At 41.4% G+C, this 57,671-nt stretch carries 51 protein-coding genes, 3 pseudogenes and 2 other annotated features (1 of these 56 running past the window's edge); of the genes and pseudogenes, 46 read left to right on the top strand and 8 right to left on the bottom strand.

What is annotated here, in order from left to right; translation table 11 throughout:
- The 9 genes from tpx to LC033_RS01215 all read left to right on the top strand — a co-directional run.
- Positions 1-255: the 3' portion of a thiol peroxidase gene (gene tpx / locus LC033_RS01255; protein WP_226566486.1), read on the top strand. 246 nt of this gene lie to the left of the window's left edge; only the last 255 of its 501 coding nucleotides appear in the window; its start codon lies off the left edge, out of view; the stop codon is at positions 253-255.
- 87 nt (positions 256-342) lie between these two features.
- Positions 343-1,317, top strand: a complete 975-nt coding sequence (locus tag LC033_RS01250; protein WP_226566485.1) for a class I SAM-dependent methyltransferase — start codon at positions 343-345, stop codon at positions 1,315-1,317.
- A 229-nt stretch (positions 1,318-1,546) separates the two neighbouring features.
- Positions 1,547-2,734 carry an acetate kinase gene (locus LC033_RS01245; protein WP_226566484.1) on the top strand — a complete coding sequence of 396 codons (1,188 nt, stop codon included), beginning with the start codon at positions 1,547-1,549 and terminating at the stop codon, positions 2,732-2,734.
- 93 nt (positions 2,735-2,827) lie between these two features.
- Positions 2,828-3,343 (top strand): MogA/MoaB family molybdenum cofactor biosynthesis protein, encoded by a 516-nt coding sequence (locus tag LC033_RS01240; RefSeq protein WP_226566483.1) that lies wholly within the window; start codon positions 2,828-2,830, stop codon positions 3,341-3,343.
- Between the two features lie 169 nt (positions 3,344-3,512).
- A complete protein-coding gene (locus tag LC033_RS01235) occupies positions 3,513-4,724 on the top strand; it encodes an argininosuccinate synthase (RefSeq protein ID WP_226566482.1) in 1,212 nt (403 codons plus the stop codon).
- The gene (gene argH / locus LC033_RS01230; RefSeq protein WP_226566481.1) at positions 4,721-6,094 is read left to right on the top strand and encodes an argininosuccinate lyase; all 1,374 of its coding nucleotides are present in this window, start codon (positions 4,721-4,723) and stop codon (positions 6,092-6,094) included. The genes LC033_RS01235 and argH overlap by 4 nt, the downstream gene beginning before the upstream one ends.
- A 282-nt stretch (positions 6,095-6,376) precedes the next feature.
- A complete protein-coding gene (locus tag LC033_RS01225) occupies positions 6,377-7,132 on the top strand; it encodes an SDR family oxidoreductase (RefSeq protein ID WP_226566480.1) in 756 nt (251 codons plus the stop codon).
- 65 nt (positions 7,133-7,197) lie between these two features.
- Positions 7,198-7,884: a metal-dependent hydrolase gene (locus LC033_RS01220; RefSeq protein ID WP_226566479.1), complete on the top strand. Its 687-nt coding sequence runs from the start codon at positions 7,198-7,200 to the stop codon at positions 7,882-7,884.
- A 140-nt stretch (positions 7,885-8,024) separates the two neighbouring features.
- Positions 8,025-9,347, top strand: a complete 1,323-nt coding sequence (locus LC033_RS01215) for a CBS domain-containing protein (protein WP_226566478.1) — start codon at positions 8,025-8,027, stop codon at positions 9,345-9,347.
- Between the two features lie 37 nt (positions 9,348-9,384).
- Here the strand turns inward: LC033_RS01215 and LC033_RS01210 are convergent, their stop codons facing one another.
- Positions 9,385-9,687, bottom strand: coding sequence for a YtpI family protein (locus LC033_RS01210; RefSeq protein ID WP_226566477.1), 303 nt, complete (start codon positions 9,685-9,687; stop codon positions 9,385-9,387).
- Positions 9,688-9,833: 146 nt separating this feature from the next.
- Between LC033_RS01210 and LC033_RS01205 the strand changes: the two genes are divergently transcribed.
- Positions 9,834-10,769 (top strand): DHH family phosphoesterase, encoded by a 936-nt coding sequence (locus LC033_RS01205; RefSeq protein WP_226566476.1) that lies wholly within the window; start codon positions 9,834-9,836, stop codon positions 10,767-10,769.
- 50 nt (positions 10,770-10,819) lie between these two features.
- Here LC033_RS01205 and LC033_RS01200 read toward each other — a convergent pair whose 3' ends face one another.
- The 3 genes from LC033_RS01200 to ytrH all read right to left on the bottom strand — a co-directional run bounded on the left by LC033_RS01200 (position 10,820) and on the right by ytrH (position 11,956).
- The gene (locus tag LC033_RS01200; RefSeq protein ID WP_226566475.1) at positions 10,820-11,005 is read right to left on the bottom strand and encodes a YtzJ family protein; all 186 of its coding nucleotides are present in this window, start codon (positions 11,003-11,005) and stop codon (positions 10,820-10,822) included.
- A 109-nt stretch (positions 11,006-11,114) separates the two neighbouring features.
- A complete protein-coding gene (gene ytrI, locus LC033_RS01195; protein WP_226566474.1) occupies positions 11,115-11,618 on the bottom strand; it encodes a sporulation membrane protein YtrI in 504 nt (167 codons plus the stop codon).
- On the bottom strand, positions 11,615-11,956 hold the full coding sequence (gene ytrH / locus LC033_RS01190) for a sporulation membrane protein YtrH (protein WP_034320977.1): 342 nt from the start codon (positions 11,954-11,956) through the stop codon (positions 11,615-11,617). Before ytrH ends, ytrI begins: the two co-directional genes overlap by 4 nt.
- Positions 11,957-12,093: 137 nt before the next feature.
- Here ytrH and dnaE point away from each other — a divergent pair, with 137 nt between their 5' ends.
- From dnaE to LC033_RS01155, 7 genes are all read left to right on the top strand, one after another.
- Positions 12,094-15,426, top strand: a complete 3,333-nt coding sequence (gene dnaE, locus LC033_RS01185; RefSeq protein ID WP_226566473.1) for a DNA polymerase III subunit alpha — start codon at positions 12,094-12,096, stop codon at positions 15,424-15,426.
- A gap of 141 nt (positions 15,427-15,567) precedes the next feature.
- Complete coding sequence (gene ystJ, locus LC033_RS01180; RefSeq protein ID WP_226566472.1) at positions 15,568-16,800, top strand: NADP-dependent malic enzyme; 1,233 nt, start codon at positions 15,568-15,570, stop codon at positions 16,798-16,800.
- 305 nt (positions 16,801-17,105) lie between these two features.
- Positions 17,106-17,981 carry an acetyl-CoA carboxylase, carboxyltransferase subunit beta gene (gene accD, locus LC033_RS01175; RefSeq protein WP_226566471.1) on the top strand — a complete coding sequence of 292 codons (876 nt, stop codon included), beginning with the start codon at positions 17,106-17,108 and terminating at the stop codon, positions 17,979-17,981.
- Positions 17,966-18,943 (top strand): acetyl-CoA carboxylase carboxyl transferase subunit alpha, encoded by a 978-nt coding sequence (gene accA / locus LC033_RS01170; protein ID WP_226566470.1) that lies wholly within the window; start codon positions 17,966-17,968, stop codon positions 18,941-18,943. Before accD ends, accA begins: the two co-directional genes overlap by 16 nt.
- A 338-nt stretch (positions 18,944-19,281) precedes the next feature.
- Positions 19,282-20,241, top strand: coding sequence for a 6-phosphofructokinase (pfkA, locus tag LC033_RS01165; RefSeq protein WP_226566469.1), 960 nt, complete (start codon positions 19,282-19,284; stop codon positions 20,239-20,241).
- Between the two features lie 27 nt (positions 20,242-20,268).
- Entirely contained in the window at positions 20,269-22,029 is a 1,761-nt protein-coding gene (pyk, locus tag LC033_RS01160; RefSeq protein ID WP_226566468.1) for a pyruvate kinase, read from the top strand.
- 98 nt (positions 22,030-22,127) lie between these two features.
- On the top strand, positions 22,128-22,514 hold the full coding sequence (locus LC033_RS01155) for an FxsA family protein (RefSeq protein ID WP_226566467.1): 387 nt from the start codon (positions 22,128-22,130) through the stop codon (positions 22,512-22,514).
- A gap of 24 nt (positions 22,515-22,538) precedes the next feature.
- Here the strand turns inward: LC033_RS01155 and ytvI are convergent, their stop codons facing one another.
- Complete coding sequence (gene ytvI / locus LC033_RS01150) at positions 22,539-23,657, bottom strand: sporulation integral membrane protein YtvI (RefSeq protein ID WP_226566466.1); 1,119 nt, start codon at positions 23,655-23,657, stop codon at positions 22,539-22,541.
- A gap of 100 nt (positions 23,658-23,757) precedes the next feature.
- Between ytvI and LC033_RS01145 the strand changes: the two genes are divergently transcribed.
- From LC033_RS01145 to LC033_RS16965, 20 genes and pseudogenes are all read left to right on the top strand, one after another.
- The gene (locus tag LC033_RS01145) at positions 23,758-24,222 is read left to right on the top strand and encodes a DUF441 domain-containing protein (RefSeq protein ID WP_099681438.1); all 465 of its coding nucleotides are present in this window, start codon (positions 23,758-23,760) and stop codon (positions 24,220-24,222) included.
- 374 nt (positions 24,223-24,596) lie between these two features.
- On the top strand, positions 24,597-25,715 hold the full coding sequence (gene citZ, locus LC033_RS01140; protein WP_226566465.1) for a citrate synthase: 1,119 nt from the start codon (positions 24,597-24,599) through the stop codon (positions 25,713-25,715).
- Between the two features lie 147 nt (positions 25,716-25,862).
- Positions 25,863-27,134, top strand: a complete 1,272-nt coding sequence (gene icd / locus LC033_RS01135) for an NADP-dependent isocitrate dehydrogenase (protein WP_226566464.1) — start codon at positions 25,863-25,865, stop codon at positions 27,132-27,134.
- A 34-nt stretch (positions 27,135-27,168) separates the two neighbouring features.
- Entirely contained in the window at positions 27,169-28,107 is a 939-nt protein-coding gene (gene mdh / locus LC033_RS01130; RefSeq protein ID WP_226566463.1) for a malate dehydrogenase, read from the top strand.
- Between the two features lie 187 nt (positions 28,108-28,294).
- Positions 28,295-29,023 (top strand): response regulator transcription factor, encoded by a 729-nt coding sequence (locus LC033_RS01125; RefSeq protein WP_226566462.1) that lies wholly within the window; start codon positions 28,295-28,297, stop codon positions 29,021-29,023.
- A complete protein-coding gene (pnpS, locus tag LC033_RS01120) occupies positions 29,016-30,758 on the top strand; it encodes a two-component system histidine kinase PnpS (protein ID WP_226566461.1) in 1,743 nt (580 codons plus the stop codon). Before LC033_RS01125 ends, pnpS begins: the two co-directional genes overlap by 8 nt.
- A 256-nt stretch (positions 30,759-31,014) precedes the next feature.
- Positions 31,015-33,642: a DNA polymerase I gene (polA, locus tag LC033_RS01115; RefSeq protein WP_226566460.1), complete on the top strand. Its 2,628-nt coding sequence runs from the start codon at positions 31,015-31,017 to the stop codon at positions 33,640-33,642.
- A 27-nt stretch (positions 33,643-33,669) separates the two neighbouring features.
- The gene (mutM, locus tag LC033_RS01110) at positions 33,670-34,503 is read left to right on the top strand and encodes a DNA-formamidopyrimidine glycosylase (protein WP_226566459.1); all 834 of its coding nucleotides are present in this window, start codon (positions 33,670-33,672) and stop codon (positions 34,501-34,503) included.
- Between the two features lie 175 nt (positions 34,504-34,678).
- On the top strand, positions 34,679-35,311 hold the full coding sequence (gene ytaF / locus LC033_RS01105; RefSeq protein WP_226566458.1) for a sporulation membrane protein YtaF: 633 nt from the start codon (positions 34,679-34,681) through the stop codon (positions 35,309-35,311).
- Between the two features lie 13 nt (positions 35,312-35,324).
- Positions 35,325-35,927: a dephospho-CoA kinase gene (gene coaE, locus LC033_RS01100; protein ID WP_226566457.1), complete on the top strand. Its 603-nt coding sequence runs from the start codon at positions 35,325-35,327 to the stop codon at positions 35,925-35,927.
- A 171-nt stretch (positions 35,928-36,098) separates the two neighbouring features.
- A complete protein-coding gene (locus LC033_RS01095; protein ID WP_226566456.1) occupies positions 36,099-37,121 on the top strand; it encodes a glyceraldehyde-3-phosphate dehydrogenase in 1,023 nt (340 codons plus the stop codon).
- Positions 37,122-37,356: 235 nt separating this feature from the next.
- Positions 37,357-37,737 (top strand): adenosylmethionine decarboxylase, encoded by a 381-nt coding sequence (gene speD, locus LC033_RS01090; protein ID WP_226566455.1) that lies wholly within the window; start codon positions 37,357-37,359, stop codon positions 37,735-37,737.
- A gap of 184 nt (positions 37,738-37,921) precedes the next feature.
- A pseudogene (locus tag LC033_RS01085) lies at positions 37,922-38,284 on the top strand (cytosolic protein).
- A gap of 4 nt (positions 38,285-38,288) precedes the next feature.
- The gene (nrdR, locus tag LC033_RS01080; protein WP_003216720.1) at positions 38,289-38,747 is read left to right on the top strand and encodes a transcriptional regulator NrdR; all 459 of its coding nucleotides are present in this window, start codon (positions 38,289-38,291) and stop codon (positions 38,745-38,747) included.
- A 102-nt stretch (positions 38,748-38,849) separates the two neighbouring features.
- A complete protein-coding gene (gene dnaB, locus LC033_RS01075) occupies positions 38,850-40,280 on the top strand; it encodes a replicative helicase loading/DNA remodeling protein DnaB (protein ID WP_226566454.1) in 1,431 nt (476 codons plus the stop codon).
- 17 nt (positions 40,281-40,297) lie between these two features.
- Positions 40,298-41,227 carry a primosomal protein DnaI gene (gene dnaI, locus LC033_RS01070; protein WP_226566453.1) on the top strand — a complete coding sequence of 310 codons (930 nt, stop codon included), beginning with the start codon at positions 40,298-40,300 and terminating at the stop codon, positions 41,225-41,227.
- Between the two features lie 33 nt (positions 41,228-41,260).
- Entirely contained in the window at positions 41,261-41,899 is a 639-nt protein-coding gene (locus LC033_RS01065; RefSeq protein ID WP_226566452.1) for a TVP38/TMEM64 family protein, read from the top strand.
- Between the two features lie 60 nt (positions 41,900-41,959).
- Positions 41,960-42,829, top strand: coding sequence for a putative sporulation protein YtxC (gene ytxC / locus LC033_RS01060; protein WP_226566451.1), 870 nt, complete (start codon positions 41,960-41,962; stop codon positions 42,827-42,829).
- 43 nt (positions 42,830-42,872) lie between these two features.
- Positions 42,873-43,121: a binding site (T-box leader), on the top strand.
- 45 nt (positions 43,122-43,166) lie between these two features.
- Complete coding sequence (gene thrS, locus LC033_RS01055) at positions 43,167-45,107, top strand: threonine--tRNA ligase (protein ID WP_226566450.1); 1,941 nt, start codon at positions 43,167-43,169, stop codon at positions 45,105-45,107.
- Between the two features lie 162 nt (positions 45,108-45,269).
- A pseudogene (locus LC033_RS16965) lies at positions 45,270-45,908 on the top strand (methyl-accepting chemotaxis protein); the annotation flags it as partial.
- A gap of 58 nt (positions 45,909-45,966) precedes the next feature.
- Here LC033_RS16965 and LC033_RS01045 read toward each other — a convergent pair.
- The gene (locus LC033_RS01045) at positions 45,967-46,746 is read right to left on the bottom strand and encodes an HAD family hydrolase (protein ID WP_226566449.1); all 780 of its coding nucleotides are present in this window, start codon (positions 46,744-46,746) and stop codon (positions 45,967-45,969) included.
- A gap of 422 nt (positions 46,747-47,168) precedes the next feature.
- Positions 47,169-47,300, top strand: a sequence feature (ribosomal protein L20 leader region).
- Positions 47,301-47,371: 71 nt separating this feature from the next.
- Between LC033_RS01045 and infC the strand changes: the two genes are divergently transcribed.
- The 4 genes and pseudogenes from infC to LC033_RS01020 all read left to right on the top strand — a co-directional run.
- Entirely contained in the window at positions 47,372-47,887 is a 516-nt protein-coding gene (gene infC, locus LC033_RS01035; protein WP_226566546.1) for a translation initiation factor IF-3, read from the top strand.
- A gap of 24 nt (positions 47,888-47,911) precedes the next feature.
- A complete protein-coding gene (gene rpmI, locus LC033_RS01030; protein ID WP_003216324.1) occupies positions 47,912-48,112 on the top strand; it encodes a 50S ribosomal protein L35 in 201 nt (66 codons plus the stop codon).
- A gap of 31 nt (positions 48,113-48,143) precedes the next feature.
- Positions 48,144-48,503 carry a 50S ribosomal protein L20 gene (gene rplT, locus LC033_RS01025; RefSeq protein WP_007501659.1) on the top strand — a complete coding sequence of 120 codons (360 nt, stop codon included), beginning with the start codon at positions 48,144-48,146 and terminating at the stop codon, positions 48,501-48,503.
- 61 nt (positions 48,504-48,564) lie between these two features.
- Positions 48,565-48,776: pseudogene (locus tag LC033_RS01020) on the top strand (DUF1294 domain-containing protein); the annotation flags it as partial.
- A gap of 45 nt (positions 48,777-48,821) precedes the next feature.
- On the opposite strand, the gene LC033_RS01015 reads toward LC033_RS01020, so the two are convergent.
- Positions 48,822-49,226: a sigma-w pathway protein ysdB gene (locus LC033_RS01015; RefSeq protein WP_226566448.1), complete on the bottom strand. Its 405-nt coding sequence runs from the start codon at positions 49,224-49,226 to the stop codon at positions 48,822-48,824.
- A gap of 175 nt (positions 49,227-49,401) precedes the next feature.
- Here LC033_RS01015 and LC033_RS01010 point away from each other — a divergent pair, with 175 nt between their 5' ends.
- Both LC033_RS01010 and cstA read left to right on the top strand, forming a co-directional pair.
- Entirely contained in the window at positions 49,402-50,490 is a 1,089-nt protein-coding gene (locus LC033_RS01010) for a M42 family metallopeptidase (protein ID WP_226566447.1), read from the top strand.
- Positions 50,491-50,761: 271 nt separating this feature from the next.
- Positions 50,762-52,558 (top strand): carbon starvation CstA family protein, encoded by a 1,797-nt coding sequence (gene cstA, locus LC033_RS01005; RefSeq protein ID WP_226566446.1) that lies wholly within the window; start codon positions 50,762-50,764, stop codon positions 52,556-52,558.
- A 48-nt stretch (positions 52,559-52,606) separates the two neighbouring features.
- Here the strand turns inward: cstA and sspI are convergent, their stop codons facing one another.
- The gene (gene sspI / locus LC033_RS01000) at positions 52,607-52,828 is read right to left on the bottom strand and encodes a small acid-soluble spore protein SspI (RefSeq protein WP_024425725.1); all 222 of its coding nucleotides are present in this window, start codon (positions 52,826-52,828) and stop codon (positions 52,607-52,609) included.
- A gap of 113 nt (positions 52,829-52,941) precedes the next feature.
- Here sspI and LC033_RS00995 point away from each other — a divergent pair, with 113 nt between their 5' ends.
- The 3 genes from LC033_RS00995 to pheT all read left to right on the top strand — a co-directional run bounded on the left by LC033_RS00995 (position 52,942) and on the right by pheT (position 57,521).
- Complete coding sequence (locus tag LC033_RS00995) at positions 52,942-53,685, top strand: TrmH family RNA methyltransferase (protein ID WP_226566445.1); 744 nt, start codon at positions 52,942-52,944, stop codon at positions 53,683-53,685.
- A 371-nt stretch (positions 53,686-54,056) separates the two neighbouring features.
- A complete protein-coding gene (pheS, locus tag LC033_RS00990; protein ID WP_226566444.1) occupies positions 54,057-55,091 on the top strand; it encodes a phenylalanine--tRNA ligase subunit alpha in 1,035 nt (344 codons plus the stop codon).
- Positions 55,092-55,106: 15 nt separating this feature from the next.
- Complete coding sequence (gene pheT, locus LC033_RS00985) at positions 55,107-57,521, top strand: phenylalanine--tRNA ligase subunit beta (RefSeq protein WP_226566443.1); 2,415 nt, start codon at positions 55,107-55,109, stop codon at positions 57,519-57,521.
- The last annotated feature ends 150 nt before the right edge of the window (positions 57,522-57,671 follow it).

The raw sequence follows: 57,671 nt of genomic DNA, 5'->3' as shown, positions 1-57,671 counted from the left end.
AGTGCGGATCTTCCATTTGCACAAGCACGCTGGTGCGGAGCAAACGGAATTGAAAATGTAGAAACATTATCTGATCACAGAGATATGTCTTTTGGTGAAGCGTTTGGTGTATGTATCAAAGAATTGCGTTTATTGGCGCGTGCAGTTTTTGTATTAGACCCTAACGGTAAAGTGGTTTACACTGAATACGTAAGGGAAGCAACGAATCATCCAAATTATGAAAAAGCCATTGAAGCTGCAAAATCACTGTTATAAAAGCAGCATTGAAAAGAGCTCCGGCTTCGTACTGGGGCTCTTTTCAATGAAAACATATAGCTTTAACAAAGCGAGGAGAGAAAAGCATTGCAGAAAGATCAAGTGAGTACTATTTTTGAGCTGCTCGATACAGCCTCCAATCGATTGAAAAAGAAACAGAGCTTTTCCTATATTGAAGCATTGGCAGAGGCAGGTGAGGCCTTCTTTCAGGCAAACGATCGAAACTGTTTATTAAAGGACTTAATAGAGAAAGCAGATTTTGCCTCTTATGATCATGAGCAGATTCGAAAGGCGTTTCAGCTCGCCGTACTGAAAGGACAAAAGGAAATTTCACATCCAAACCGTCAAATGACGCCAGATACGATTGGGCTATTTGTCAGCTATTTGGTCAATAAATTGTTAGAAAAAAAAAAAGAGCTTGTTGTCTTTGATCCAGCAGCGGGAACAGGAAACTTACTCCTTGCTGTCTTAAACAATCTCACTGCAGAAACAAAACGCGGCTTTGCCTCTGATATTGATGATGTCCTCATTAAAATTGCTTGGGCACAGGCGAATTTAGAAGAAAAAGAAGTCGAGCTTTTTCATCAGGACAGCCTTGATCCGCTTCTCATCTCACCGGCAGATGTCACCGTATGCAGTCTTCCAGTTGGCTATTACCCAAATGATGAGCGTGCAGCAGACTTTGAATTAAAGGCAAAAGAAGGACATTCCTTTGCGCATTACTTATTCATTGAACAAAGTCTTCGTTACACGAAAGAAGGCGGTTTCTTATTCTTCATCATTCCTAACGACTTGTTTGAAGGAAAAGAAAGTGTGCAATTAAAGGATTTCATCAAAGATCACGCATATATGAATGCTTTAATTCAACTGCCAGTCTCCATGTTCAAAGACAAAAAGCACGCCAAAAGCTTATTTGTCATGCAAAAGAAAAAAGAGGGGCTAGAAGCGCCAAAACGGATGTTGTTTGCCAATCTGCCATCTTTCTCACAGAAGGAAGCGATGATCGGCGTGATGAGAAAATTAGACCAGTGGTTTATAGAAGAAAAAGAAACGAAAGAATAGCCAGAATGATTTCTGGCTATTCTACTTTTCAGAAAATAACGACTTATTGATGTAAGCGATAACAGTTCAAAGGTGTACTTGAAATGCAAAGTTTTCAATGTTTAAATGAAAAAGTCAGATATTTTTCGGACTTATCGTTAAACTATAAAAGACCCGCCAAACAGGTTGAATATAGCACCGGAAAAAACGTGAAATTTTATATAACAACTGAGTAAAAGGAGCGACAAGAATGTCCAAAATTATTGCAATCAACGCAGGAAGCTCATCCCTTAAATTCCAATTGTTTGACATGCCAGAAGAAAACGTTTTAACGAAAGGTCTTGTTGAAAGAATAGGAATGGACAACAGTATCTTTATGATTTCTGTAGATGGAGAAAAGAAAAAAGAAATCACTGATATCCCAGATCACGCAGTAGCTGTAAAAATGCTGCTTGAAAAATTAACTGAATTCCACATCATCAAAGACTTTAATGAAATTGATGGCGTAGGACACCGTGTCGTTCACGGGGGAGAGAAGTTCAGCGACTCTGTTCTATTAACAGATGAAGTCATCAATGACATTGATCAGCTTTCTGAGCTTGCACCACTTCACAACCCTGCAAACGTTGTAGGAATCAAAGCATTCAAACAAATTCTGCCTGACGTACCAGCGGTCGCTGTGTTCGATACAGCCTTCCACCAAACAATGCCAGAGCAGTCTTATCTATACAGCCTTCCGTACGATTACTACAAAAACTTTGGTATTCGTAAATATGGATTTCACGGGACAAGCCATAAGTTTGTCACAGAGCGTGCATCAGAGCTATTAGGTCGTCCTCTTGAAGAGCTTCGTTTAATTTCATGTCACCTAGGAAATGGTGCGAGTATCGCAGCAGTAGAAGGCGGAAAATCAATCGATACATCAATGGGCTTTACACCACTTGCTGGTGTTGCGATGGGTACACGTTCAGGTAACATTGACCCTGCCCTCATCCCATTTATTATGGAGAAAACAGGACATACTGCTGAAGAAGTACTCTCTACTTTGAATAAGAAGAGTGGTCTTTTAGGCGTGTCTGGTCTTTCAAGTGACCTTCGTGATATAGAAGAAGCAACAGAAGAAGGAAACGACCGTGCAGAAGTAGCCCTTGATATCTTTGCTAGCCGTATTCACAAATACATCGGATCTTATGCAGCGAGAATGAATGGCGTAGATGCGATCATCTTCACAGCTGGAATTGGTGAAAACAGTTCAGAAGTGAGAGCACGTGTACTTCGTGGGCTAGAATTCATGGGCGTTTATTGGGATCCTTCTCTAAACAACATGAGAGGCGAAGAAGCATTCATCAGTTACCCCCACTCTCCTGTTAAAGTCATCGTGATTCCAACGAACGAAGAAGTGATGATTGCAAGAGACGTTATGCGCTTAGCGGAATAAAGATTGAGAAGTTCTTTTCCAATAAGGAAGAGAGCTTTTTTTTGAAATGCTATAATGGGTCCAATACGAAAACGAAAGGGAGCGGTACGGAAGATGAGCGTTGAAGAACATAAACGAGAAGCGAAAGCGAGGCTGCACTTAAAAGTCGTTACGGTCAGTGATACAAGGACGAAAGAAACGGATAAAAGCGGCCGTCTCATGATTGATTTGCTTAAAGAACAGGGACATCTGATTTTTGCATACGATATTGTGAAAGATGAAATTGGAGCGATTCAAGACGCCGTATTAGAAGGAACAAGTGAAGTGAAGATTGATGCCGTCTTGTTAAATGGGGGGACAGGTATTGCCGCAAGGGATGTAACCATTGAATCCATTACTCCCCTTTTTTCCAAAGAGCTGCCAGGCTTTGGCGAAATCTTTCGCATGCTAAGCTATAGAGAAGGCATTGGTTCAGCGGCTATCTTGTCTAGAGCAACGGCAGGGGTTATCAACCAAAAAGCTGTCTTTGCCACACCAGGCTCTATCGGAGCGGTTCGATTAGCGATGACCAAACTCATTATGCCAGAGCTCCCTCACGTCTTGCGTGAGCTTGTAAAAGATCAAAAATAGCCCAAAATGACTCTGCCAAGAAAAATTGGCAGAGTTTTTTTCATAAAGGGGTTGAAAAAACAATTTTTCCTTGTTACAGTATATACATATTAAATGCATGTTTATAAATTAAAACTTATTTTTATGCAAAAAACAGTCGCAGAATCAAAACAATTGAGAGGAGCTCTTCATGTCACAAAATAAAAAAGTCGTATTAGCATATTCCGGAGGTCTTGATACCTCTGTTGCAGTTAAATGGTTACAAGAGCAAGGATACGAAGTTGTCGCTTGCTGCCTGGACGTAGGTGAAGGAAAAGACTTAGCATTCGTTCAGCAAAAAGCACTTCAAGTCGGAGCAGTTCAATCCTACATGATTGACGCAAAAGAAGAATTTGCCAAAGAATTTGCACTTACTGCATTACAAGCACACACAATGTATGAAGGTAAATATCCTCTTGTATCTGCACTATCTCGTCCACTTATTGCAAAAAAATTAGTAGAAGTAGCAGAGAAAGAAAATGCAGTAGCAGTGGCTCACGGATGTACAGGAAAAGGGAACGATCAAGTTCGTTTTGAAGTATCCATTAAAGCATTAAATCCAGAACTAGAAGTACTTGCACCAGTACGTGAATGGAAATGGTCTCGCGATGAAGAAATAGATTATGCACAAAAGCACGGTATTCCAATTCCAATTAACTTAGACAGCCCTTATTCAATCGACCAAAACCTTTGGGGCAGAAGTAACGAATGCGGCATTTTAGAAGATCCTTGGGCTGCGCCGCCAGAAGGTGCATACGATCTGACAAATCCACTTGAAAAAACACCTGACACACCTGATGTCATTGAAATTACGTTTGAAAAAGGAAAACCAACGGCAATTGACGGTATTCAGTATTCATTGTCTGATTTGATCCTTCATTTAAATGAAGTAGCTGGACAGCATGGCATTGGCAGAATCGATCACGTTGAAAACCGTCTTGTTGGAATCAAATCTCGAGAAGTGTACGAGTGCCCAGGTGCAGTCACACTTTTAAAAGCGCATAAAGAGCTTGAAGACTTAACGCTTGTTAAAGAAGTAGCGCACTTTAAGCCAATTGTTGAACAAAAAATGGCTGAATTAATATACAACGGCTTATGGTTCTCACCACTAAAATCAGCACTAGATGCATTCTTACAAGAAACTCAAAAGAACGTAACAGGTGTTGTACGTGTGAAACTATTTAAAGGCCATGCCATTGTAGAAGGACGTAAATCACCATATTCACTTTATGATGAAAATCTAGCGACATACACAAAAGCAGATGAATTCGATCATGATGCAGCTGTAGGATTTATTAACCTTTGGGGTTTACCAACAAAAGTAAACAGCATCGTGAATAAAAAGGAGCAGGTTAAAGCATGAAAAAGCTTTGGGGAGGCCGATTTCAAAAAACACCAGAAAAATGGGTCGATGAGTTTGGCGCGTCCATTCATTTCGACAAACAATTAGTCAAAGAAGATCTGACCGGCTCCCTTGCCCATGCAAGTATGCTGAATAAATGCGGTATCCTAGACGATGAGGAGGCCACTGCGATCAAAGACGGACTGAATACGCTCATGAAAAAGGCAGAGGCGGATGAACTAGATTTCTCAGTGGATTATGAGGACATTCATTTAAACCTTGAAAAAATGCTGATTGATGAGATTGGTCCGCTTGGCGGGAAATTGCACACAGCGAGAAGCCGGAATGATCAGGTCGCAACCGATATGCATTTATATTTGAATAACCAAGTAGAGCATATCATTGAGCTGATCTCTTCTTTTCAAAAGGTGCTTGTAGAGAAAGCCGAACAGCACGTTGAAACGATTTTTCCAGGATATACGCACTTACAGCGTGCACAGCCGATTTCCTTTGCTCATCATATGCTCGCCTACTTTTGGATGCTTGAGCGGGACAAAGCGCGCTTTCTAGATTCCTTGAAGCGAATTAACGTCTCTCCACTTGGATGCGGGGCGTTAGCAGGAACAACATTCCCAATTGATCGTGAATATACAGCAAAGTTGCTTGGTTTTGACCATATTTACGAGAACAGCCTTGATGGCGTGAGTGATCGTGACTTCATTTTAGAGTTTATTTCTAATAGCAGCCTTGTGATGATGCACCTTTCACGTCTTTGTGAGGAAATGATCTTATGGTGCTCTCAAGAATTCAAATTCATTGAACTTGATGACACGTACGCAACAGGCAGCAGCATGATGCCGCAAAAGAAAAACCCTGATATGGCTGAATTGATCCGAGGGAAAACAGGCCGCGTATATGGCAACCTGATGGGTCTTCTCACCATTATGAAAGGCTTGCCGCTTACGTACAACAAAGACCTGCAAGAAGATAAGGAAGGTATGTTTGATACAGTGAAAACCATTACTGGCAGCTTGCAAATTTTCACAGGCATGATTCAAACAATGACTGTGAACGAAGATGTCATGAAAAAAGCAACGAAAGAAGATTTCTCAAATGCGACAGAGGCGGCAGATTACTTAGCGAAAAAAGGAATGCCGTTCCGTGAGGCTCACGAAATTGTTGGAAAGCTTGTGTATACGTGCATTCAAAAAGGCATCTACTTAAGTGATCTTCATTTCGAAACATTCACAGAAGCAAGCGACCTCTTTGAACAAGACATTTACAGGGTTCTTGATCCGTATGTCGCTGTTGAAAAAAGAACAAGTGCAGGTGGAACTGGATTCAAACAAATTCAGTTCGCTTTAGAAAAAGCAAAAGCCTGCCTAGCGTAACGTTTAAAAAACCATTCGTATGAGACGGATGGTTTTTTTGCTGTGATGCAGAAAGGAGATCCATTCTTCTTGGAGAACATGAAAGCATATGATGTTTTAAGCCTGAAGAAGGGGAATTGATCGTGGGATTTACAAAAGTGGATAACTCATCCTGCGTTTTTTCTTCCGCATTATGAATAGCAGACAAAGGGTTCAGAAGTGCGCCTGGTGCTGGTTTATAGTAAAGTAAAGATAGGATGAGAAACATATGAACTTGCAACCTTTGCTTTAGGAGGAGATTGTGTGCGACACGCATTAATAACAGCGGGTTCTAAAGGGCTTGGCCGGAAAGTAACCGAGTCTTTACTGAATATGGGGTATTCTGTGACAGTAAATTATCGAAGCGATGATGAAGCTGTTCGGCAGATGAAAGAAGAATTACAGCAATACGAAGAAAAGCTTCAATTTGTCCAAGGTGATGTGACAAACAAAGAAGATTTAAAAAACATGGTGGAGCTAGCAGTTGAGCGATTTGGGCGCATCGATGCCCTGATCAATAATGCGGGTCCTTATCTTTTTGAACGAAAGAAACTGGGGGATTACTCCGAAGATGAATGGTATCAAATGATGGAAGGAAACCTATCAGCTGTATTCCATTTATTCCGAATGGTCATCCCAATGATGAGAAAGCAAGGCTTTGGCCGTATTATCACGTATGGCTTCCAAGGGGCAGACCATGCACCAGGCTGGATGCACCGATCAGCCTTCGGAGCGGCAAAGGTAGGACTGGCGTCATTGACGAAAACCATTGCGATTGAAGAAGCTGAAAATGGCATCACGGCCAATATGGTTTGTCCAGGCAAAATCGTGGGTGACATGAAAGAAGCCACGATAGAGGAAGCACGCCAGATCAAAGACGATGAAACACCAATTGGCCGATCTGGTACAGGAGAAGATATAGGACGCATTATCTCATTTTTATGCGATGATCGATCAGACCTGATGACAGGGACTGTTATTGAAGCAACAGGTGGTCTGAACGTGATTCATAGGCATTAAGTTTTTCAGCTTTTTATACAGGGAATAGATGATATGAGATCAAAATCGAAAGGTGGATATACTACATGAAAGCTACATATCATGGACATTCAGTCGTACACATTGAAACAAACGGACACCATATTTGGATTGATCCATTTTTAAATGGAAATAAGCACACAGAGATCAAACCACAAGATGTCAAAGCAGATGTGATTTTGCTAACTCACGGACATGGAGATCACCTCGGTGACACTGTTGAGATTGCCAAAAACAATGATGCCCTCGTTGTCGCACCAAATGAGCTTGCCGTCTATTTAAGCTGGCAAGGGGTGAAAACGCACCCGCTTCATATCGGCGGCGGCCGTGAGTTTGATTTTGGTAAAGTCAAACTGACGCAAGCGTTTCATGGCTCAGCTGTAATTGATGAAGAATCTAAAACGATTACGTATACAGGCATGCCATCAGGTATTTTATTTACCGCAGAAGGCAAAACGATTTATCATGCTGGAGACACTGCGCTCTTTTCGGATATGAAGCTGATTGGTGAGCTGAATCATATTGACCTTGCATTCCTTCCAATTGGTGATAACTTCACAATGGGACGAGAGGATGCAAGAATGGCAGCAGAATGGCTTCGAGCAAAGCAGGTTGTTCCGATTCACTACAGTACATTCCCACCGATTGAGCAGGATCCTCATGCATTTGCAGACAGCTTGCATGGCGGAGTGGGTCACGTATTAAACAGCGGAGAATCCATCGACATTTTATAATCATTCAGATTAGCCGGTACACATGTCGGCTTTTTTTATGGCCTAAATCACGATGACGTAAAAGACAAATTGCTATTAAAAGCCTCCTGCCTTTATAATGAAACATATGAAAACGCTGAAAACAAAAAGGGTGAACGGCATTGGCGACAAAGCATGAGCAAATTTTATCGTATATTGATTCATTAGATGTCGGCGAGAAAATATCTGTCCGGCGCATAGCGAAAGAAATGAAAGTGAGTGAAGGTACCGCTTACCGGGCCATCAAAGATGCTGAAAATAAAGGGTTCGTTAGTACCATTGAACGAGTCGGTACCATTCGAATTGAGCAGAAGAAAAAAGAAAATATTGAAAAATTGACATATGCGGAAGTTGTCAATGTCATTGATGGACAGGTGCTTGGAGGACGGGCCGGCTTACATAAAACCTTAAATAAATTTGTCATCGGTGCGATGGAGCTTGATGCGATGATGCGATACACGGCAGCTGGAAACCTGCTGATTGTTGGAAACCGGATCAATGCCCACAGGCAAGCATTAGAGGCAGGAGCAGCTGTGCTGGTCACAGGCGGATTTTCAACAGATGAGCAAATCATTCAGCTCGCAGACGAGCTTGAGCTGCCGATTTTATCGACAAGCTACGATACATTTACCGTTGCGGCTCTCATTAACAGGGCCATTTATGATCAGTTAATTAAAAAAGAGATTGTGCTTGTGGAAGATATTTTAACGCCGATTGAACGGACTGTATACTTATCGCCAGAGGACAAGCTTGAGAAATGGTATGAGAAGAATTATGAAACAGGACACGGCCGCTTCCCGGTAGCAGATGATCAAATGAAAATTCACGGCATTCTCACCTCAAAGGATATTGCGGGTCATGACCGCTCCACACCGATTGAAAAGGTGATGACGAAACAGCCGCTCACAGTGATTGGCAAAACATCTGTTGCCTCTGCTGCACAAATGATGGTGTGGGAAGGCATTGAGGTGCTGCCAGTTGTAGATGATCATGCGAAGCTGATTGGGATGATTAGCCGTCAGGATGTGCTCAAGGCGCTGCAAATGATCCAAAAGCAGCCGCAGGTCGGGGAAAAGCTGGATGATGTTGTCTCGAGAGGATTTAAAGAGACCGATACAGAAAAGCCAAAAACAGATGCGGTTTATCAATATGAGGTCACACCACAAATGACGAATCAGCTTGGAAATATTTCATATGGTGTGTTAACACAAATTTTAATTGAATCAGCCAATCGCTTTTTAAAGTCTCATAAAAAAGGTGAGCTGATCGTGGAAAGTCTCTCTGTCTACTTTTTAAAACCGGTTCAAATGGAATCCACGATACAAATTAAGCCGAATATTTTAGAAGTAGGACGCAAGTTTGGAAAGCTGGAAGTTGAAGTTTACCACCAATCGAATATTGTAGGAAAAGCGATGCTGATGGTACAGTTGATGGAGAGAGGATAAAGTACAAAAAAGGGCAAAATGATTTCGCCCTTCTCTATTAAGCGTGATCTTTTTCGCCTTTCTTTAAAAAGAGCGGAAGATAGTGCTTGTAGGCTTTATATCCAGCCCACGTACTGCCGATACCGACAGCAACAAAAATAAACCCAATGACAAATGCGAGTGACGAGCGGTTTAAAAATAATTGATTCACACCGAAGAGCAGGACAAAGCAGCCAAGTGCCATACTGGATTTGGCAGACCAGAATTTCTTCTCGACTGGCCGGTTCGTACGGACATTCTTTGCTTTGTAGTATAAATAAAACATGGCAGAACAAATAATAAACACAACCAAAACAAGCATGTGCCAAGCCTCCATTGTAAGTGGTTACAACCCTATTTTAAACGTAAATAGGCTTGCTTACTAGAATAAATTGTCTATTCCTCACTTTTCCGTAAGGATAGATTATGATTTATAATAAAAGAAGTTTCGCATAAGAAGGAGTTTTTATGAAAAAAGAACTGATTAGAACCATATCATTATATGACACCATCATCATTCATAGACATGTAAGACCAGATCCTGACGCATATGGATCGCAGTGCGGCCTTACGGAAATCTTGCGTGCCACCTATCCAGAAAAAAAAATTTATGCGACAGGAACCCCTGAGCCATCCCTTTCATTTTTATATGAACTCGATGAGGTACCGGACGAAGCGTACAAAGGTGCCCTTGTCATTGTCTGTGATACGGCCAATCAAGCAAGAATTGATGATCAGCGCTATTCAATGGGCGATAAGCTGATGAAAATTGATCATCATCCGAATGAGGATCCTTATGGTGACTTGCTTTGGGTTGATACAGAGGCAAGCTCTGTCAGTGAACTGATTTATGAGCTGTATTTAGAGGGAAAAGAAGAAGGATATCAACTGAATGCAAAGGCGGCTGAACTGATTTATGCCGGCATTGTAGGAGACACAGGCCGCTTCCTTTTCCCAAACACAACGAAAAAGACACTTAAATATGCAGGGGAACTGATCGAATATCCGTTTTCCTCATCAGACCTTTTCAATCAATTGTATGAGACGGATTTGAATGTCGTGAAATTAAATGGCTATATTTTTCAACATATTTCTTTGTCAGAGAATGGGGTGGCATCTGTTTTTATTAAGCGTGACATTTTGGAATCGTTCCAAACAACGGCGCAGCAAGCCTCTCAGCTTGTTGGGACACTTGGAAATATTGCAGGCATTAAGGCTTGGGTCTTTTTTGTGGAAGAAAACGATCAGATTCGTGTCAGATTCCGCTCTAAAGGCGTCGTCATTAACACAATTGCTAAAAAATATCATGGCGGTGGTCACCCGCTTGCAGCCGGTGCGTCCATATATGATTGGGCCGTGGCAGATGAGATTTTACGTGATTTAGAAGAAGTATGTAAATCGTGAGAGAGGGAAGCTTCAATTTCCCTCTCTCTTTTTGGTTATGGAGAAAAGGATTATTTGGATACAGGGATAAACCAGCAGCCGATGTCAGTTGAATCTTCATAGGCTTGGAGATTTTGATGCTTTAATTCTTTTTTGATTAAATGAGCCATCATTTCTGTTTCAGCATAAGCACACATGCCCTCTTTGATCCGGCTTGCTTTGTCTCGAGCCATTTGACGATAGCTGTAAACCTCCATTGTCCTCACCTCTTTCTATTTAAGATCTCGTTCTTCTTTTAGTGTATAAAAATTAGGAGTGAAAAGCGATCATTGAGAGCAGAAATTCATAAAAATTCCACATCATCATTTATTCAGCAAATGAAATACGTACTTCAAGTGAAAGCTTCGTATAAATCGTCAGCTCTGTGACTTTGGCGCGATATGCTTTTTCCTTAATCGTATACTCTTTGTTTTCCACTGTCCTTTTTAATAATTCCTTTGTTTTATAGACACTTTCAATATCCTTTGTGATGACCTCTGAGATATCCTCTTTGACCTGGTCTTCAAACTTTAGTGTATCTGGTTCAGGAATTTTATATTGCTCACGATTGACGAGATGAACATCTACGCTTTGGATCAGCAGCCGCTGCTTATTATCCTCATTTAACTTATGCAAATCTTCCCGATAGAGTGTGATTTGTTCTTTCAGACTATCCATATGGTGCTGCTGGCTTCTCAGCAGTGTCACCTGCTTTTCCTGAAAGGTTCCGTATGTAAAGAGGAAAATCAGCCAGCTAATGATTGCGCCGAACATCATGCCAGCAAAAAAACGCTGCCAGCCTGGGCGTTTATACAGCTCCGGCACCCTCATGAGGACACATGCTCCTGAGTGAGCCACGTAATAATGAGATATCCCGTTTGTGCACCGCCCATGGCTGAGATAATTAATAAAATTTGCTTGAAAATATCACGCGTGTTTCCTTCGAAAATGCCTCTTTCAAAGCTATAGACCGCATCGAATGTTCCGCCAATTGCGGCCACAAGCGCCCAAATTTTTAAACGGTTGGCAAGACTTGAAATAATCGATAGAGGCGGCTGGCCGGATAAATAAGCACCTACACCACCTATAATGGCACCGCCCAAAATTACCCCAAGTGCGATAAAGTAACAACTGATAAAGTTTGGAATAAAGGCTTCCTTCACATCCATTTTTTCCACCTCACTCTATTTAATATATGGCGTGTACTGGACAAGTATGAACAGGCGGAAAAGAAAGAACATTTGTTTCTTATCGCATCGCGTTTTATAATAAAAGAATGAATTTAGACGAAAGGAGTGGGTTAAGCATGTCTTATGTTCATCTTCAGGTCCACAGTGGATACAGCTTGTTAAGCAGTGCAGCTAAGGTCAAGGAGCTCGTGCAAAAAGCGAAAGAACTTGGCTACAAAGCGCTCGCTCTTACCGATGACCATGTGATGTATGGAACGGTTGAATTTTATAAGGAATGTAAAAAACATGGCATCAAACCGGTGATCGGTTTAACAGCTTCTGTCTTCGATGGACAAGAGTCAGAGGCTTATCCCTTGGTGCTCCTAGCAAAAAACAATGAAGGCTATCAAAACCTGATCAAAATTAGCAGTGTGCTGAAATCAAAATCAAAAGCGGGTCTGAAAGAAAAATGGCTGAAAAGCTATCATCGTGGGCTTATTGCTATTACGCCAGGTGCATCCGGCTATATTGAAACGCTGCTGCAAAACGATCAGCTAGCCGAAGCGCGCGAGGCTGCAAGTCATTTAAAAAACATATTTGGAAAGGGACATATATTTATATCAGTTCAGCCATTTCAGCAAGATGAGGTGCTCATCAGTAAGCTACGAGTTGTCTCACAAAGTACGGATATTCCTCTTGTAGCGACGGGTGACGTCCACTACATCAATCTAGAGGACAAAACCGCCTATACATGTTTGAAGGCCATTAAAGCGGGACAAAAGCTTTCAGAGATAGAGGAAGACCGAGGAGACAAGCATTTCAGAGCCATAGAAGAAATGATGAAATGGCATCAGGACGCCCCTGAACTGCTGACAAGAACAGGTGAAATTGCCGATCGCTGTGAAGTAGATTTAAATCTTGGACAGACAAAACTTCCGTCCTATCAGACGCCTGATCAATCAACAGCCGATCAGTTTTTACGAAGGGTTTGCTCGGATGGGATGAAACAAAGAAAGATCGCTTCAAATGAAACGTATATCAAAAGGCTTGAGTATGAGCTTAGCATTATACAAAAAATGAATTTTAGTGATTATTTTCTCATTGTGTGGGATTTTATGAAATATGCTCATGACCATGGCATTGTCACAGGTCCAGGACGGGGATCAGCAGCAGGCTCTCTTGTTGCTTATGTTCTGTTTATTACAGATGTCGACCCAATCCGTCACGGTCTTTTATTTGAGCGTTTTTTAAATCCTGAACGAATTAGCATGCCGGATATTGATATAGATTTTCCGGACACGAGAAGAGATGAAATCATTTCATATGTAAAAGACAAATATGGGGACATGCATGTGGCTCAAATTGTCACGTTTGGTACGCTTGCAGCAAAAGCAGCCTTACGGGATGTTGGACGTGTGATGGGGATTGATTCAAAGGCAGCGGACCGTCTTGCAAAGCTCATCCCATCAAAGCCAGGGACGACGCTGAAAGAAGCGGTGGCCGCCTCTTCTGAATTAAAAACGCTGCTTCAACAATCTGAAGAGCTTCGAATGGTCTTTCAAACAGCTTTAAAGGTAGAAGGCTTGCCAAGACACACGTCGACACATGCAGCTGGCGTTGTATTAAGCGAGGAGCCGCTGACGCAGGTCGTTCCCATACAAGACGGCCACGATGGTGTGTATTTAACGCAATATGCCATGAATTATTTAGAGGATCTCGGACTGTTAAAGATGGATTTCTTAGGTTTAAGAAACTTAACATTAATTGAATCCATTAAAAACCAGATTGAAAGACAGGAAAACGTCCACATTAACTTTAGTGACATTTCGTATCAAGACCAAAAAACGTTTGATTTGTTATCAGCGGGAGATACAACAGGGATTTTCCAGCTTGAATCACAGGGGATGCGACAGGTGATAAGGCGGCTGAAACCTTCTAGTTTAGAAGACATCGTGGCAGTCAATGCCCTCTACCGGCCAGGCCCAATGGAGAATATTCCGCTCTTTATCGACCGAAAGCATGGCAGAGTCAAGGTCTCTTACCCGCATCCAGATTTGTATGACATTTTAAAGGACACTTATGGGGTTATTGTTTACCAAGAGCAAATCATGCTGATCGCAGCAAAGATGGCAGGCTTTCAGCTAGGAGAGGCTGATCTGTTAAGAAGAGCCGTTTCAAAGAAGGATAAAAAGGTACTTGATGAGGAGCGAATCCATTTTGTTGAAGGATGCCTAAAAAAGGAGTATCCTGTTAACATTGCAAATGACGTTTATGACTTAATCGTCAAATTTGCAAACTATGGTTTTAATAGAAGCCATGCTGTCGCATATAGCATGATTGGCTTTCACCTTGCTTATTTAAAAGCGCATTATCCGTTATATTTTATGTGCGGACTTTTAACTAGTGTGATTGGAAATGAAGATAAAGTCGCTCAATATTTCTATGAGGCAAAGGAAAAAGGGATCTCTGTGTTAAAGCCTTCTATTAATAAGAGTGAATTTCCATTTACGGTTGAAAAAGGGGAGATCCGCTACAGCTTAAGAGCGATTAAAAATGTTGGAGTGTTAGCTGTAAAGGATATATACAGAGCAAGGCAGGAAAAGCCATTTGAAGATTTATTTGATTTTTGCGCAAGGGTATCACCAAAGAGTGTAAACCGAAAAACGATTGAAGCACTCATTTTTTCAGGGGCGATGGATGAGCTTTATCCAAATCGTGCTTCGTTATTAGCATCGATAGATATTGCGTTAGACCACGTGTCATTTTTAACACCTGAGGATCAGCTAGACTTTCTTGGGGATACAACCTTCTCCATTAAGCCAAAATATGCTGAGATAGACGAACTGCCACTTGTCGACCTCTTGCAATTGGAAAAAGAGACACTCGGATTATATTTATCAAATCACCCAGTACAAGCGTATCGTGATCGCTTAAGAGAGAAGGGCGCAGTGGAAATCATCAGACTTTCTACCTGTATTAAGGGAAAGATCTCAATAGGTGGCCTTTTAACAAAAGTGAAATCGATTCGGACAAAAAATGGACAATCAATGGCATTTGTCAAATTTGGGGATGAAACGGGAGAAATGGAAGGCGTCGTCTTTCCAGAGCAATTTAGAAAGCTGTCCCCCTTACTTGAGGAGGGCGCAATGCTTTATGTTGAAGGCAGAATAGATATCAGAAATGACAGCAGTCAAATCATCGTGCAAGAAGCCGTTCTGCTTGAAGAGATGAGCACAAAAAGAAAAGAGTCTGTCTACATTCGGGTGAAAGAAGAGAACCATACGCAGGAGCTACTTGAGCAAGTAAAACGAGTGATCTCTTTGCACAGCGGAGAAGCATATGTCTATTTGTATTATGAAAAGCAAAAAAAGACGATTAGACTTCCAGATGCATACAAAGTTCATCCAGATCATGCCGTGATCTTCCAGCTAAAAGAACTGCTTGGTGAACAAAACGTTGTGATTAAATGATGACAAATCGTCTGAATATGTTTTACAAATTCACCTATTATGTTATCATTTTAAAGATTCTGTGTATTTAAAACTGCCAGTATGTGCTTATCAACTTAGCAATTCATTAAATCATTTGCCACTTGAAGGAGTGTTCATCACATGTCATTAAGAGAAGAAGCATTACATATGCACAAAGAGAATCAAGGCAAACTCGAATCAAAATCAAAAGTACAAGTGAAAAATGCGAAAGACTTGAGCTTGGCTTACTCACCTGGTGTTGCAGAACCATGTAAAGATATTTATGACGACACAAGCAAAGTTTATGATTATACAATGAAAGGTAATATGGTCGCTGTAGTCACAGACGGAAGCGCTGTTTTAGGGCTTGGAAATATTGGTGCCGAAGCATCTCTTCCAGTAATGGAAGGTAAAGCGGTATTATTCAAAAGCTTTGCGGGCGTAGATGCCTTTCCAATTGCGCTAGCGACAAACGATGTAGACAAAATCGTTGAAACAGTGAAGCTCCTTGAGCCTACGTTTGGCGGTGTCAACCTTGAAGATATTGCAGCTCCTAACTGCTTCATGATTGAAGAGCGTTTGAAAAAAGAGACAAACATTCCTGTTTTCCACGATGATCAGCATGGAACAGCCATTGTAACAGTTGCAGGACTTGTCAATGCCCTTAAACTGTCTGGAAAATCAATGTCTTCAATCAAAGTGGTTGCAAACGGCGCTGGTGCAGCAGGTATTGCAATTATCAAACTTCTATATCATTTCGGTGTACGTGATATCATTATGTGTGACACAAAAGGCGCTATTTACGAAGGCCGCCCGAATGGGATGAATGTAGTGAAAAACGAAGTAGCTAAATTCACGAACCAAGACTGCAAAGAAGGTTCATTAGAAGAAGTCATTGAAGGCGCAGATGTCTTCATCGGGGTTTCAGTAGCAGGTGCTTTAACAAAAGAGATGGTTGGGAAAATGGCAAAAGATCCAGTGATCTTCGCAATGGCTAATCCAAATCCAGAGATCATGCCAGAAGATGCACATGCAGCAGGTGCAAGTGTTGTAGGAACTGGCCGTTCAGACTTTCCGAACCAAGTGAATAACGTACTTGCATTCCCGGGCATTTTCCGCGGAGCACTAGATGTGCGTGCAACACATATTAACGAAGAAATGAAAATTGCAGCTGTCGAAGCGATTGCTTCTCTTGTATCAGATGAAGAATTGACAGCAGAATACGTCATTCCTGCACCGTTTGATGCGCGCGTAGCACCAGCGGTAGCAAAAGCAGTAGCAAAAGCAGCGATGGAAACTGGCGTTGCAAGAATCAAAGTCGACCCAGAAGCTGTTGCAGAAAAAACAAGAAAAATAACGATTATCGGTGAATAATCAACTAGAAAAAGTGTGCACTTTCTTTCTGCATTTGGAGGAAAGACGTGCACCATTTCCTCTCTCACTTGAATATTTTTTTATCCGGAATGAGATTTTTTTGTAGACGTTCACAATCCAAATATATCAACTGCTCAGCGCCCCAAACTCATACTGATTTCTTATCAATTCCTCACTGAAAAAATTGAATGAAGGATGACAGCGTTTGACAAAAAAAGTACAATAGTTTCGGTACAGTTATGACATGTCCTATAATAGTGGATGTGCGTGTAAAGAAAAAAACCTTCAAAAAGGGAGGTAATCATTTGTCAATCAAGAACATTTTCAGTAAAAAGAAGAAATATGCATCTGTACCCTCTGAACAGGCAAGTCAAGATGTGCCTGAAGGCATCATGACCAAATGTCCGCAATGTAAAAAAATTATGCTCACCAAAGAACTAGATAAAAATTTACGTGTTTGCATGAATTGCGGCAGACATTTGCAAATGAATGCAAAACGACGTATTGAAAGCCTTGTAGACGAAGGCACATTTGAAGAATTTAACGGGCACCTCATTTCTGAGAACCCGCTCGGTTTCCCAGGCTACGAAGAAAAGCTTGAGAAAGACAGAGAAAAAACATCTTTGAATGAAGCCATTGTCACAGGTAAAGGTGAAATTGAAGGACAAAGTGCTGTGATCGCTGTCATGGATGCCACGTTCCGTATGGGCAGCATGGGCTCGGTCGTTGGTGAAAAGATCACACTGGCTATCGAGAAAGCAAAAGCGGACAAGGTGCCATTTATTATCTTTACTGCATCTGGCGGAGCAAGAATGCAAGAGGGGATTCTTAGTCTCATGCAGATGGCGAAAACAAGTTCAGCATTAAAGCTGTTTAGCGAGGATCAAGGCTTGATTATCTCTGTGATGACCAACCCAACAACTGGTGGTGTATCAGCTAGTTTCGCGTCTCTCGGTGATTACAACTTTGCAGAACCTGGTGCATTAATTGGTTTCGCAGGTCGCAGAATCATTGAACAAACCATTCGTGAAGACTTGCCAGAAGACTTTCAAACGGCTGAATTTTTAATGAAGCATGGTCAGCTCGATGCGGTGATCTACCGTGCAGACATGAAAGAAACATTAGGCCGAATCTTAGCATTACACAGCACAGGAGGTGAACGAGAGTGGCTGGAGAACTAGAATTTGAAAAACCTGTCATCGAACTTCGAGCGAAAATTGATGAATTGAAAAAGTTCACACAAAACTCAGAGATGGATTTAAGTGCAGAAATTGAGCGGCTTGAAACACGTCTGAGTAAGCTTGAAGCGGACATTTATACAAATTTAAAGCCATGGGACAGAGTACAGATTGCTCGTCATGCGATGCGTCCAACCACTCTGGATTACATTCAGGAGCTGTTTGACAACTTTTTCGAGTGTCACGGTGACCGTTTTTATGGCGATGATGAAGCCATCGTTGGAGGAATTGCCACGTTTAAAGGGCTTCCTGTCACAGTCATTGGTCATCAGCGCGGAAAAGACACAAAAGAAAACTTGCGCCGCAATTTCGGAATGCCTCATCCGGAAGGTTACCGTAAAGCATTGCGATTGATGAAACAAGCAGATAAATTTAACCGTCCAATCATTTGCTTTATTGATACAAAAGGAGCTTATCCTGGTAAAGCAGCTGAAGAACGTGGACAAAGTGAAGCAATTGCTAAAAACTTATTCGAAATGGCAGGACTTCGTGTACCCGTTGTCTGTATTGTCATTGGAGAAGGCGGAAGTGGCGGGGCACTAGGTTTAGGCGTAGGAAACCATCTATTCATGCTAGAGAACTCGACGTATTCAGTGATTTCACCAGAAGGTGCAGCTGCACTGCTCTGGAAGGACTCATCACTTGCTAAAAAAGCTGCAGAAACAATGAAAATTACCGCTCCAGACCTAAAAGAATTAGATATTATAGATGATGTTATTAAAGAAGTTCAAGGTGGGGCACACCGAGACGTAAAACAACAAGCAGCCTACATGGAAAGAACATTAACACAGTCACTTACATCTTTGCTCAAACGATCGCCAGAAGAATTAGTCGAACAAAGATATCAAAAATACAAAGCCATTGGGAAAGTATCGATTGAAAATCAATATATTGGGGTAAACTAAATAAACGTACAGCCTTATTGGCTGGCGTTTATTTTTTTATGAAAAACTCCTCATGTAAGTGTTTGTAAGTGCTATTTGAAAATAATTTTCTTTTGTTTTCATAAAATTTTACACATCTAAAAACCTTGATATGAAAAGGTTTAGAGCACTTAAACAACAGGTTTTTGACAGATTTGCTTTCATGACTATCTTAACTTTTGTTTAAAAACGGTTTATTTAATTGTATAATAAGTACGGTTTTATAAATTCGTATTGAAAACACCCGTTTTTGCTTATAATTGTTTTCAAGCAATGGGAATGGTATGTTTAATTCATATATGATCTCTGAGGTGAAAAGGATGAAGCGTATAGGAGTTTTAACGAGCGGTGGGGATTCCCCAGGAATGAATGCAGCTGTGCGCGCAGTTGTAAGAAAAGCAATTTACCATAATGTAGAAGTATACGGTATTTATAATGGATATTCAGGTCTAATTAACGGTAAAATTGAGAAACTCGAAATAGGTTCAGTAGGCGATATTATTCATCGTGGAGGAACAAAACTTTACACGGCAAGATGTCCTGAATTCAAGACAGTTGAAGGTCGTGAAAAAGGAATTGAAAACTTAAAAAAATTCGGTATCGAAGGACTTGTTGTCGTCGGTGGAGACGGCTCATTCATGGGAGCGAAGAAATTAACAGAGCTCGGTTTTCCATGTGTCGGTGTCCCAGGTACAATTGATAACGATATTCCAGGTACTGATTTCACAATTGGCTTTGATACATCACTGAATACTGTCATTGATGCCATCGATAAAATTCGTGATACAGCCACATCTCATGAACGTACATACGTAGTGGAAGTAATGGGAAGACATGCCGGTGATATTGCACTTTGGTCAGGTCTTGCGGGGGGAGCCGAATCAATTTTGATTCCTGAAGCAGACTATGACATGGACGAAATTATTGCCAGATTGAGAAGAGGGCATGAGCGCGGCAAGAAGCATAGTATCATCATCGTAGCAGAAGGTGTCGGCAGCGGTGTTGAATTCGGTAAGCGAATTGAAGAGGAGACAAGCCTTGAAACACGTGTATCTGTCTTAGGACATATTCAGCGTGGAGGTTCTCCAAGTGCGTTTGACCGAGTGCTAGCAAGCCGCTTAGGAGCGTATGCAGTCGAGCTTCTACTTGAAGGAAGAGGCGGACGCTGTGTGGGCATTCAAAGCAATAAACTTGTTCACCACGATATTTTAGAAATCTTAGATAAAAAACATACAGTCGATCAAAATATGTACCGACTTTCACAAGAGCTCTCTATATAAAACGAGAAGACCTTAGGAGGAACAGTGATGAGAAAGACAAAAATCGTTTGTACAATCGGTCCAGCAAGTGAAAGCATTGAAAAGCTGACTGAATTGATTGAAGCAGGAATGAATGTAGCCAGACTAAACTTCTCTCATGGAGATTTTGAAGAGCATGGTGCACGTATTGAAAACATTCGAAAAGCAGGTAAAGCGTTAGGCAAGGACATTGCGATCCTTCTTGATACAAAAGGTCCAGAGATCCGTACACGTACAGTTGAAAACGGCTCAATTGAGCTAGTAGCTGGTGCAGATCTCATCGTCAGTATGGAAGACATTATTGGGAATACTGAAAAAATTAGTGTGACGTATGAAGATTTAATTCATGATGTAGAAGTGGGCTCAACGATTCTATTAGATGACGGTCTCATTGGTTTAGAGGTGAAAGAACTAAACATGGACCGTAAAGAAATCGTTACGAAAGTCATGAATACAGGCACATTGAAAAACAAAAAAGGCGTAAACGTTCCAGGTGTGAGTGTGAACCTGCCAGGTATTACAGAAAAGGATGCCAAAGATATTCTGTTCGGAATTGAACAGGGTGTCGATTTCATCGCAGCTTCTTTTGTCAGACGAGCTTCTGATGTACTTGAAATTCGTGAGCTTCTTGAAAAGAACAATGCGGCTAACATTCAAATCATTCCTAAGATTGAAAACCAAGAGGGCGTTGATAACATCGTTGAAATCCTTGAGGTATCAGACGGTCTAATGGTTGCGCGTGGAGATCTTGGTGTAGAGATCCCAGCAGAAGAAGTACCGCTTGTTCAAAAAATGCTGATCAAAAAATGCAATCGTTTAGGCAAACCTGTCATCACAGCTACACAAATGCTAGACAGCATGCAGCGTAATCCTCGTCCAACACGTGCGGAAGCAAGTGACGTGGCAAATGCCATTTTTGATGGCACAGATGCGATTATGCTTTCTGGTGAAACAGCAGCAGGTACATACCCTGTTGAAGCTGTGCAAACGATGCACAACATTGCGTCACGTTCAGAGGAAGCATTAAATTATAAAGCGATTCTTTCTCGCAGAAGCGAAGAAGTAGAGGTCAGCATTACAGATGCAATTGGTCAATCTGTTGTTCATACTGCAATGAAGCTTGACGTGGCAGCGATTGTCACACCTACTGAAAGCGGTCATACAGCGAGAATGATTTCAAAATATAGACCAAAAGCACCAATCGTCGCTGTAACAGCAAACGAATCGGTTGCTAGAAAGCTATCTCTCGTATTCGGTGTTTTTGCTAAGAGCGGATCAAATACGACATCTACAGATGAAATGCTTGAGAATGCGGTAGAAAAATCAATTGAAACTGGCTATGTAAGACGTGGCGACTTAATCGTCATTACAGCAGGTGTGCCAGTTGGTGAAACGGGGACAACGAACTTAATGAAAGTGTATGTTGTCGGCGATATTATTGCGAAGGGTCAAGGAATTGGCCGTAAATCTGCATTTGGACCAGTTGTCATTGCACAAAGCGGAAAAGAAGCAGACGGAAAAATGTATGATGGTGCGATTCTCGTAGCGAACTGCACAGACCGTGATATGATGGGCGCTCTAGAAAAAGCATCTGCTCTTATCACAGAAGAAGGCGGTTTAACAAGCCACGCAGCAGTCGTTGGACTAAGCCTTGGCATTCCAGTAATTGTTGGTCTTGAAAACGCAACAACACTTTTAAAAGAAGGCGAAGAGATTACAGTAGATCCAGCACGCGGAGCGATCTACAAAGGTCGTGCAAGCGTCCTTTAAATTACACAAGAGGGAGTTGTCTGACTCCTTTCTTTTTTTATGTTACACTAAAAAGAGTAAGACAGTTTTTGTGAAAGAACCATCATGAGGTGATATGGTTGAAATATTTTCTACTATTACTGATTCTGTTCCCTGCAGTGGAAATTGGTTTATTTTTAATCTCAAGTAAAATCATTGGCATTTTGCCAACGATGTTATTTATTGTGCTTACGAGCGCACTAGGTGCTTATTTTGCGAGAAAGCAAGGAATTGAAGTGTTTCAAAAAGTACAGCGAGATTTACAATATGGCAAAATGCCAGGGGCAACCATTGTAGATGGCTTTTGCATTCTAATCGGCGGCTTGCTTCTGCTCATTCCAGGGTTTTTATCGGATCTGATTGGGGCTTTGCTGCTCATCCCGATGTCAAGAAACCGAGTCAAGCCACTCTTTGAGTGCTGGCTAAGAAACATGTCCAATCGCAAACGCTATACCATTATACGCTAAAGAGACCTTTAGATGAGGTCTCTTTTACTTTTGCACGCCATACATAATGTACTGATAAATATCCCTGAAAATACCCGCATTACGAAACGCCTGCCAAACGACAAGAGAGGCAGGACCAAGGGCAAGTCCGAGAAAACCAAACCATTTGAAACCGACAAATAGCGCCACAAGTGTTGCTAAAGGATTAAGCCCAATGGATTTGCTTAAGACTTTCGGCTCTGATATTTGTCTTTGAATTAACACCACGATATACAAAATACCTAGCCCAATGGCAAGTGAAAGATTCCCTGTCATAGCTGAGTAAATGATCCATGGTAGAAAAACGGTGCCGCTGCCGATATAAGGAAGTAAATCGACAAGTCCAATACATAGAGCGATCACCAGGGCATGCTCGACCTTTAAGATAATCAGCCCAATGAGCACGATGCCGATGGTCATGGCAACGAGCAGAAGCTGTGCCTTTATAAAGCCAGTAATGGCTTTTTTGATTTCAGATAAAATGGCGCGTGAATGCATCATCCATTTTGTGGGGAAAATACGTGAACCATATGTTTTTAATATAAACCAATCTTTTGTGATAAAAAAAGTCGCAAGGGCAGAAAATAAAAGAGTTGCTGCTGCATCGGGCAAAAGACCTAAAAAAGCCGGAATAAGTTCGAGTGTTTTTGAAAGAAAAGTTCCGATTTTCGCCGCTACTTCGTCACCAAGTGCTTGAATTTGTCCCAAAATCGATTCCTTTTGTCCTGCTTGAAGTGTATTAAATTGGGCAGTCAAATCATGATATAAAGGCAGAATCTTATCCGTGAAAAACCGTTCCACAATACTGATCATTTGATCAAGGTGGTCTGGCAGTACCTTTGCTAAATAAGCACTTCCTGAAATGATTTCCGCCACTAAAAGCGTCATGAACCCAGCTGCTGCAATGAAAAAGAGAAATAAGACAATGATCACGACAAAGCCTCTTGGCATTCCGGTCCATTCTTCAATTTTGCATACCGCAGGATGAATCAAACAGGACACAACAAGTGCGATCCAAAATGGATATAAAAGCGGAAAAGACTGACATAAAAAGACAACAGCAAAAACGGTAATGCTGATAATCATCAAACTTCGCAGAAAAATGGCCACATAGGCGTGATTCACACAATCCCCTCCAAAAAACAAGCATGTCCGATACTTCATTTTATTCAAAAAAATGAGTAATATGAAAAGGTCGCAATAAAAAGAAAGGAAGGGGCGGCGTATGTTTACACAAGCAAATTTATTTTTAGTTCTTTTACTCGTTATTGCACTCATTGCGAAGAACAATTCGTTAATTTTAGCGGTTTCTGTGTTGATTGTGATTAAGCTCATTGGACTCGATCAAAAAATCTTCCCGGTTCTGCAATCAAAAGGCATCAATTGGGGGGTAACCGTCATTACAATTGCTGTGCTTGTGCCGATCGCAACAGGTGACATTGGATTTAAACAGCTTGGAGAAGCGATGAAATCCTCCTATGCTTGGATTGCACTTGGAGCGGGTATATTAGTAGCACTTATTGCAAAAAACGGTATTGTGCTACTCGAAAATGATCCTCATATTACGGCTGCGCTTGTGTTTGGCACGATTTTGGCAGTTAGTTTATTTAAAGGTGTGGCTGTCGGCCCGCTAATCGGTGCAGGAATTGCCTACCTAGCGATGCAAGCTGTGAAATTTTTCAGCGGATAAAAAGCGAGTGGCTCATGCCACTTTCTTTTTTTATGTTTTCTTAAGCGAGCTTTTGCAAAAAAACATAATTAAATATATTAAAAGAAGCAAAATCCCTTCATTCCATGCCCTAAACGGAAGGCTAAAAAAAAAAATATCAAAAAAAATTATAGTTAAACATTTAACAAATGTCTGATTATTGTTTATAATGGGAATAGGCTTAATTTTGAACTCATTGATCACACAAGAGAAATGAGGCTAAAAGCGCTCTAACCGGATAGGTAAATGTAAGCATTTTCTTTTCTAAACCTGCTAACGTATTCGGATTGGATAGCGCTTTCAAAAACCGAGAATTTTGCAACGAAGGGGAATTTTTTTAAAAGGGGAGATTGAACATGACAGCAACAAGAGGTCTTGAAGGTATTGTGGCAACCACTTCATCCGTAAGCTCAATTATTGATGATACTCTTACTTATGTAGGGTACAATATCGATGATTTAACTGAAAAAGCTACATTCGAAGAAATTGTCTACCTGTTATGGCACTTAAAGCTGCCGAATGAGAAGGAGCTGAGTGAATTAAAACAGCTGCTCAATGAACATGCTCATATTCCACAGGAAATCATTGAGCACTTTAAATCTTATTCGCTGGATGGGGTTCATCCAATGTCTGCGATTCGTACAGCAGTATCCTTACTAGGTTTACTCGATGACGAATCAGAGACTATGGACAAAGAAGCGAATTACAGAAAAGCCATTCGATTACAGGCGAAAATTTCTGGACTTGTCGCTGCATTCTCACGCATTCGAAAGGGATTTGAGCCTATACAGCCAAAAGAAGAATACAGCTATGCTACGAACTTCTTGTATATGCTAAACGGCGAAGAGCCATCTCCAGTAGAAATTGAGGCGATTGATAAGGCACTCATTCTACATGCCGATCATGAATTAAATGCGTCAACATTTACAGCACGTGTATGTGTTGCTACACTATCAGATATTTACTCTGGTGTAACAGCAGCCATCGGCGCTTTGAAGGGACCACTTCACGGCGGTGCCAATGAAGGCGTGATGAAGATGCTTTCAGAAATTGGTGGAGTTGAAAACGTAGATTCCTATATTCATGGTAAGCTAGAGAAGAAAGAAAAAATTATGGGCTTTGGCCACCGTGTATACCGTCAAGGTGACCCGCGTGCAAAGCATCTGAAAGAAATGAGCCAGCGTTTAACAAACCTTACAGGCGAGCCGAAATGGTATGAAATGTCTGTTCGCGCAGAGGAAATCGTGACATCAGAGAAAAATCTTCCACCGAATGTTGATTTTTATTCTGCATCTGTATATCACAGTCTTGGTATTGATCATGACTTGTTTACACCAATTTTCGTGATTAGCCGATTTTCCGGATGGATTGCTCACATTTTAGAGCAATATGACAACAACCGTCTTATCCGTCCAAGAGCTGAATACATTGGACCTGATCTTCAAACGTTTGTTTCGATCAGTGAAAGAGACTAATGTTTATAGAATAAGCGGGGGCTGATCCAAACAAACCAATCAGCCTCCATATCAACAAAAAACGAATCATGTGAAAAACATCTTTCCTTGCAGACATCAAGTTAAGAAGTTTCAAATATTCACTACATAACCTGGGAGGTAATATCATTGTCACAAGGCGAAAAAATTACAGTTACTGGCGGCGTATTGAATGTGCCAAATAATCCAATTATCCCGTTTATTGAAGGGGACGGAATCGGTCCTGACATTTGGAAAGCAGCATCAAGAGTGCTTGAAGCAGCTGTAGAGAAAGCATATAAAGGTGAAAAGCAAATCACTTGGAAAGAAGTTTATGCAGGAGAAAAAGCTTACAATAAAACTGGAGAGTGGCTTCCTGAGCAAACGCTTGAAGACATTCGTGAATACTTAATTGCGATTAAAGGTCCACTTACAACACCAATTGGTGGAGGAATCCGTTCATTAAATGTGGCACTTAGACAAGAGCTAGATTTATTCACATGCTTACGTCCAGTTCGCTGGTTCCAAGGCGTACCATCTCCTGTGAAACGTCCACAAGACACAGATATGGTCATCTTCCGTGAAAACACTGAAGATATCTATGCAGGAATCGAGTATGCAAAAGGATCAGACGAAGTGAAGAAGTTAATCGACTTCTTGAAAAACGAACTAGGTGTGAACAAAATCCGTTTCCCAGAAACATCAGGTATCGGTATCAAGCCAGTTTCTAAAGAAGGAACATCTCGTCTTGTCAGAGCAGCAATCCAGTATGCGATTGACCAAGGCCGTAAATCTGTGACACTTGTTCACAAAGGAAATATCATGAAATTTACAGAAGGTGCCTTCAAAAACTGGGGTTACGAAGTGGCTGAAAAAGAGTTTGGCGACAAAGTCTTTACATGGGCACAATATGATCGTATTGTAGAAAAAGATGGGAAAGATGCGGCAAACAAAGCGCAAAGTGAAGCAGAAGCTGCTGGCAAAATTATTGTCAAAGACAGCATTGCAGATATTTTCCTTCAACAAATTCTAACTCGTCCAGCTGAGTTCGATGTTGTTGCAACAATGAACTTAAACGGAGACTACATCTCTGATGCACTTGCAGCACAGGTTGGTGGAATTGGTATCGCACCAGGTGCGAACATCAACTACGAAACAGGACACGCTATTTTTGAAGCGACTCACGGAACAGCACCGAAATATGCTGGACTTGATAAAGTGAATCCATCATCTGTTCTTCTATCAGGGGTGCTTTTACTTGAGCACCTTGGCTGGCAGGAAGCAGCGGATCTAGTGATTCAATCTGTTGAAAAAACAATTGCATCAAAAGTTGTCACGTACGATTTTGCTAGATTAATGGATGGCGCAACAGAAGTGAAATGTTCTGAGTTTGCAGACGAGCTCATCAAAAACTTGTCTTGATTCTTAAACTTTAAAGTTAAAGGGGAAAAAAGAAATGGCAAATAAGCGTAAAAAAATATCTGTCATCGGAGCAGGCTTTACTGGAGCAACTACAGCATTTTTAACGGCTCAAAAAGAATTAGCGGATGTCGTATTAGTCGATATCCCGCAGCTTGAGAACCCAACAAAAGGGAAAGCACTTGATATGCTGGAAGCAAGCCCTGTTCAAGGCTTCGATGCGAACATTACAGGAACTTCTAACTACGAAGATACAGCCGGTTCTGATGTAGTAGTCATTACGGCAGGAATTGCAAGAAAGCCGGGAATGAGCCGTGACGACCTCGTGTCAACAAATGAAAAAATCATGCGCAGTGTGACACGCGAAATCGTCAAATATTCTCCAGAAGCGATCATTGTTGTATTAACAAACCCTGTTGATGCAATGACATATGCAGTTTATAAAGAATCAGGATTACCAAAAGAAAAAGTCATTGGACAATCTGGTATTCTTGATACAGCACGTTTCCGTACGTTCGTTGCGCAAGAATTAAATCTATCTGTGAAAGATGTGACGGGCTTTGTGCTTGGTGGACATGGCGACGACATGGTTCCGCTCGTTCGTTACTCTTATGCAGGCGGTATACCGCTTGAAACATTGATTCCAAAAGATCGAATCGATGCGATTGTTGAAAGAACAAGAAAAGGCGGAGGCGAGATTGTCAACCTATTAGGTAACGGTAGTGCATATTACGCACCTGCTGCTTCACTAGTTGAAATGGTTGAGGCGATCTTAAAAGATCAGCGCCGCGTTATCCCAACGATTGCATACCTTGAAGGTGAATATGGCTACGAAGGCATTTATCTTGGTGTTCCAACAATCGTAGGTGGAAACGGCCTTGAGCAGATCATTGAGCTTGAGTTAACAGAAGAAGAAAGAAGTCAGCTTGACCGCTCTGTTGAATCTGTTAAAAACGTGATGAAAGTATTGTCTTAATCTGAATAAAAAGAAGGCTTCTCTTAAGAGGGGCCTTCTTTTTATTTACAAAACATATATAGTCGAAATTATAAATTGTCCTCTTGTTTAGCTTTCGTTAAAATGAAAGAGAAAGCATGAATTCTTGCTTTTAGCATAAGATACAAAAAAACCGGATGTAGGGGAAATCACTAATTGGAGGCACAACATGAATAAAAAAATATTAGTTGTGGATGATGAAGAATCGATTGTAACACTTCTAAGCTATAACCTTGAAAGGGCGGGCTATGATGTCGTCACAGCAAGAGACGGGGAAGAAGCGCTTGAAAAAGCAGCAAGTCAACAACCTGATCTTATTGTATTAGATCTAATGCTTCCGAAGATGGACGGCATTGAAGTGTGTAAACAACTGAGAATTCAAAAAATGATGTTCCCTATTTTAATGCTGACAGCAAAGGACGATGAATTTGATAAGGTGCTCGGCCTTGAACTTGGAGCCGATGATTACATGACAAAACCTTTCAGTCCTAGAGAAGTGGGTGCTCGGGTAAAGGCCATTTTGAGAAGAGCACAGCAATCTCAGCCTGCTTCTTCGCAAGAGATAAAAGAAGAGATCATAGCAGACCAAATCAAAATTGGTGACCTGCACATTTTACCTGAACACTACGAAGTCTACTTCCAAGAAGAACGTCTAGAGCTCACGCCAAAGGAATTTGAGCTGCTGCTTTATTTGGCCAAGCATAAAGGTCGTGTCCTCACGCGTGATCTATTGTTAAGTGCGGTTTGGAATTATGACTTTGCAGGTGACACACGTATTGTGGATGTACATATCAGTCACTTGCGAGACAAAATTGAAAAGAACACAAAAAAACCAACATACATTAAAACCATTCGCGGCTTAGGCTACAAATTGGAGGAGCCAAAGTCAAATGAGTAAAATTACAATCCGCCTGTTTTCTGGGCTCATCTTTCTCCTTTTTATAGTGTTTGTCGGACTTGGTCTTTTCTTAGATCACATGTTTCATGTTTTCTATGAAACAAAATTAACGGAACGAATGAAAAAGGAATCGAGTTTTCTCCTTTCTTCAGTGAATGGTGACGATTTGAAGGCAAAGGAAAACAAAGAGATCCTCGGTCAGGCAAAGCAGCATCTCGATATGAATGCGTCGATTGTGGACATGAAGGGGAATATTATACATACAACGGGTCCAGCAGAACAAAGACCCAGCATTCAAAACATGCTGAAAAATGAGCATCTCCAGACAAAAGGAACGGTCATTGATGATGAGAAGGATGCATTATTTTATTATGCAGTCCCTATCATGAAGCAAAACGAACCGGCTGGATATCTATTTCTCCATGCTTCATTCCAGCCTTTAAATAAATTTGACGGCCAGCTCTGGCTCGCATTAGCCTTTTGCCTTGGCTCGGCCATCATTATTATTGTCTTTTTTGGCTACCGCATGTCGATGAAGTATGTGAAACCGATTGATTATGCCACAAAGGTGGCCAAACAGCTTGAACGTGGTAACTATGATACCAACAATTATGAAGAGCTGATCATTGAAACAAGTGAGCTCAACACGTCCATAAAGCGCCTAGCAGAAAGCCTTCAAGAAATGACAAGTGCTGGTGAAATGCAGCGAGACCGTCTGCAAACGGTCATAGAAAACATTGGAGCGGGTATCATTTTGATTGATAAAATGGGCTATATCAACTTAGTCAATCGAACATTCCGCAAGCAATTTCAGGTGCAAAAGCACATTTACATGCACAAGCTGTATCATGAAGCTTTTACACATGAAGAGATTATTGAGCTAATTGACGAAATTTTCATGACAGAAACCAAGGTTCGGAAGTTTTTACGTCTAGCAGTCGAGATTGAACGCCGCTACTTTCAAGTCGATGGCGTCCCGATCTTAAGTACGGATGATGAATGGAAAGGAATTGTCCTTGTGTTTCATGATGTAACAGAAACAAAGCAATTAGAGCAGATGCGTAAAGACTTTGTCGCCAACGTGTCCCATGAATTAAAGACACCGATTACGTCAATTAAAGGTTTTTCTGAAACCCTTCTTGATGGAGCGATTGATGACAAAGACGCGCAGAAAGAATTCCTTTCGATCATTCTAAAAGAGAGTGTCCGTTTAGAAACACTTATTCAAGACTTACTCGATCTCTCTAGAATTGAACAGCAGCATTTTAAGCTGAATATTCAAGAAGCCAATGCGACAGAAATCATTCAGGAGATTGAAGTGTTGCTAAAACAAAAGGCCGTAGAAAAAGGCATTCGACTGCACGTGCGTGTTCCGAAAGAACCGGTTTATGTCTTGGCGGACCCGCTGAGATTAAAGCAAATTTTTCTTAATCTCGTGAATAATGCTCTCACCTATACTCCAGAGGGGGGAAGTGTCACGATCTCGGCAAGGGTGCGGAAGGACAGCTATGAATTTGATGTGGTGGATACAGGAATCGGAATGAAAAAAAGTGAGATTCCAAGAATATTTGAGAGATTCTATCGAATTGATAAGGATAGAAGCAGAAATTCAGGCGGTACCGGGCTTGGCCTTGCTATTGTCAAACACCTTGTCGAGGCGCATGAAGGAACGATTTCTGTGCGAAGCAAACAAGGCAAAGGGACGACTTTTACAGTGAGTCTGAAATCAAAATAGAGAAAAAGGAAAGTGCCGTTAAAAATTTACATGATCTTAACAATAAATTCATGTTTTGTTAAACAATTATTGGTAGGATGAATAGGAACCCCTTCATCCAAGGAGCCAATTTTGGAAGGACGAAAACACTTGTTGTTTTCGTCCCTTTTTTATTGCAGGGTCGTCTATTTTCTTTTCAAAATAAACTTTGATAAAATGAACATACAATGTGTGAAAGAGACGATTGAGACGACTCAGTCGATGGAGGATTAAACATATGACAGACAAAAAGAAATTAGTACTTGTGGATGGAAACAGTCTCGCTTATCGAGCTTTTTTTGCTTTGCCGCTCTTATCCAATGATAAAGGGGTACATACAAATGCCATTTATGGCTTTGCGATGATCCTAATGAAGATGCTGGAGGACGAGAAGCCAACCCATATGCTTGTTGCATTTGATGCGGGTAAAACAACCTTCCGTCATGAGACATTTAAGGAATATAAAGGCGGAAGACAAAAAACACCGCCAGAACTATCAGAACAAATGCCATTCATCCGTGAGTTATTAGATGCTTATCAGGTGAAAAGGTACGAGCTGCCGCAATACGAGGCGGATGATATTATCGGTACACTGGCTGTAGAGGCAGAAAAAGACGGCTTTGAGGTCAAAATCTTTTCAGGAGATAAAGATTTAACGCAACTTTCAACAGACCATACGACGGTAGCCATTACGAAAAAAGGTATCACAGAAGTAGAATACTATACACCGGCCCATATTGAAGAAAAATATGGCCTGCGACCAGATCAAATCATTGACATGAAGGGGCTGATGGGAGATTCATCAGATAATATCCCAGGCGTGCCTGGCGTGGGTGAAAAAACGGCGATTAAATTATTAAAGCAATTTCAAACAGTTGAAAATCTACTTGAACATATTGACGAAGTCAGCGGGAAAAAGCTAAAAGAAAAGCTTGAAGAACATAAAGAACAAGCGGTGATGAGTAAAAAGCTGGCGACAATTCTCGTAGAGACACCAATAGATGTGTCAAGCAAAGATCTCGCTTATGAGGGCCCTTACATCGATCAGGTGATCTCTCTTTATAAAGAACTGGGCTTTCAAACGTTACTAGAGCGTTTAGGAGAAGGTGAACAGGTCGAAGTAGAAGAGTTAGAAGTCACAAAAATCACCGATATAACGGATGACATGCTGACAGATCATGCTGCGCTTGTGGTAGAACAGCTGGGAGATAATTATCACGAAGCAGATTTGATCGGTTTTGCAATCCATAATGAAAATGGTGCGTTTTTTATCACAAAGGAAGATGCTCTTCAGTCAGAAGCGTTTAAACTATGGGCTCAGGATGAAACGAAGAAAAAATGGGTATTTGATTCAAAAAGAGCAGTTGTTGCCCTCAGATGGCATGATGTCGATTTAAAAGGTGTCGATTACGATGTTCTGCTCGCTACATATGTTGTCAACCCGCAGAAATCCTACGAGGACGTTGCAAGTGTGGCGAAGGAATATGGTCTGAATATTGCTCTTTCAGATGAAAAAGTGTACGGAAAAGGAGCAAAGCAGGCAGCTCCAACCGAAGATGAGTTAAAAGATCACCTTGGACGTAAAGCAGCGGCGATCTCTGCCCTGCATGATTTGACGCTTGAAGCGTTAGAAAAAAATGATCAGCATGAACTGTATGAAGATTTAGAGCTGCCGCTTGCGCTCATCTTAGGTGAAATGGAATCTCTAGGGGTAAAGGTGGATATTGAACGCCTAGAGAGGATGGGTGAAGAACTGACGAAGAAGCTGAAGGAATATGAAGAAACCATTCACCGTTTAGCGGGAGAAACGTTTAACATCAATTCTCCTAAACAGCTCGGTGTGATTCTGTTTGAAAAATTAGGTCTGCCGATTATCAAGAAGACAAAAACAGGCTATTCTACGTCTGCCGATGTTCTTGAAAAGCTTGAAGACAAGCACGAAATTATTCGCTCGATTTTGCATTACCGTCAAATTGGAAAGCTGCAATCTACCTATGTAGAAGGCTTAATGAAAGTGACGCACAAAAATACCCATAAAGTTCATACAAGATTTAATCAGGCACTCACGCAAACGGGAAGGCTAAGCTCAACGGATCCAAACCTTCAAAATATCCCGATTCGTCTAGAAGAAGGCCGGAAGATTCGTCAAGCGTTCGTTCCATCAAAAGAAGGCTGGCTCATGTTTGCAGCTGATTATTCTCAAATCGAGCTGCGTGTGCTCGCTCATATTTCTCAAGATGAGAACTTGATTGAAGCCTTCACCCAAGATATGGATATTCACACAAAAACAGCAATGGATGTGTTCCATGTATCTGAAGAAGAAGTGACTCCCTCTATGAGAAGACAGGCCAAGGCTGTGAACTTCGGAATTGTTTATGGGATTAGTGACTATGGACTTTCTCAAAACCTTGGGATTACAAGAAAAGAAGCAGCTGCATTTATTGAACGTTATTTAACAAGCTTTAAAGGTGTGAAAACATATATGGAAGACATCGTGCAGGAAGCAAAACAAAAAGGCTACGTCACGACGCTCCTAAAGCGTAGACGATATATTCCAGATATCACAAGCCGTAATTTTAACATCAAAAGCTTTGCTGAAAGAACGGCGATGAACACACCGATTCAAGGCAGTGCCGCAGATATCATTAAAAAAGCAATGATTGATATGGTGCAAAAGCTAAAAGAAGAGAACCTGCAGGCTAATCTTTTATTGCAGGTGCACGATGAACTGATCTTCGAAGCACCGAAAGAAGAAATCGCCATACTAGAAAAAATTGTCCCTGAAGTAATGGAAAACGCACTTCAGCTCGATGTACCGCTAAAAGTCGATTTTGCTTCAGGCCCATCTTGGTACGACGCAAAATAAATAGAGAGAGAAAAAGGAGCGAGGAGCATGCCGGAATTACCAGAAGTTGAAACCGTCCGGCGCACTCTTAATGGGTTAGTCAAAGGAAAAATGATTGAAACGGTCGATATCAAATGGCCAAATATCATCAAACGTCCTGGGGAACCGGAGGAGTTCGCAAGAAGGATGGTAGGAGAAACCATACAAACCATTGAAAGAAGAGGGAAGTTTTTACTCTTTTATTTAGAACATTACGTAATGGTCTCCCATTTAAGGATGGAAGGAAAATACCGTGTTCATGAAGCAAATGAGCCTTATGATAAACACGTACACGTTGTCTTTACGTTTACAGATGGTACAGAGCTTCGGTACCATGATGTACGTAAATTTGGCACGATGCATTTATTTCACTCAGGTGAGGAAGAAAAAGAACTCCCACTATCACAGCTGGGATATGAGCCTTTTTCAGAATCATTTACACCAGAGTATTTATGGGAGCAATTGAAGAAGACCTCCCGCGCTGTCAAAACGGCTTTACTTGATCAAAAGATTGTTGTGGGGCTTGGTAATATATATGTAGATGAAGTCCTTTTTAAGTCAGGGATATACCCAGAAACAAAAGCCAATCAGCTAAGCCTTGAATCTTGCAAGGTGCTCCACAAGCATATTATTGACACGCTTCAAGTGGCAGTTGATGCGGGAGGAAGCACGATTCGCTCCTATATTAATTCACAAGGCGATATTGGAACATTTCAATTGCAGCTTCTCGTATATGACCGGCGGGGAGAGCCTTGCCAGACATGCGGAAGTATCATTGAGAAAACGGTTGTTGGAGGGCGCGGGACCCATTTTTGTGTGACCTGCCAAAAACAGCCTCTATAAAGGAGAACCTATCAGCATGCTTCCTTTTTGTCATGCATACGATAAAAAACATTCTTTTTTCAGCAAGGTGTAGACTGACACACAGCCCACCTGCTCTTCATATAGTGAAGAAGAGTCTGAGAACGCCTAGAGACTCTTGATCATTGTTGCATGAACAGAAAGGAAGAGTTCAGGTATGATTTCGTTTTCGCTTCTGTTTTTAGCTATTGCAGTCAGCATTGACAGCTTTTCTGTCGGCTTTACGTATGGTCTTCGAAAAATGAGAATTCCATTTAAAGCCATTGTCATTATTGCATGCTGTTCAGGGATTGTGCTGCTCATTTCCATGCTGATTGGTAGCCTGCTTACAACTTTCCTCCCTGTCTCAGTGACAGATAAACTTGGTGGAGGGATTTTGATCGCCATTGGTCTTTGGGTCTTGTATCAATTTTACAAACCAGCAAAAGATCGTGACATGCTCCTTCATGAAAAAACACTGCTCAATGTAGAAGTGCAGTCTCTCGGGCTTGTCATCCAAATTTTACGTAAGCCTACAAGTGCAGACATTGATCGTTCTGGTACAATTAATGGAATAGAAGCGGTGCTCCTTGGGATTGCTTTATCCATTGATGCATTTGGCGCAGGGATTGGCGCAGCGATTCTAGGCTTTTCTCCAATTATGATGAGTATCACGGTGGCAGTGATGAGCTCCCTTTTTGTGTGTATTGGGCTGCGTGCTGGACATTATTTGTCAAACTGGCGCTGGATCGATAAACTCGCATGCTTACCAGGGCTATTGCTCATTTTAATTGGCGTATGGAAGCTGTAGAGGAGGAAATAGATTGACGATCGTCATTGGTTTAACAGGCGGGATTGCTAGTGGAAAAAGCACAGTCTCGCAGGTGATAAAAGAGCAGGGCATCCGGGTTGTGGATGCAGATGTCATTGCAAAAGAAGCTGTTTCTAAAGGAACGCCAGCTCTTCAACATATCTTTCAAACCTTCGGTGAGGATGTCCTCCTGCCAAATGGTGAATTGAACCGGCAGCAGCTTGGAGCGATCATTTTTTCTGATGAAGAGAAAAGAAAACAGTTGAATGCCATTGTTCATCCTGAGGTGAGAAAGGAAATGCTCAAGCGGCGAGACGAAGGGATCAATCAGCAAGAAACCTTTATTGTGCTTGATATCCCGCTTTTATTCGAGAGTCAGCTGGAGAATCTCGTCGACCGGATCATCGTCGTGTACACAACGCCTGAATTGCAGCTATCACGACTCATGAAGCGAAACGACCTCAGCGAGGAAGAAGCGCTAAATCGTATTCGTGCCCAGCAGCCGCTTGAGGAGAAATGTAAAAAAGCAGACCGCGTCATAGTAAACACAAAAGACTTGGCTTTTATCAGAAAACAATTACAGAACATATTAAACGAATGGGAACATACAGAGTAAGAGTACATACACGTACTCTTCTTTTTTTATGCTTTTTCTTCTTTTCTTTGAAAAGATCAGCCCTTTTTAGAAAATATATGTTTATATACTGGCAATTACAATCTAATGTGATATACTAATTTCATATATGGATTTATTGAGTATAACATATAATAGAGGAGTGACCTGTTCATGAAAGTAAAAGCAGCGATCAATGGGTTTGGCAGAATTGGACGCATGGTCTTCAGAAAAGCAATGCTTGATGATCAAATTCAAATTGTAGCGATTAACGCAAGCTATCCTGCCGAAACGCTAGCCCATTTAATTAAATATGACACAAATCATGGACGTTACGAAGGCGATGTAACTGCAGAAGATGACGCTTTGATTGTGAATGGAAAAAGAGTGTTTTTGCTAAATAACAGAAACCCAAAGCAGCTTCCGTGGGGAGAGCTTGGAATTGATATCGTCATAGAAGCAACTGGTAAATTTAATTCAAAAGATCAAGCGATGGGCCATATAGATGCCGGAGCGAAAAAAGTCGTTTTAACAGCTCCAGGTAAAAACGAAGACATCACGATTGTTATGGGTGTGAATGAGGATGATCTTGATCCTGAAAAGCACGTCATTATTTCAAACGCATCTTGTACAACAAACTGTTTAGCTCCAGTTGTCAAGTTGTTAGATGATGAATTTGGTATCGACAACGGCTTAATGACAACAGTTCATGCTTATACAAATGATCAGAAAAATATCGACAACCCGCACAAGGATCTACGCCGGGCAAGAGCGTGTGCTCAGTCCATCATTCCAACAACGACGGGTGCGGCTAAAGCGCTTTCTTTAGTGCTTCCTCATATGAAAGGAAAACTGCATGGGCTTGCACTACGTGTGCCTGTCTCAAATGTGTCGATGGTTGATCTTGTGGTCGATTTGAAAAAAGAGGTCACAGCAGAAGAGGTAAATGCTTCCTTCTCAAATGCATCTAAAACATCTCTTAGAGGCATATTGGATTACACAGAGGAACCGCTTGTCTCAACAGACTTTAACACAAATCCTTATTCAGCTGTCGTTGATGGACTCACAACGATGGTGATGGAAGGTAGAAAAGTGAAAGTCCTGGCATGGTATGACAATGAATGGGGGTATTCATGCAGAGTGGTTGATCTTGTGAAGTTTGTTGGCTCGAAGATGAAAGAGCTATCTGCTGTTTGAAATGAAGAAGATGAACGTCCCTTTTCAAAGAAATGAGAGAAGATCCCACTAAAAACACAGGTTGCAAAATGGGTCTAAACAAAGTATACTATTTTTCGTGAACTTCTTGTTCGCAGACTCATTCGGGTATACTTAAAGGGTTAGGACCTCTTAGGACTAACTTTCCCCCGTGGTATATGTCCGGTCCGGCTGCTTAGAACTTCACTCTTTCATTCTTGTTTAAGGGGGGTCCATGATGGAAACAATCGGACGTCACGTTATCTCCGAGCTATGGGGATGCGACTGTGATAAACTCAACGACATGGATTTTATTGAAAAAACGTTTGTAAATTCAGCTTTGAAATCAGGAGCTGAGGTAAGAGAGGTTGCTTTTCACAAATTTGCGCCTCAAGGAGTAAGTGGAGTTGTCATTATTTCTGAATCTCATCTGACAATTCACAGCTTTCCTGAACATGGTTATGCGAGCATAGATGTTTATACTTGTGGCGACCTAGATCCGAATATTGCAGCAGATCATATCGGAGATGAACTAGGTGCTGAAACAAGGGAAAACATCGAAATTCCTCGAGGCATGGGACCTGTACAAGTGAAACAGGCGAAAGTCAAAGCACTGTAAACATAAAAAAGATTGCAATGGGAGCTGGCCAAAAGCATCGAATGCCTTTGTGTTATGCTCCTTTTTATATTTGTTTCATATACTACACCCAACATTCCCCTACTTGTCTATACTTTTGTTCTAGGAAAACAAAGGTTTTTTTTATAAAATAAAGAAGAGGCGTAAAGACAAAGTGGATACATGTATGACTTTAGGACAAAAGTTAAAGCAATTCATTTCAAATCATACGGAAACGTCTAACCATCATCCAGTGTCAGAGCTGAAAAGCCGTTACTACAAATTCACAAGTTTTCCAAGCGGTGGATCCCGAAACGTATCAAGTGACATCTGTTTCAGCAGAACGAGGTGAAATCAGCGCAAATATACGAATGCCGAAAAAAACCTTTCTCGTGGCGACTGTCATTTCAATTCGTCCTTTTGAAACAGCTGTTGATTTTAATGTAACAACAGAACGGCCCTGCCAACAGACTTTGGCTATAGTCAAAAAACCGTTATGTCCCTTTATGAAGAACTAGACAAACAACTTGCAAGAATAGATCGGAGCTGATGAAATGAAATGTCCTACATGTCAGCACCTTGGTACAAGGGTGCTTGATTCAAGACCAGTAGATGAAGGGAAATCCATCCGTCGTAGAAGAGAGTGCGAAAGCTGTCAATACCGCTTTACGACGTTTGAAAAATTAGAAGAATTGCCGCTTATTGTGGTCAAAAAAGAAGGTATACGAGAGGAATTTAGCCGAGAAAAGATGTTAAGAGGACTCATCAAAGCGTGTGAAAAGCGTCCTGTCGCCTTAAAGCAGCTGGAAGATGTCTGCTTTAACATCGAAAAAGAATTGCGTAATCAAGGTATGTCAGAAGTAAAAAGCGAGCTTGTTGGTGAAATGGTGATGGACGAGCTGGCGAAAATTGATGAAGTGTCTTACGTTCGGTTTGCCTCAGTATACCGGCAATTTAAAGATATCAATGTATTTATTGATGAATTAAAAGATTTATTAAAAAAAGAACGTTAAAAAAGAGCTGAAGATTCTTCATGCTCTTTTTCCTGCGTAAAGCGTAAAACGCAAAAAGAGTGTACAATGGAAACAATCGCATTCAGGGGGGAGGATCAGCATATGACAGAGCATTGGAAGGAAGTGCTAGCCGTCGATCCGTATGTCGTCAAAAGCGCTTCATTGCTCGGTGACATCGATCGACAGCTCATCACTCTTTTATATCAGCCGCTTATTGGCATGTCCGCTTTCAGCTTATACATGACGCTGTGGGGAGAGCTAGAACAAAATCGTATGTGGGGAAAGCCCGCACCTCATAGGCAGCTCATGGTGATGCTGCAAACGAATTTAAATGATATTTTTGAGGAACGTTTAAAGCTAGAAGCGATCGGCTTACTACGCACATATGAACAGGAAACGGAAGAGGGCAGACTGTTTACGTATGAGCTCGTGCCACCGCTAAGACCAGATGAGTTTTTCCAAGACGGTATGCTGAATGTCCTTTTATATCATCGTGTAGAGAAAGCAAAATATACACAGCTTCGTGATTATTTTTCTTATCCAGGTGCTCCTGCAGAAGCTAAAAACATTTCACGGTCGTTTGAAGAAGTCTTTCACGTATTGCAGCCAAGCGAACGCAAGATGACAGAAGAAATCAATCAAGCATCATCGCTTGAACAGGGCTATGAATATGTGACCGTTGGATCTGCTCAGCCGGCACCGCTTTCAGACGAATCTTTTGACTTTGATCTATTGTTAGCGGGCATGTCTAACATGATGATTCCAAGAAAGGCTTTGACAAGGCAGGTGAAAGAGACGATTAAGAAGTTAGCCATTGTATATGGCATCACCCCGCTGCAAATGCAAAATATTGTAGCAAGCGCTTGTGGACCGGATCAGATGATCTCAACAGAAGATTTAAGAAAAGCAGCGAGAGACTGGTATCAAATTGAATACAGAGGGAAACAGCCGAAGCTGATTGATCAAAAACAGCCAAGACATTTATGTCACAATGCTTCGGAGCATCCGTCGCAAGAAACACCGGATACTAAACTAGTTGAAAAGCTTGATCATATTTCGCCTAGAGAGCTTCTAAAAGATATGGCAGATGGCATTGAGCCAACGTATGCTGACTTAAGAATTGTCGAAGATATTATGCTCGAGCAGCAGCTCAAGCCAGGTGTCATGAATGTCCTGATTTACTATACACTGCTGAAAACAGATATGAAGCTGTCCAAAACATATATGCAAAAAATTGCCGCGCACTGGGTGAGAAAGAAAATCAAAACCGTTGCGGCTGCCATGAAAATTGCCAAAGAAGAGAACAGGCAAATGACAGAGTGGGCGCAGCAAAAAAAGCAGCGAAGCTCATATGGATCAGGAAAAGTCGTTCGCGAGGAAAAATTGCCTGACTGGATGAAAGAAACTGAAATGAAAGAAGAGCCGGCAAAAGAACAAGAGGACAGTCTGTCTACAGAAGATCTCGAACGAGAAAAAGAAAAACTGTTAGATCAGTTTAAAAATATGAAAAAGTACAATTACAATGCACACTAATGTGAGGTGAGATGGAGATGAAACCGATCGGTCGTTCATTTGAACAGCTAAAAAAACGAGTAGATTTTCGTGTGAGATACAATCAGATTAAAGAAAGTGTGTTGTCTGATGAAGATGTACAGGCCTTTTTAAAGGAGCATCAAGAAGAGATACAAGAAGACATGATCAATCGCAGCCTGAATCGACTCTTTGAATATGTTCAGCAATCGAAGGGCTGTTCCTACTGCTTAGATGAAGAGGACGTAAATGTCCTTTTAGACGGGTATCATCCGAAGCTTGTGATCAAAGGTCAGAGTATTGAAATTGAATATTCCCAATGTCCTGTTAAGCTGCGACTGGATAGACAGAAAAAACAGCAAGAGCTCATGAAAAGCATGTACATTCCGCAAAATGTTCTTCAAGCGACGTTTGCTGATTTGAATGTTGTTGGGAGACAAGGGGTCATTCAAAAGGTAGGACAATTCCTGCAAAGCTATGATGAGACTGGTAAGGGAAAGGGCTTATATTTACACGGAAAGTTTGGGGTAGGGAAAACATTTATTCTGGCAGCAATTGCGCAGCAGCTGGCGGTGAAAGAATACCCATCTCTCCTTGTATACGTGCCTGAATTTGTGAGAGAGTTAAAAAATTCGTTAGCCGATCATACACTAGAAGAAAAGCTGAATATGGTCAAATCAACCCCTATTTTAATGTTTGATGATATTGGGGCAGAATCGATGACAAGCTGGGTCCGAGATGAACTGTTAGGAACGATCTTACAATATCGCATGGCCGAACAGTTGCCGACCTTCTTCTCTTCTAATTTCTCACCGAATGAGCTAAAGCATCATTTTACGTACTCACAGCGCGGAGAAAAAGAAGAGGTTAAAGCGGCTCGTTTAATGGAACGGATTTTCTATTTAGCAGAGCCAGTTTTACTTGAAGGAGAAAATCGTCGCCATTTATAAAAATGTATATCACTTGAAGGAGGAGCTGATTAGATGAGCAATAGAAAATGGCTTTTCGTTCTCGTGATTGGCGTTCTGATTGCTGCACTATGGTGGCTGAACAAACAGCATCTTCAGCTAGCGCCGAAAGATGTAAAGAATTGGGTACTTCAATTTGGGATGCTGGCCCCCATTGTTTTTCTTTTCTTATCTCTTTTTCGTCCGTTTGTTCTTTTCCCTGTCACCGTCTTCTCCCTAGCAGCAGGTTTGGCTTTTGGCAGTGTACTTGGGACAATTTACGCCCTCATCGGTGCGACAGCGGGCGCAACGGGATCCTTCCTGATTGCTTCAACTTTTCGTTCAAACAAGCATGAAACGGAATCAATCAGCCGGAAGCTACAAGCGGTGACGTCCCGCATTCAGCAGCATGGGTTTCTTTATATTTTGTTATTGCGTATTGCACCCATTCATTTTGACTTTGTCAGCTATGCGGCAGCAGCCTCACATGCAAAATACAGGGCTTTTGCGGTAGCGACCTTTTTAGGGTTAATACCGGGTACGATTGCGTTAAATGTCTTCGGGTCAAGCTTTGTTAGCGGCAATTATGCCGCCTTATCAATCGTCTGCTTGATTTACCTGATCTTTATCTCGGTTCCACTGATTTTAAAAAGAAAGATGCCTGATTTATTTTAGGCGTCTATTTTTTATGTTCACCCCATATATATGTAACAGATGTCGTTAGGGGGGACAAACATGCTTGAAATAATCTTTGAAGATGAATATGATACCGCCGCTTTTTTACATCTTGCTGAACACTTGGACAGTCGGCATCACATTTCAATTCAACAAGGGAAAGACCGGCTTCTCATAGAGGCGAAGGAATCAGAAGAAGCACTTGAGCACATCGTGCGGCCATTACTGGTTGACTTTTTTTTGGAATGCAAAGAAAATGAGCGCATGCGCAGCATCCTTGAAAACACATACTTATTTAAAGATCCTGAAGAGCAGCACCAAATTCTTTCTATCGCCCATAGCATCATGAAAGGGGATATAGAGGATATTCCCGGGATTCATCAAGACCCATCAAGAGAAGTCCTTTTAAAAAAGGAGCTTGAGACGATCTCTTTACAGCAAGGTATTTTTTCAATTAGTTCATTTATGACATTTAGGCTGTCAGAGTATGATCAAAGGCTTAAGAATTATGTCGAGGTGTCCATTGAAGAGTACAAAATGGAACAAGAATATCAGAACTTTATTCAATCACTTCGAGACTATGTGATGGCAAGAGAGCCTAAGCTGGAAAAAGTACATGTCGTGCATCAGGATCGACTAGTGATTTGGGAATTTCGCTACGCTTCTGAGCGTGATCATAAACAATACATAGATAGACAGTTTGTAAGAGAGCATCCAATGTATATTGATTCGCAGCTAATTGCACCGCTTGTATCCATTGCCCCTCAAAAGATAGACCTATTTACAAATGACACAGGTCATTCGATGGTGCAAACCATTCAAAATATTTTTCAAGAAAGAGTTGAGGTGTTCCCGCCTCACTCATTTCAGGAGCAGAATGTCCAATTTGTTCATGACCATTTGCCAAAAAAAAGTGAAAAGCTTTCTTGATTTTCATGAAAAAACGTTTTATAATACGGTGTAACTTCATACAGAGACCGTATTGATAAGGACATGAACAAATGAACACTCGCTTAAAGAGAGGGAAGTTGCGGCTGAAAGCTTCCTAGCAGAGGATCATTTGCTTTACCACCTTTGAACATCAGCTGTGAACTTGTTTAGTAATAGCTGACGGGAATTCCCGTTATCGAACCACAAGCCGTATTTGCTTATCAAAAAGAAAGCTGCAAATACGGGAAAAAGGGTGGAACCACGATTCCGTTTATTCAACCTCGTCCCTTTCCAAGGGGCGGGGTTTTTATATTGTCAAAAAAAGGAGTGACCAGAGATGTCGGAACAAATTCAACTTACATTTCCAGATGGAGCAGTCAAGGAGTTTGACAAAATAACAACAACAGAAGACATTGCGGCATCAATTAGCCCGGGCCTAAAGAAAAAAGCGCTTGCCGGTAAATTAAACGGCAAAGAAATAGATCTGCGTATGCCGCTATTAGAAAGTGGAACAATTGAGATCATCACAGATAAAAGTGAAGAAGCTCTTGATATTATGCGCCACAGCACAGCACATTTACTAGCGCAAGCAATTAAACGCATTTATGGAAAAGAACATCACGTCCAGTTTGGCGTCGGCCCTGTAATCGAAAATGGCTTCTACTACGATGTGGATATCGATGTTGCCATCACGCCTGAAGACTTACCAAAGATTGAAAAAGAAATGAAAAAGATCATTAACAGCAATCTTCCAATTGAGCGTATTGAAGTATCAAGAGAAGAAGCGAAAAAACGCTTCGAAGCGATTGGTGATGAATTGAAGCTTGAACTGTTACAGGCAATTCCAGAAGGCGAAGCCGTCACGATTTATGAGCAGGGTGAATTCTTTGATCTATGCCGCGGGATTCACCTACCATCTACAGGGAAAATCAAAGAGTTCAAACTGTTAAGTCTAGCAGGTGCGTACTGGAGAGGTGACAGTAACAATCAAATGCTACAGAGAATTTATGGGACAGCTTTCTTCAACAAAGATGATTTAAACGAACATTTACGTCTGCTTGAAGAAGCAAAAGAGCGTGATCATCGTAAACTTGGAAAAGAGCTGAAACTGTTTGCGAACTCTCAAAAGGTTGGTCAAGGTCTTCCGCTCTGGCTGCCAAAAGGGGCAACCATCCGACGCGTAATTGAGCGTTACATTGTAGATAAAGAAGTGCGTCTTGGTTATGAGCATGTGTATACACCAGTTCTTGCGAGTGTAGACTTGTATAAAACATCAGGCCACTGGGCGCATTATCAAGAGGATATGTTCCCAGTCATGGAAATGGACAACGAAGAACTTGTCCTTCGTCCAATGAACTGCCCGCACCATATGATGATTTACAAAAATGAACCACATAGCTATCGCGAATTACCAATTCGGATTGCAGAGCTTGGTACAATGCACCGCTATGAAATGTCAGGCGCCTTATCTGGCCTGCAGCGTGTTCGCGGCATGACACTAAACGATGCACATATCTTTGTTCGTCCAGATCAAATCAAAGACGAGTTCATCCGTACAGTTCGCTTAATTGAAGAAGTGTATCAAGACTTCGGCTTAAATGACTACACATTCCGCTTATCTTACCGTGATCCAGAGGATACAGAGAAGTATTTCGACGATGATGGGATGTGGAATAAAGCACAGTCGATGCTGAAGGATGCAATGGACGAGCTTGGCCATGACTACTATGAAGCAGAAGGCGAAGCGGCATTTTATGGACCAAAGCTTGATGTACAAGTCAAGACAGCTCTTGGAAAAGAAGAGACTTTGTCCACTGTACAGCTTGATTTCTTACTCCCAGAGCGCTTCGACCTCACATATATCGGAGAAGATGGAAAGCACCATCGTCCAGTTGTTATTCATAGAGGGGTTGTCTCCACAATGGAACGCTTCGTTGCCTTCTTAATTGAAGAATACAAAGGAGCCCTTCCAACATGGCTGGCACCTGTACAATTCCAAGTCATCCCAGTTTCGCCATCTGTCCATCTAGACTATGCGAAAAAGATCCAAAAACGCTTGCAACTTGAAGGCTTACGTGTCGAGGTTGATAGCCGTGATGAAAAAATTGGGTATAAAATTAGAGAAGCCCAAATGCAAAAGATCCCATACATGCTTGTCGTAGGTGATCAAGAAGCAGAAAATGGCGCAGTCAATGTAAGAAAATACGGTGAACAAGATTCAGAAACAATGGATCTTGAAGATTTTGTCAAACATACAGTAGCAGAAGCGAAAAAATAATTTTTTCAATTAAGTAGCCAGTGTTCTTTCCCCTTGAGACCGCTGGCTTTTTTCTTTATGGAAAAAATCTTTCGCTGGGTGATCCAAGTCCTTGAATGATACGTTTAGGAGGTACAAAAGTACGGGTAAGTATGTACTATTGGTTAGAGAAGTATTGGGGGAATGAAAGCGGTAGCCGTTCTTCGTGCATTGGAGCACTCCCTTGTAATGATTGGATTTGATGTCAAGGTGAGGTACTATGGGTCAACGATATTTTTTCAAAAGCCATGGACGGTCTAAAGAGCATATTACACAAAATGCAAGTTATCAAATGTTTTGGAAGCGTTTAAAAGGGGGAAGTCTTTCAGGAAACAGTGCAGCGGGTTACTAAAACCGGGGATAGATTATACTTGTAGCGACGTATAACTTGTTCGCAATGAAAAGGGAAACCTAGTGGTTGTCGTGAAAGTGGCGACAGATATTGCGGAGAGAGAAAATACGATTAACGGAGCAGGTAGAGTCTATTAGTTCAATTGCTACGTCCATTAATGGCATTGCCTCACAAACTCGGTTGCTCGCATTAAATGCAGCTATAGAAGCTGCACATGGGGGTTCCTGTGGAAATGGCTTTAGTGTGGTGGCGGCTGAAATTCCAAAGCTTGCCACAGATTCAAAAGAAGTCAAGGTAGATCAATATGTGAAGGCAATTCATTTAGAAGTAGAAAAGGTCAGCGGCATCTCGTAAAGCAAGGGAAGAATTCATCAATGTAGGAGAAGCAGCTGCGATTAGACAGGCAAGCCCAAAGTCTAGTGTCAATTGTTTCTCTTGAGAACACAAAAACACCCGATCTCTTCAGGAGAAGGGTGTTTTCTCTAGAATTTACTTTAATATATCAAATAATTCATGCAAGTCTTTGATTTCATAATCTGGCGTTACGTCGGTTTCGTTTTTCTTGGCATGGCGATTGATCCAAACGGTTTGGATGCCTGCAAGGGATGCTCCTAGAATATCAGTTTTTGGATTATCTCCTACCATAATCACATCGTCTTTTGTTATGTTTAATAGCTCAAGGCAGTGCTCAAAGATGCTAGGATCAGGCTTGCCTTTTCCGTAATCTCCTGAAATGACAATTTCATTAAAATAAGGCGCAAGCTCTGGTACACCCGCAAGCTTTTCCTTTTGTAGACTAGGGTCTCCGTTTGTTAAAAGAAGTAATTCATAGCTGCCTTTCAGGCGATTTAAGACAGGATACGTTTCTTCATAGACGTACGGACGTTTTCTGCGCTCTGCTGCAAAGAAATCAGCCAGGTATTGTCCAAATGCCTCATCTTCAATTCCCGCTTTTTTTAGACTATTTGTCCAAGCGTTTTTACGATACTCTGGTGCAAGGGCGTTCAGCTTTTGAAAGCCTTCACTAATCGGTTCACTAAAATTGGACCACAGTCCTTCGAAAGGATTAATTCCGATCATGACAGTATATTCATATGTTTCATAGGAAGAGTACAGTTTTCTTGCTTCTTCACGTACAATCTGTTCAAACGTTTCTGGATCAAGTCCATATTTCTTTTCCGCCTCTCGGCATGTTTTCTGAAAAGTCGTGTGAATGCTTTTTTCATCCCAAAGCAAAGTATCATCTAAATCGAAAAATATGGCTTTCATGATCTTCTCCCTTATTATGTATATATTTACCTTCAATGGCATGTGACAGGCTCATGTTCATTTTACAATAGAAGGTGAAGGCAATAAAGAAAAGATTTGAGAGATATTTGATCATTGACTGCACATGATAGAATAGAAAGGCAGTGGATATAACTTATATCTGAGGTGGCTGATTTGCTTCATTTAATTATCATGATGATTGAGCGACATGAAGCGACAATGGCCAGTATCGCCGTTGTGGTAGGCGTTGTGACCGTTATCGTCATTCCAATTTTTTTGCAATTGATCCTATAAGGACATGATTGCTTGAAAAGTCTTGCCCAAATCGGTTCTAGCATGTTAAAATGAAAAAGTTGTTTCAAGAGTTCGGTTACTTGACGGACAAATGAAAATTGTGTAGAATAGTTAACGAATTGAATAGATATCACAAGCAGAAGCACCCGCTTCTCACCTGATTGACACATGTTTGTAGTTGACAGGTTGACCGTACATTTATTTTTTCATGCAAATGTTCGCAGTGTGGGTGTTTTATATGCCCACACTTTTTGTTTGCCTGTAAAACATACAACGAAATGGTCAAAATGAATTGTGAACTCAATTCAAAATCTCATGGAGGTGGCTCACTATTAGCAAAGATCAATTAGTTAATGAAGGTATTCGTGTACGTGAAGTTCGTTTGATCGGACAAAATGGCGATCAGCTTGGGATTAAATCCCGCCAGGAAGCTCTGGAAATTGCTGCTAAAGCTAATCTTGACCTTGTGTTAGTTGCTGCAAATGCAAAACCACCTGTTTGCCGAATCATGGACTACGGTAAGTTCCGATTCGAACAGCAGAAGAAGGAAAAAGAGGCACGTAAGAATCAAAAAATCATTAGCTTAAAAGAAGTTCGGTTGAGCCCGACAATCGATGAACATGATTTTAACACAAAGCTCCGTAATGCAATCAAATTCCTTGAAAAGGGAGATAAAGTGAAAGCTTCTATCCGCTTTAAAGGCCGTGCGATTACGCATAAAGAAATCGGACAGCGCGTGTTAGACCGTTTCTCTGAAGCTTGCGCTGAAGTAGCAACAGTAGAAACAAAACCTAAGATGGACGGTCGTAGCATGTTCCTTATGCTTGCACCAAAAGTTGAAAAGTAAAGTAACAGAGGGAGGAAACATTCAATGCCAAAAATGAAAACTCACCGCGGATCTGCTAAACGTTTCAAAAAAACAGGTTCTGGTAAACTTAAACGTTCTCATGCATACACAAGTCACTTGTTCGCAAACAAATCTACAAAGCAAAAACGTAAATTGCGTAAGAGCGCAATCGTAAGTGCTGGAGATTTCAAACGTATCAAACAACAACTTGCAAACATTAAGTAATTTGGAATAGGAATCATAGGAGGGAAATACAATGCCAAGAGTAAAAGGCGGAACTGTGTCGCGTCAGCGTCGTAAAAAGGTTCTTAAATTAGCAAAAGGTTATTTCGGTTCAAAACATAGATTATACAAAGTAGCAAACCAACAGGTCATGAAATCTGGAAACTACGCTTTCCGTGACCGTCGTCAGAAAAAACGTGACTTCCGTAAACTATGGATTACTCGTATCAATGCTGCAGCTCGTATGAACGGTCTTTCTTACAGTCGTTTAATGCATGGATTAAAGCTTTCTGGTATCGAAGTCAATCGCAAAATGCTTGCTGACCTTGCTGTGAATGACCTAAATGCATTCAATCAGCTTGCTGATGCTGCAAAAGCACAACTAGACAAGTAAGTTATATAAAAGATCATTCCGTCGAGGGGTGATCTTTTTTCTCATATGTGAGGTAAAAAGAATGAATATCGGTCTGATTGTGCTGGTCATCTTGGTGTTGGCTATGTTTTTTTCCTAATGAGAGAGGATAAACGCCGGGCAAAAGCGCATAAATGGAGAATTTCAGAGGCACACTTATGGAGTGTTGCGGTGCTTTTTGGCGCTGCTGGATCGTTTCCTGGGATGCAGAATTTCCGGCATAAAACAAAGCATGCTGCCTTTCAAATTGGCATTTGTGCAGTTAGATCACAGTTGGATCTGAAAAAGGAGCAGACGCCATTAGGACGGCGTGTCTGCTCCTTTTTTTTGTTTGATTTTTTTGATTGGCTGATCCCAATCAATTTTTGTTTGAGGATACCGCTCGATAATGTTCTTCTCAAGTTTTTCAAAATCTTCTAATGTGAATTCACTTAGTTTCTTAGGTGACTCCGTCCATACGTAAATGGAGTGGACAAACAGAGGATGATCCTTAGAAGGAATATGCTTCTCCCCTTCAAACAAGACACCTTTATAGACGAAATTAAAATTTTTGCGCGCATTTTGTTGTTCGTCCATAAAATAAAAGCCTTCTTTTAATTGTGCTTGTTTCAGCTTTCTTCTCGGATTTGAGAAAAATCTTACCGCCATGTAGAAAATATAGACAAGCAGTGCAACAAGAGCGAGTCTAATGAGGATGACAAACATGACAGGATGCACCTCCAATACCGTTATCTGATGTACTACGAATGAAAAGGCAAAAGGTTTCAACTTTTTTAAAAAATATTTCATTAAACGAAAAATATTCATAAAAAGATCGTATTGAACGAAAGAGGTTTTGTATAATAAGAATGCACCATGAAGATAAAGGAGGATAAATGGAATGACAAAGCTAGATCAAACATTAACTATGCTGAAAGACCTAACGGATGCAAAAGGGATTCCAGGAAATGAACGTGATGTCAAAAAAGTCATGCAGACATACATAGAATCATATGCAGATGAAGTTTCTACAGACCGTCTTGGCAGCTTGATCGCTAAGAAGGAAGGAAATGCAAATGGGCCTAAAATCATGCTGGCCGGTCACTTAGATGAAGTAGGGTTCATGGTGACAAAAATCGATGACAAAGGCTATATTCGTTTTCAAACAGTCGGCGGCTGGTGGTCACAGGTCATGCTGGCACAGCGTGTAACCATTGTGACGAAAAAAGGGGAAATCACAGGTGTGATAGGCTCTAAGCCACCACATGTCTTGTCGCCAGAAGCCCGCAAAAAATCAATTGAGATCACAGATATGTTTATTGATATTGGGGCTTCAAGCAAAGAACAGGCGATGGAGTGGGGCGTGCTGCCTGGAGATCAAATCGTTCCTTACTTTGAATTTACGGTCATGAATGATGAAAAAATGCTCCTTGCAAAAGCATGGGACAACCGTGTGGGCTGTGCAGTTGCAGTTGATGTCATGAAGAATTTACATGATGCTCAGCATGAAAATATCGCTTACAGTGTTGCGACTGTACAAGAGGAAGTAGGATTACGCGGAGCCAAAACAGCAGCTGCTACGATCGAGCCTGAAATTGGATTTGCCATTGATGTTGGTGTAGCAGGAGATACGCCAGGCATCACTGAAAAAGAAGCGACAAGCAAACTTGGTAAAGGACCAACAATCGTAGTATTTGATGCGTCTATGGTATCTCATAAAGGACTTCGTGATTTTGTTGTTCAGACAGCGAATGAATTGAATATCCCTTATCAATATGATTCAATGCCCGGCGGGGGTACAGATGCTGGCGGTATCCATTTAACAGGTCATGGTGTTCCTTCACTATCAATCGGGATTCCAAGTAGGTATATTCATACCCATGCAGCGATGATTCATCGAGATGATTATGAAAATGCAGTGAAGCTTTTAACAGAAGTTATCAAAAGGCTCGATCAAAAAACTGTCGAGCAGATTACGTACGGTTCTTAGTACGAAGGCGCCTTTCCTCAGCATAGAGGAAAGGCCTTTTTGTTACATATGAATTTCCCAGGAAATGAACTCCAGTATTTGGTTGAGTCAAAATAACTTTTTTGACAAATAAAGAAAAATTTTCATTATAAAAATTTTATGGAAGTAGGTAAAGCACCTAAACATTAAATTCTCTATTTTTTGTCAAATTGATTTTAAAAATTAAGAAAAATCAATAAATTTATGCTATATTTATATCATATTATTTTTACAAAACAAAGGGGATGGTTGAATGAATGCGATTACAATTGTGATAGGATCTATGTGTATTTTAGCGATTGCCTATCGTCTCTATGGCACATTTATGATGGTCAAGGTGTTAAAGGTAACAGATGATCATCCTACACCGGCTCATACACTTGAGGACGGGAAAGACTATGTGCCAACAAATAAATGGGTCACCTTTGGACATCACTTCGCTGCGATTGCAGCTGCCGGCCCGTTAGTTGGTCCGATTTTAGCCGCACAATTTGGGTATTTACCAGGTCTCCTTTGGCTTTTAATTGGAGCTGTGATTGGCGGAGCTGTGCATGACCTTGTCGTGTTGTTTGCTTCTATGCGAAAAAAGGGGAAATCACTATCAGAGGTAGCGAAGGAAGAGCTAGGACCTGTTGCAGGATTTTGTACAGGGCTTGCTATGCTATTTATCATTACGATTACGATGGCAGGACTGTCAATGGTTGTGCTTCATGCTTTAGAAAGAAACCCTTGGGGAACATTTGCAGTCGGAATCACCATTCCAATTGCAATGGGGGTAGGTCTTTATTATAAAAAGACAGGCAATTTAAAGCTGGCCACATCTGCGGGATTTATTTTGCTTATGATGGGTGTATTTCTTGGACCAAATATTCAAGGAACGGCACTTGGTGATTTTTTAACACTTGATACAAAAACGCTTGCTCTCGCCCTGCCAATTTATGCATTCTTTGCTGCGGCGCTGCCGGTTTGGCTGCTTTTGGCACCAAGGGACTATTTAAGCAGTTTTATGAAAATTGGTGTCTTCATCGCTCTGATTGCTGGAATCTTTGTCGTCAATCCGACGATTCAATTTCCTGCGTTTACAGAGTTTGTAAATGGAGGAGGGCCTGTTTTAGCTGGTCCTGTCTGGCCATTTATTTCAATTACAATTGCTTGTGGTGCTATTTCTGGTTTCCACGCATTTGTTGGATCAGGGACAACGCCTAAGATGCTAGACCGCTGGAGTGATATGAAGCCTGTAGCGTTTGGTGCAATGTTAGTAGAATGTTTGGTTGGAATTATGGCATTAATAGCCGCCACAGCCCTGCATCCAGGAGATTATTTTGCAATTAACAGTACACCAGAAATGTTCCGAACGCTTGGTATGAGTGTCGAAAGCCTTCCGCAGCTTAGTAAAGAAATTGGACTTGATTTAGAAGGAAGGACAGGTGGAGCCGTTACATTAGCTGTAGGGATGGCGTATATTTTTACGGGAATTCCATTCTTTAGCCATTTGGCGTCTTATTTCTTCCAATTCGTCATTATGTTTGAAGCTGTCTTTATTTTAACAGCTATCGATGCTGGAACGCGTGTGGCACGATATTTGATTCAAGATTTCTTTGGAGAAGCATATAAACCGCTGAAACGAAATGACTGGGTACCTGGTTCAGTGTTTGCAAGTGCGCTTGCCTGTTTTATGTGGGGATACTTGCTTTATTCTGGTGATATCGGATCCATTTGGGCACTGTTTGGGGTCTCAAACCAATTAATGGCCTCAGTAGGCTTAATCATTGGTGCGACGGTTGTTTTGAAAATTGCTGATAAAAGGCGATATATGCTGACTTGTTTAATTCCGCTCGCTTACTTATATGTCACGGTGAATTATGCGGGCTATTGGATGGTGGCCAATGTGTATCTCAATCCTGATGCATCCGGCTACAGTGTACTGAATGCGGTGCTGTCAATTATCATGCTGATCTTAGGATTTGTGATTATTGTGTTTGCGATTAAAAAATGGACCGAGATCTGGCGTAATCCATCGCTAAGGATGGAGGCACCTATCTCTGGGTAAATGAAAACAAAAGCCGGCTTGCTGTGTCACATAGCAAACCGGCATTTTTTATTGCTGTTGCTGAGGCTTTAATCCTTGCTCTAATGTTTCAAGGATTTCATTTTTTTCGTTTTCTGATGCCTCTTGCCAAAGAACCTCGAACAAAACGCCAAGACCTGGCAGCATTTTTTCCTCGCCACTTTGAATGGCATCTAAAATCGTATGTTCAAGCTGCTCTTGATTATGGCCAGTGATGTTTTGAATGACTGCGCCTCTTAAATTGAAATCCATTGCCCACACTCCTTTTTTGATGATAATAGCTCTATTCTGTCTCAAAGACAGGTTTATTATGTAGTGTGCATGAGATATAATAAACTCATGATGTTTAAAGGAGTTAAAGTCGTTTGAAATATATAGAATCAGCTAAAAATGTAAACATTAAACAATGGAAAAAGCTGCATACAAAAAAAGAACGAACAAAAACGGGGCTATTTCTCGTTGAGGGAAAACATTTAGTAGAAGAAGCATTAAAAAGTGGAATTGTGAAGGAGTTAATGGTTACAGTGCCTAACATGCTCCCAGCCGACATCGAGCTTGACATTGATCTGTATGAACTTAGTAAAGAGGCTTTCTCTGTAATGACAGAAACAGAGACATCTCAGCATATCGCAGCGGTTTGTACACTTCCAGTATTTGAAGAAAAGAAGTATGAGCGAATTCTTCTGTTAGATGCAGTGCAGGATCCGGGAAATTTAGGCACACTGATTCGGACAGCAGATGCTGCTGGTCTTGATGCTGTGATCTTAGGAGATGGAACCGTTGATGCCTTTAACGGAAAAACGCTTCGATCAGCACAAGGCTCTCATTTCCACATGCCCATTTTAAAGCAAAGACTTCAACAGGCGATTTCAGCATTCAAGGAGCAAGGTATACCAGTATACGGAAGTGCCTTAAAGGATGCGAAGGAGTATAGACACATAGCGCCAGAAGGTTCGTTTGCGTTAATTGTTGGCAACGAGGGAGCAGGCATTGATCCAGAGATTCTGCAAATGACAGATCAGAATTTATATGTTCCGATGTATGGGAAAGCAGAATCATTAAATGTTGCCGTCGCAGCAGCGGTTCTTGTCTATCATTTGCGTGGATAGTGTTGCATCATCCGCTGAGTTTCATTATAATGAAACTAATATTTTAAAAACGATGATAGAGGAAGATTGTTTCAAGGAGCGGCCTTATAGGGAGAATGCATCGTAGACTGAAAGTGCATTTAAGGAATGCTGAAACAGGAATTCACCTCTGGAGTTGTCACCGGGACTGCAAAATTTGCGTAAAGGTGAACCGGATTCGTTTGATTCCGTTATGTCAATGAAGCTTATTCGCACATGTGTGCTTAACAAGGGTGGTACCGCGACCACAACTCGTCCCTTCTTTATGGAGGGGCGAGTTTTTTTATTGTCTTCAAACGATCAAACAGCCGTTTATCCAGGCGGTTTTGTATATCAAAAGGAGGATTACACTCATGCAAGAAACGTTAAAACAGCTTGAAACAGAGGCGATAGCGAAGGTAGAAGCAGCTCGCTCGCTCAAAGAGGTCAATGACATTCGTGTTCAATATTTAGGGAAAAAAGGGCCAATTACGGAAGTGCTTCGCGGAATGGGCAAACTCTCCGCTGAAGAAAGACCAAAAATGGGTGCACTTGCGAACGAAGTGAGAGAGCAGATTGCGAATGCCATTTCTGAAAAAAATCAACAGCTGGAAGCAGAAGAAGTGAAAAAGAAGCTGGCTTCTCAAACCATTGATGTCACATTGCCAGCAAGTCCAATCAAAACGGGGGCAAGACACCCACTCACGATTGTTGTAGAAGATATTGAAGATTTATTTATTGGAATGGGCTATACCGTTGAGGAAGGCCCTGAGGTGGAAACGGATTACTATAACTTTGAAGCGCTCAATCTTCCAAAGGAACATCCGGCACGTGATATGCAGGACAGCTTCTATATTACCGGAGATACACTGATGAGAACACAAACGTCGCCAGTTCAAGCGCGTACACTTGAGAAATATAAAGGCCAAGGCCCTGTGAAGATCATCTGTCCTGGTAAGGTATATAGACGTGACAGCGATGACGCCACTCACTCACATCAATTCATGCAGATTGAAGGACTAGTGGTGGATCACAATATTAGCATGAGTGATTTAAAAGGAACGCTAGAGACGGTCGCTAAAAAAATGTTTGGTGAGGATCGCGAAATTAGACTGCGCCCAAGCTTCTTCCCATTCACAGAACCCTCTGTTGAAGTAGATGTTTCTTGCTTTAAATGCGGCGGGAAAGGCTGTTCCGTATGTAAAGGAACAGGCTGGATTGAGATTTTAGGTGCAGGGATGGTTCACCCGAATGTACTGAAAATGAGCGGATTTGATCCAGATACTTACCAAGGTTTTGCTTTTGGAATGGGTGTTGAACGTATTGCGATGCTGAAATACGGCATTGATGATATTCGCCATTTCTACACAAATGATATTAGATTCACGAAGCAATTCAAGCAGGACTAAGAGGAGGAAATCAACATGTTTGTTTCATATAGATGGTTAGAAGACTATGTCGATTTAGAAGGCATGCAGCCGGATGAATTAGCAGAGAAAATCACAAGAAGCGGTATTGAAGTGGAAGCAATTGCGTATAAAGGTGAAGGCATCAAGGGTGTTGTCGTTGGACACGTCATTGAGCGTGAACAGCATCCGAATGCGGATAAATTAAACAAATGTCTTGTTGATATCGGAGAAGACTCACCTGTGCAAATTATTTGCGGGGCTCCGAATGTGGATAAAGGACAACATGTCGCAGTTGCAACTGTTGGAGCAGTCCTGCCAGGGAACTTCAAAATTAAAAAAGCAAAGCTGCGCGGCGAAGAGTCCCATGGCATGATTTGCTCTCTGCAAGAATTAGGAGTAGAAAGTAAGCTCGTATCGAAGGAATATGCAGAAGGGATTTTTGTTTTTCCGAATGATGTGAAACCAGGAGAAGATGCCCTTCAGGCGCTTCAATTAGATGATGCGGTACTGGAGCTTGGATTAACGCCAAATCGTGCCGATGCCCTCAATATGCTAGGTGTGGCTTATGAGGTAGCAGCGATTTTAGGGAGAGAAATCAAACTGCCTGATACAACACATGAAGCTTCTTCGGAAAAAGCAGCAGACTATATTTCTGTCAACATTGAGGACCAAGAAGCGAATCCGCTTTACGCAGCGAAGATCATTAAACATGTAAAAATTGGGCCTGCTCCGCTTTGGATGCAAACAAGACTGATGAATGCAGGCATTCGCCCAATTAACAACGTCGTGGATATTACGAACTATGTGCTGCTTGAATACGGTCAGCCTCTTCATGCATTTGATTATGACCGCTTCGGTTCAAAGCAAGTGGTCGTACGTAAAGCGGCTGAGAACGAAGTGATTCAAACACTGGATGATCAAGAGCGCACATTGTCATCAAAGCATCTTGTCATTACAAATGGCACGAAAGCACACGCTGTAGCAGGTGTCATGGGCGGTCTTGAATCAGAGGTGTGCGATGAGACAACGACGATCCTGTTAGAAGCGGCTTATTTTAATGGTCAAACAGTCCGTCAAGCATCTAGAGACTTAGGGCTTCGCAGTGAATCAAGCACACGATTTGAAAAAGGACTAGATCCGCAGCGTGTAAAGTCAGCAGCAGAAAGAGCAGCACAATTGATCAGCGTCTATGCAGGCGGTGAAGTGCTAAGTGGCACTGTCGAGGAAAATCACATTGAAGCAAGCATGAATGTGATCCATGTATCAACTGATCGTGTAAACAAAGTGTTAGGAATGAGCATTTCAAAAGAAGATATGATTCATATTTTCAATAAGTTAGGCTTTACAGTAGGTGAATCAAATGACGTTCTTGTCGTGACGGTTCCTTCTCGCAGAATGGATATTACGATTGAAGAAGACCTTATTGAAGAAGTGGCACGATTATACGGCTACGATAATATTCCTTCTACACTACCTGCGACAGCTGGCACAGTTGGTGGCCTCACGTCATACCAAGTGAAGCGCAGAAAGGTGAGACGTTTCTTAGAGGGGGCAGGGCTTTCACAAGCGATTACATATTCATTAACGAATCAGCATAAGTCCACAGCCTTTGCATTGCATCCAGCTTATGAAACAAGGCTTTCACTGCCAATGAGTGAAGAACGCAGTGTGCTAAGACAAAGTCTTTTGCCGAATTTACTCGATTCTCTTGCCTATAACTTGGCGAGACAAGCTGATTCCTTTGCATTTTATGAAACGGGTTCTGTTTTCTTAGCAGAAGCTGAAGGCACCAAGCCAGTGGAGAAAGAGCATGTGGCTGGTGCGATTACAGGCCTATGGCATAAAAATATTTGGCAGGGTGAGAAAAAAGCCGTTGATTTTTATCTAGCGAAGGGAATTGCGGAAGGGCTGTTTGAAAAGCTTGGTGTAGCAGAGCAAGTCACATATGTTCAAGCAGAGCGTGAGGGTCTTCACCCAGGACGTACAGCAGATGTTCACTTAAATGGAAAGGTGATTGGCTTTGTTGCGGCACTCCACCCGATCGCTGAAAAGGAATTAGATCTAAAAGAAACGTATGTATTCGAATTTGATTTAACAGATGTTATGACGTCTGAAACAGAGGATATGAAATATACGGCGATTCCAAGATTCCCTGCTGTGACAAGAGATATTGCGCTTGTCGTCGATCAGCATATTTCAAGTGGACAGTTGGAGCGGGTCATCTATGAAGCAGGCGGCCGTTTACTGACAGACCTTTCCGTCTTTGACGTGTATGAGGGGGAACATATGGAAGAAGGCAAGAAATCTGTTGCATTCTCTCTGCAATATTTAAATCCAGAACAAACATTGACAGAGGAAGAAGTCACGGCTGTTCATACAAAAGTATTAAAAGCATTAGAAGATACGTATCAAGCCGTCTTGCGCAGATAAAGAAAAGAGCTATGGCCTCGGGACTGACCCTCTAAGATGAGACAAATAAAAAACACCTTCAAGTTTGAAAACGGACCGTTGTGATCCGAAATAAAACATGGAGGTGTTTTTTCTATGGGGACAAGAGTGAGTTATCCAGTTGAAGTCAAA

This window comes from Bacillus stratosphericus, from assembly GCF_020524495.1.
GTDB classification, from domain to species: Bacteria; Bacillota; Bacilli; order Bacillales; family Bacillaceae; genus Bacillus; species Bacillus stratosphericus_B.
The sequence above is the reverse complement of the archived record's forward strand: the minus strand, read 5'-3'. Positions and strand labels throughout refer to the sequence as shown.

What these genes read in the sequence shown, in the direction of transcription:
- ystJ (WP_226566472.1), top strand. Translation starts at nt 15,568, where the DNA reads ATGTCATTAAGAGAAGAAGCATTACATATGCACAAAGAGAATCAAGGC.
- LC033_RS01010 (WP_226566447.1), top strand. Translation starts at nt 49,402, where the DNA reads ATGACAAAGCTAGATCAAACATTAACTATGCTGAAAGACCTAACGGAT.
- LC033_RS01045 (WP_226566449.1), bottom strand. Translation starts at nt 46,746, where the DNA reads ATGAAAGCCATATTTTTCGATTTAGATGATACTTTGCTTTGGGATGAA.
- sspI (WP_024425725.1), bottom strand. Translation starts at nt 52,828, where the DNA reads ATGGATTTCAATTTAAGAGGCGCAGTCATTCAAAACATCACTGGCCAT.
- thrS (WP_226566450.1), top strand. Translation starts at nt 43,167, where the DNA reads ATGTCGGAACAAATTCAACTTACATTTCCAGATGGAGCAGTCAAGGAG.
- LC033_RS01015 (WP_226566448.1), bottom strand. Translation starts at nt 49,226, where the DNA reads ATGTTTGTCATCCTCATTAGACTCGCTCTTGTTGCACTGCTTGTCTAT.
- LC033_RS01210 (WP_226566477.1), bottom strand. Translation starts at nt 9,687, where the DNA reads ATGCTTGTTTTGGTTGTGTTTATTATTTGTTCTGCCATGTTTTATTTA.
- ytxC (WP_226566451.1), top strand. Translation starts at nt 41,960, where the DNA reads ATGCTTGAAATAATCTTTGAAGATGAATATGATACCGCCGCTTTTTTA.
- rplT (WP_007501659.1), top strand. Translation starts at nt 48,144, where the DNA reads ATGCCAAGAGTAAAAGGCGGAACTGTGTCGCGTCAGCGTCGTAAAAAG.
- LC033_RS01235 (WP_226566482.1), top strand. Translation starts at nt 3,513, where the DNA reads ATGTCACAAAATAAAAAAGTCGTATTAGCATATTCCGGAGGTCTTGAT.
- ytrH (WP_034320977.1), bottom strand. Translation starts at nt 11,956, where the DNA reads ATGGATGTGAAGGAAGCCTTTATTCCAAACTTTATCAGTTGTTACTTT.
- mdh (WP_226566463.1), top strand. Translation starts at nt 27,169, where the DNA reads ATGGCAAATAAGCGTAAAAAAATATCTGTCATCGGAGCAGGCTTTACT.
- speD (WP_226566455.1), top strand. Translation starts at nt 37,357, where the DNA reads ATGGAAACAATCGGACGTCACGTTATCTCCGAGCTATGGGGATGCGAC.
- cstA (WP_226566446.1), top strand. Translation starts at nt 50,762, where the DNA reads ATGAATGCGATTACAATTGTGATAGGATCTATGTGTATTTTAGCGATT.
- LC033_RS01095 (WP_226566456.1), top strand. Translation starts at nt 36,099, where the DNA reads ATGAAAGTAAAAGCAGCGATCAATGGGTTTGGCAGAATTGGACGCATG.
- LC033_RS01200 (WP_226566475.1), bottom strand. Translation starts at nt 11,005, where the DNA reads ATGGAGGTTTACAGCTATCGTCAAATGGCTCGAGACAAAGCAAGCCGG.
- LC033_RS01065 (WP_226566452.1), top strand. Translation starts at nt 41,261, where the DNA reads ATGAGCAATAGAAAATGGCTTTTCGTTCTCGTGATTGGCGTTCTGATT.
- rpmI (WP_003216324.1), top strand. Translation starts at nt 47,912, where the DNA reads ATGCCAAAAATGAAAACTCACCGCGGATCTGCTAAACGTTTCAAAAAA.
- mutM (WP_226566459.1), top strand. Translation starts at nt 33,670, where the DNA reads ATGCCGGAATTACCAGAAGTTGAAACCGTCCGGCGCACTCTTAATGGG.
- ytaF (WP_226566458.1), top strand. Translation starts at nt 34,679, where the DNA reads ATGATTTCGTTTTCGCTTCTGTTTTTAGCTATTGCAGTCAGCATTGAC.
- pheT (WP_226566443.1), top strand. Translation starts at nt 55,107, where the DNA reads ATGTTTGTTTCATATAGATGGTTAGAAGACTATGTCGATTTAGAAGGC.
- pfkA (WP_226566469.1), top strand. Translation starts at nt 19,282, where the DNA reads ATGAAGCGTATAGGAGTTTTAACGAGCGGTGGGGATTCCCCAGGAATG.
- LC033_RS01220 (WP_226566479.1), top strand. Translation starts at nt 7,198, where the DNA reads ATGAAAGCTACATATCATGGACATTCAGTCGTACACATTGAAACAAAC.
- LC033_RS01240 (WP_226566483.1), top strand. Translation starts at nt 2,828, where the DNA reads ATGAGCGTTGAAGAACATAAACGAGAAGCGAAAGCGAGGCTGCACTTA.
- dnaI (WP_226566453.1), top strand. Translation starts at nt 40,298, where the DNA reads ATGAAACCGATCGGTCGTTCATTTGAACAGCTAAAAAAACGAGTAGAT.
- dnaE (WP_226566473.1), top strand. Translation starts at nt 12,094, where the DNA reads ATGTCTTATGTTCATCTTCAGGTCCACAGTGGATACAGCTTGTTAAGC.
- pnpS (WP_226566461.1), top strand. Translation starts at nt 29,016, where the DNA reads ATGAGTAAAATTACAATCCGCCTGTTTTCTGGGCTCATCTTTCTCCTT.
- ytrI (WP_226566474.1), bottom strand. Translation starts at nt 11,618, where the DNA reads ATGAGGGTGCCGGAGCTGTATAAACGCCCAGGCTGGCAGCGTTTTTTT.
- citZ (WP_226566465.1), top strand. Translation starts at nt 24,597, where the DNA reads ATGACAGCAACAAGAGGTCTTGAAGGTATTGTGGCAACCACTTCATCC.
- pyk (WP_226566468.1), top strand. Translation starts at nt 20,269, where the DNA reads ATGAGAAAGACAAAAATCGTTTGTACAATCGGTCCAGCAAGTGAAAGC.
- dnaB (WP_226566454.1), top strand. Translation starts at nt 38,850, where the DNA reads ATGACAGAGCATTGGAAGGAAGTGCTAGCCGTCGATCCGTATGTCGTC.
- LC033_RS01145 (WP_099681438.1), top strand. Translation starts at nt 23,758, where the DNA reads ATGTTTACACAAGCAAATTTATTTTTAGTTCTTTTACTCGTTATTGCA.
- pheS (WP_226566444.1), top strand. Translation starts at nt 54,057, where the DNA reads ATGCAAGAAACGTTAAAACAGCTTGAAACAGAGGCGATAGCGAAGGTA.
- LC033_RS01245 (WP_226566484.1), top strand. Translation starts at nt 1,547, where the DNA reads ATGTCCAAAATTATTGCAATCAACGCAGGAAGCTCATCCCTTAAATTC.
- LC033_RS01125 (WP_226566462.1), top strand. Translation starts at nt 28,295, where the DNA reads ATGAATAAAAAAATATTAGTTGTGGATGATGAAGAATCGATTGTAACA.
- LC033_RS01205 (WP_226566476.1), top strand. Translation starts at nt 9,834, where the DNA reads ATGAAAAAAGAACTGATTAGAACCATATCATTATATGACACCATCATC.
- polA (WP_226566460.1), top strand. Translation starts at nt 31,015, where the DNA reads ATGACAGACAAAAAGAAATTAGTACTTGTGGATGGAAACAGTCTCGCT.
- nrdR (WP_003216720.1), top strand. Translation starts at nt 38,289, where the DNA reads ATGAAATGTCCTACATGTCAGCACCTTGGTACAAGGGTGCTTGATTCA.
- argH (WP_226566481.1), top strand. Translation starts at nt 4,721, where the DNA reads ATGAAAAAGCTTTGGGGAGGCCGATTTCAAAAAACACCAGAAAAATGG.